Below are 57206 nucleotides of genomic sequence, written 5' to 3'. Positions count from 1 at the left end.
AACCGCAATCCCCAAAGGAACCGCGTTCAGCGGGGCCCAAGCGAGCTCCCCCAAGGGATAACGCTCGCAACACGAACAGCTCAGCCGAGCAGCGCGCTACTCCTCCCAGTAAGCATCTGCAAGCAGCTTAAAGCAAATCTTCTTGACCGGCTGCGCGCCATCGCCCGGGAACTCGAGCGTGGGCATGTGAGGCTCGCCGGCAACAAACAGCGCAAACTTGTCGTCAGCAAGATCGCCGGCGATCGAGGCGTCGGAATCGACCAGATCGTAGTCGTCCTTCTCGTCGAACTCCTGGACCAGCGTCAGGCTGCCCGTGGCAACCTTAAAGGCCTCGCGACCCTCGACGTCGATCTGCAGGTCGTGATAGCGCTGATGCGTCTCATAGTGAGCCTCGGCTTCGGGACGCGTCGTGGGAGCCATGACGTTCGCAAAGACCTTGTCGCCCAGAATCGGATGGCTGCCGACCTCGAGCTTCGCCGGATCGTTCTCCTCGAGCCAATCGATCAGCACGTCGAGGCCCTTGAGCATTCCACGGTACTCCTCGATATCGCCCAATGCACCGTAAATCATCTAAATCCCCTCTCGGATCGTTTCTTTGGCGGCTACTCGGCAAACGCATTACCGACGCTGTTGCCACCCACATGCGTCTCGACCAGGGTAAGGTCGGGATTGAACACGACAGTGTCGGCGTCGCGCCCCGGCATAATGCTACTGCACTTGTCGTCGGCTCCAACCACAAGCAAACAACCGATGCCGAGGCCGCTGCACAAGCTCCTACAGCTCGGTCACGACAACGCCGTTGTAAACCTCGTCCCAACGATCCATAACCAAGTGGCCAGTCATGGGATCCATGGCATTGAGCTTGCCGCAGGTGTTGGCGGTACGCAGGACCGTCTCGTCATCCGCGCCAGCAGCGATCGCATGTGCGAAGCCGGCAATGGTCGAATCGCCAGAGCCCGTGGCGTTAACGGCAGGGATATCGGGCGTCTTCGCGCGGAACGCACGGCCATTGTGGAAGCCCACGGAGCCGGCAGCGCCCATGGACACGACGACCCAGGGGATATCGGAGAAGCGGGCGTCAGAAGCGAGCGCGGCGCGGAGCTCGTCCACATCGTCGGTGGTAAAGCTCGTGCCCAGAAGGCCGTTGATCTCGGTCAGGTTAGGCTTGACCAGCTCGGGCTTAATTTCGGACTTAAGGGCGGCCTCGAGCGAAGCACCCGAGGTATCGAGCAGCACCTTGGCGCCGGCGTTCTCGGCAATGCCCGTGATCTTGGCGTAGTAGTCCGCCTCGACGCCGCGGGGCAGCGAACCCGAGATGGTAACGACATCGGCCTTACCCGCAAGCTCGGTAAACTTGGCGGTAAAGGCATCGAGCTCCTCGGGGGCAATCGTCGGGCCGCTCTCGAGCAGCTCGGTCTGGTTGCCAGCATGAAGGATGTTGAGGCAGATGCGGGTCTCGCCCTTGATGGGCACAAAATCATTCTTAATGCCATTGGCATCCATGAGCTCGGCCATATAGGCGCCCATATGACCACCAAGCAAGCCGGTTGCCACGACATCGTCGCCCAGCTGGCCCAGGACGCGGGCCACGTTGAGGCCCTTACCGCCGGCGGTCTTTTCGGGCGTCACGCGGTTGACGTCGTCGATCATGAGCTCATCGAGCTGATAGCGCGTATCGACAGACGGGTTCATCGTAACGGTGAGGATCATTTCTAGCTCCTTATCTCGCAGGCTCCTTATGCCTTGCAAAACGAATTGGCTACATGCGACTACAGAATCTCAATCGTGAACGAGCGAACGACGGTCTCCTTGGGCTTGGCGACAAGGCAGCCGCGCTTATGCTCAAGCACGTCGTCCTCATCGGAGCAGGTCGAAAGGCCGCCCCAGGGCTCAACCGCCACAAAATCGCCCTCGGGCTTGCTCCACACAATGAGATATGGGAAACCCTCAAAGCTTAGGCGAACGCCCTTGTCCTCACCCTTCTTGGAAAGCGTGACCTGACGACTCTCGAGCACGTCAAAGATGGTCTCCGCAAAATCGAAGAGCTCATGCGACAGAGGCAGCGTCTTTCCCACCATGGGGTTCTTGGAGCGGTTGGTCACGTCAATCAAGCCAGTCGAAGGGACGGCAGTGCAAAGCTCAGCAGCTTCGTCCTTCTCAAAGCGCAACTCGTAGTCCGTATAGGCCTCGCCCTCATCGAGCGGACACCTAAAGCCGGGATGACCGCCGATAAAGAACGGCATGTCCTCGGTTCCCTCGTTGGTGACCTCGTAGGAAACGCGCACGGCAGCGTCCTCGAGCGTATAGCGGGCGACAAGCTTAAACGGGTACGGATAATCGCTCAGCAGCGCGGCGTTATCCTCGGATGCCAGGCACATAGCCAGCTCGTTTGCGCTTTGGCTCAACAGCTTCCACTCCTGCTTGCGCGCAAAGCCGTGGCGAGCGAGCTTTACATGATGCCCGGCAAACGTCATGGCGTTGTTATCGCGCAAGCCTCCGCAAATCGGGAAGCAAATCGGTGCCTGGCCGGACCACACGGCGGGATCGCCCTGCCACAGATACTCGCGACCTCCGGCCTCGATCGAGGTAAACGAACCACCGGCCGTGGACACCTTAATAGAAATCGAATCGTTGGAGAGAGCGTATTCCATTGCCCATCCTTTCGAACAACTGCTTTTTGCTCGCAAGTACCCGTCTCGGCCCTAACCAAAGGACAAACCCGCACGTTCATCGATGCGTTCGGTATCCCAGCCATGTAACGGGGTACCATACAGACATTGATGCAATTACAGCTGAAAGGCCTTCTTATGCGAACTATCATCCTCTATGCCTCGCGCCATCACGGCAATACGAAAAAGCTCGTGGACGCCATCGTCGAGGCACACCCCGAGATCGATACCCTCGACGTCAAGGCGCTCGGTAAAAACGAGTACCCCGACCTGCACGAATATCATCTGATCGGTGTCGCCACGGGCATCTATTACTCCGAGATCGACAAGGACATGGCACGCGTGCTCACGAACGTGCTGCAGCCGCAGGACAAGGTGTTTGGCCTTATGACCTACGGTGGCAAAAACAAGTGGTACGGCAAGGATATCGATGGCATCTGCCGCATGAGGCAGGCCATCTTTATGGGTGTCTACGGCTGCCCCGGCTTTGATACGTGGGGGCCGTTCAAACTCGCCGGCGGTGTCCAAAAGGGACACCCGACCGCTGAGGAAATTAAGGGCGCCGTCGACTTTTTCGACAAGATCGAAGACGAATATGGCGATATCATCGTCGAAGAGTACGCCAAGCGCGAGAAGCGTCTAGCATACGAGAAGGAGCATCCTGCAGGAGGCCTGGTGGCCGGCGTCAAGCGCACGGCAAAGAAGATCGCTAACAAGCTGTAACTGTGAAGGTGCTTTTGAGCGTTTAACCCATACGGCGGGTCCGAGCAGATTCGGGCCCGCCGTCTTTTTCTATCGTTACTCGGTAAAGGCGTTGCCGACGCTCTGGCCGCCAACATACGTCTCGACGAGGGTAAGCTCATGGTCGAACACGACAAAGTCGGCGTCGCGACCCGGCATGATGCTGCCGCACTTATCCTCGATGTGCGCGGAGCGTGCCGGCACCTCGGTTGCCATGCGAATGGCGATATCGGCGCTGGCGATGCCCCAGTCAACGATGTTCTTGACGCCCTGGGCAAGCGTGAGCACCGAGCCGGCAATGCTCTTGCCGTCGGCGAGCCAGCACAGGTTGTCCTTCATGATGACGTCCATGCCACCACTGGTGTAGCTGCCCTCGGGCATGCCGCCGCAACCCAGGCAGTCAGTGATGAGCACCGTGTGTTGCCAGCCCTTTGCCTGCAGCAGCGCCTTGATGGCGGCAGGGTTAACGTGCTTGCCGTCACAGATGATCTCGGCGTAGGTCTCGGGCGTGGACATGGCAGCGCCCACGACACCGGGCTCACGGTGATGCAGCCCGCGCTGACCGTTATAGGTATGCGTAAAGCAGCTGGCACCGGCGTTGATGGCGGCGATGCACTCATCGTAGGTGGCGTCGGAGTGACCGATGCTGGTCACCACACCCTTGGCATTCAGAGCAGCCGCATAAGCAGCGGCACCGTCGCGCTCGGCCGCCATGGCGCTCTTAACGATGCGACCACCCGCAGCCTCCTGCCACTGATCGAAGACCTCCTCGGAGGGATCGATCAGGTAAGCGGGGTTCTGCGCACCCACGTGCTTCATGGTAAAGAAGGGGCCTTCCAGGTAGATACCCTGAATGCGAGCACCGCAGAAGTCGGGGCCGCGACGCTCGTCCGCCTGAGCGATGGCGGCGCAGGCGTCCTTGATCTGCTCGACGCCATCGGTGAACGTCGTGGGCAGCCAGCTGGTGGTGCCGCGACGGGCGAGCTCGGTCGAGCTGATATCGATGCCCTCGGGATCGTTATCGGTAGTTGAGTGGTTGTAGAAGCCATGGATGTGAGTATCGACCATACCCGGTGCGATCCACGATCCCGTGTAGTCCATAATCTCGCAAGAGGGCTCGTCGGCCTGCCAGGCGCCAAAGACGCCATCCTCGACCATAAGATAGCCGCCCAGTTGCGGGCCTGCTGGCAAGAAGAACTTGTCAGCCTTAATTGCGTACGTGCTCATATGCACTCCTTGCTTCTAAAGCAGTTGACTGTAGTGATGCTTATACCCAGCTCACGTAAAACAAAAAGCGCCCGCCCGCCGTTATGAGCGGACGGGCGCCCTTACAGGGGGACGCGATTAAGCGGTGAAGGGGTGAATCGTCACGCCCTTAACCACGCGGTTGACCGTGCCGGTGGGGCTCGGCGTATCGGGCGTGTTGCCCACGCGCACGGAGTTGAGCAGGCTGATAGCCTGGGCAAACATCACGAACGGCAGCGCAAGGTAGCCCTCGGGAAGCGCCTCGTAGCCCTTAAAGGTGAAGGACTCACCCTCATAGACGGTGGCACCTTCCTGCTGAACGGCGATGGTGTGCTGAGCGATATCGTCGCCACCGATCTCATTGAGGATGTCGATGTCGTACTGACGGGTGTAGGCGTCGTTGTTGACGAACACGAAGACGAGCGTCTTATCGTCGACGAAGGACTTAGGTCCGTGACGATAGCCCATGGAGGTGTCGTAAGAAGTAGCGACCAGACCGTGAGCAAGCTCGAGGATCTTGAGCTGGCTCTCCTGGGCAAGGCCACCGAAGGAGCCAGAACCCAAGTAGGTCACGCGGTTGAAGTCGCCAGCGAGGTAATCGGCGACCTCGGACTCGCGAGCGATAACCTCCTCGCCCATCTTGGCGATGGTCTCGACCCACTCGGCCTTCTGCTCGTCGGAGGCAGTGTCGAAAATTAGGGTGGAGAGCAGGGTCATGCAGGAATAAGAGCCGGTCATGGCGAAGCCCTTGTCGTTGGCGCGCGGAATGAGCAGCGTCAGCGCGTTAGGATCATCGGCAGACTCGACGGCGAGCTTGCCCTCGGGAGCGCAGGTGATGTTGAGGAACTTGACGTTGTGGACGAGCTCCTTGGCAACGGCAACGGCGGCAAGGCTCTCGGGGCTGTTGCCAGAGCGGGCAAAGGAAACCACGAGCGTGGGATCCTCGGCGCGCAGGAAGTCGCGCGGGGCGCTCACGATATCGGTCGTGGCGATGGGCTTAAAGTCGTAGAGATCAGTGTTGCCAGCGTGACGCAGGTACGGGGCGCAGGTATCGCCAACGTAGTCGGACGTACCGGCACCGGTGAAGACAACGGACAGACGGCCCTCGCCCATAGCGCGAGCCTCGGCCAGAAAGGCCTCGATGGCCTCCTTGTTCTCGCGATAGATGTTGAGCGTATCACGCCAAAGCTCGGGCTGCTGAGCAATCTCGGCCGTGGTGATCTGGGCGCCGAGCTCGGTGAGCTCCTCGACACTCTTCTCGAACATTTCTAATACCTCTCTCTAGAAGTAAACCTCTGACGTGCAATTATACACTTCGGTTGGTTATCTGGTAGTAACCAGTTAAATGCAAAGAATCATCATATGGAAACAATGCGAACACTAGTCGCTACGCTGGTGGTAAACCTTGTATTTAAACTGATCGGCACGAGCAACCGAGAGTGTATACTCCACAACCTCGTTTGACTCGTTATATGTAGTCCTGACCAAATCGAGCACAGGCGAGCCCTCGACAATTCCCAAAAGGTGGGCATCGGTGGGACGGGCTATGCTCGCATAGAACTCCTCTTCGGCCACGCGAATCTTTTGCTGAAAGTCCTGCTCAATCACATCGTAAAGCGGCTTACGCTCCAACAGCGGTCGCTTTAGGGACAGAAATTGACGAACCGGTAGATAGCTGCGTTCGACCATCATGGGCATATTGTCGGCAGAACGAAGGCGCTTGAGCTTAAAAATGCGATCACCGATGCGCAATCCCATATGCTCGGCCAGATTCTTATCGGCCTCCATCTCGCAAAACTCGAGAATCGTGGTCTCGGGTTCTCGACCCATCGCGCGCATCTGCTCGGTAAAGCTGTAGGACTGCATAAGATTGGTTGCTTTTGCCGAACGGTCGGTCACAAAGGTACCGCGACCGTGCTGCCGAACCACCAGTCCTAAACGCTCCAGTTCCTGCAGAGCCAGGCGTACCGTAGTGCGCGAGAGACCATAGCGCTCCGAAAGTTCGCGCTCGGAAGGAATCATGTCACCGGCGCGATATTCATGGTCAATCTTTTCGGTCAGAATATCGACCAGCTGATCGTACAGCGGTTGCTTACGCGCTCCGATCGCCATCCTATCCTCCCATTTTCTCAAACTCGGCTACCACCTTGGGTGTTTAGCATTATCTGTCTGCCACACCCGAATCAACAAGAAAACAAAAGCCGCGCGCTCTTTCGAGCACGCGGCTTTTAACATACACATGGCTTAAGGGGTCGGGGTGTGAGCCGCGTAGGGACACACCCCTCAAGCTAGAGCCTTACCAGATGCTCGGCCAGAGACCAAGCGGGCCAGCGCCCAGGATGCCAAGGACGAAGAGCAGGAGAATGCCCTTGGTCGGGGTCCAGCTGTGCTTAGCGAACATGTAGTAAAGCAGCAGCGTAAGCATAAGCGGGACGAGCTTCGGGACGATGGTGTTGAGGGTGTCGGCAACAGAGAAGTTGACCGGATCCTCGGTGACGGTGCCGTAGGTAACGGACTCCATGCCGTTGCCCAGATCGGTGACGCCGCACTCGACAGCGTTGCCGTCGGCATCGGAAGCGGTGAGGGCGTTGCCGTCCTCATCGGTCATGGCGATGGTACCGGCCTCAGCGGTCTCGGTATCAATACCCTCCATACCGGTGAAGTTCTCGGCCTCCTTCTCGGAGACGATCACGGTAGTAGCGGAGAGGCCACGGGTGGTGCCGTTGGGGATCTGGAGGTTGATCTGGGTGCCACCCATGGTGACGACCAGGCAACCGACGACGAAGACGCCCATGATGGAAGCGGCACGCGTGAAGGCCTGCATGTTGGCGGTCAGAGCGTCAATAGCGCTGGTGCCAAGCTTGTAGGACCAGTTCATGAGCCAGAAGCGCAGAGCGAACTGGACGACGTTGAAGATCACCAGGAAGATGATCGGTGCAGCGGCGTTGCCGTTGATGGCCATGTTGGAGGTGATGCCGGCCGTGATAGGCACAAGCGTCAGCCAGAACAGGGCGTCACCGATACCACCGAGCGGGCCCATTGCGGCGACGCGGACGGCGCGGATCGTGGGGATGTCAACCTTGTTCTGCTCGAGCGAAAGCACGATGCCCATAACAAAGGTGACAAGGAACGGGTGGGTGTTGAAGAACTCCAGGTTGTGGCTCATGGAAGCCGCGAGGTCGTTCTTGTTGGTGTGGATCTTCTCCAGACCGGGGATGATGGAGTAGAGCCAGCCAGCGGCCTGCATGCGCTCGTAGTTGAACGATGCCTGCAGGAAGCAGGAGCGCCAAGCCATCTTGTTGAGGGTCTTCTGGTCGAGCTGCGGAGCAGGAGTGAGATCCTCGTAGTGCTCCGGGATCACATACTCATTAGATGCCATCTTCGAAGTCACCTCCGTCAGAAACAGCTGCACCCTTCAGCTCGGTCTGCTGCTGGAAGTCCCAGAAAGCGATGCCGAAGCCGATGAGAGCGAGGATGAGCAGAGCAGGGGTTGCCAGCGAATCGTTGGCAACGGTGATGAGCGCGAGGCCAAAGCCCATGAGGAAGAAGCCCCACATATCGCGGTTCATCATAACCTTGAGCAGGACGGCGAAGCCGACGAAGCGCATCATGCCGCCTGCAGCGGACAGACCGGTCTGCAGCCAAGTCGGGATGGCGGAAGCGATGGTCTGACCAATGGTAGCGCCAGCGATGAAGAACAGGGTGACGACGACAGCGAAGATCAGGCCGAGCAGAGCCATGGCGAAGTAGTTCAGGCGCTCGATGCCCTTGGTGTCCGCGTTGTGAGCCATGTTATCGGCCGTGGACATAAGCGGGGACATAAGCGTGAAGACCAGGGTAACGCCAAGCTGGCCAAGCAGAGCGAACGGAATGGCGAGACCGACTGCCGCGTTGGGCTCGAGGCCCGTGGCGATAGCGAGAATGGCTGCCATGATGCCGCCGATGACGGCGTTAGGCGGCTGAGCGCCTCCGATCGGCATGTTGCCGATCGTCATGAGCTGATAGGTACCACCCACGAGAAGACCGGTGTTGAGGTCGCCAAGGATAAGACCGATGACGGCGCCGGTGACGATGGGCTGATAGAGAGACTCGAGGAAGTCAAACTGGTCGATTGCCGCGATGAACGTGACGACGAAGACCAGAGCGATCTGGATGATCGAGTATTCCATCTTGCTCCTCCTTTCAAAATGTATGTACGCACTTTGGATTTCACGTACAGAACGTCAGGGTTTCACTCCTGACAACGTGGATCACGAGGATTACGAGAAGAGCTTGCTCGTGTCCTCAACAGGCGTGCTCGGAACGCGCCTGATCTCCAACTCCACCCCCAATTCCTGCAGCTCTTTAAACGCAGCGACATCCTCGTCGTTAACTGCGACGGAGGTGGCGACTTGGCGCTTTCCTTCCGACATGTGCATGTTGCCGATGTTTACCTTCTTTATAGGCACACCGCCCTTGACGAGCGTAAGCACGTCTTCCGGTGTTTCGGCCACGATGAAGATCTTCTGGCGCGGGCTCGCCTTGCCAATGACGTCGATGGTCTTCTGCAGAGAGAAGAAACGCGTAGCGACGCCGGCGGGAGCGGCCATCTTCATGAGGTTCTGGCGCATGGTGTTGGACGCCACGTCGTCGTTGGCGACGAGGATGAGGTTGGAGCCCAGGGTGGAGTTCCACTGGGTGGCAACCTGACCATGAACCAGTCGGTTATCGATGCGGGTAAGAAGAATGTTGGGTTCTGCCATGTTGATCAGCTTCCTTTCGTTATTTGCTGACGACAGTTACTTGATCTCCTGAATCGCGTAACGCGAAACATCTACGACGGCTCCGGATCGGACTTTGATCTGGACCTTCTCGCCTTCGATGCCTTTGACGGTTCCGTAGATACCGCCGGCGAAAAGAACCTCTTGACCCGGCTTGAGCTCGGTGTGCAGCTCCTTGAAGTACTTCTGCTTCTTCTTCATGTTGATTTGCGACCAGATGGTGTAAATCAAGCCCATGATGACAAGCAGGCCTAAAAGGGCGACCGAGGAGCTCAGGACGTTGGCTCCGAAATCGGCCATTAGATGCCGTCCTCGTCGCCGAAGATATCCTCTTCGTCGGAGCCGGCAACGGATGCGACCGTCTGGGCGGTGATGCCCGTCTGGCCAACGGTCACGGCCTGCTCGCCAAGCTCGGCGAGCGTGGCGTTGCCGCGGAGGAACAGAAGCTCAATAACCATGGGAAGGTTGGTGCCGGTCAGAACCTCGACGTTGTCGACATCCTGGGCAATCATCATCGCCTGGTTGAACGGGGTGCCACCAAGCAGGTCGGTAAAGACGAGCACGCCATCGCACTCCTCGCGCATGGCGGTAATAGCGGCGCGGAGATCCTCACCGTAGGAAGCAGCCTGGTCGCCCTCAAAAGGAACGACGGTAAAAGCGGGCTGGTCGCCAGCAACCATAGCGATAGCGCTTGCGAGGCCGGGTGCGAACTGTCCATGACCGGTAAGAATAAAGCCAACCATTCAAATTTCCCTTCCGAAGGTGTGTACGATCTGAGTCCGATGATTTTCGGAAGCCAGCGGGCGCTCGCCCTTAAAGCTTCTTAGAAAGCGTACTTTGAAGACCAGTGGTTTCTAAACTGGTAGTAACCACGTGACGTGTTGTTGTCACTATATCACCCCAGAAGAGGTCGCTTTCGTTGATTCATACGGTAAAACGTTTTTGCACCGCTCACGGTGATAAATCGACCGTTTACCGGTCGTTAACACTTCTACCTGCGGTTTTGAAACCGTTCCGAAATGCTTTGGCAAAAGATCGGATCTTTTCCTGTGTCTAAACAACGCAGGGCGGCTAAAAATAGCGTGTAGAAAAATTGCAGGTCATTGTGAAGATATGTGAATTGGTCTTTTTGACTTAATACCAGTTAGAACCAGTTTTGAGATTATCGGTGAACGGTAGTTTTCGACCGTTCACCGGTTACTTGCAATCGTTTGCAGTCGTTTTCCCAGATGAATTAGGGAAACACAATGGAGCGCTTGCGCGATCAAGGGAAGTTTTGACATTTGTCCTCATCCCCCGCGCGCCAAACTCCGACACCCAAAATGAGCCATAGCTCTCGCTATTCGTCTCACAAACATTACTTACTCTAATCTGTAATTGTTTATCGTTTATCATTAAATATGATATAAGATACAAGTATCATCCAAGACATTGGTTGGAGGAGCTATGATCCGCTGGAACGTATCCAAATCGAATGAAGCCATCGACCGTGAACAGGCAATAGCCGATCTGAGGAAGCTCACTCGCATCTGCAAATGGGCCACAATCTGCACCACCGTGGCGCTCGCTCTGGGACTTCTCGCAGTCATTGCGATTGACCTTCTACTCGTATTGCCTAGCCTCTCCCAAGGGTCGTGTCTCCAATCCGTAGAACTTCAAGGCGGCGAAGGGCCGTGCCTGGCTATCGTCGGTACCGATGCGCAGACCCCACTTATGCTCGTCGCACACGATGGTCACACTGCCATAGGGAGCCTCTTGATGACATGCCTCGCGCTTACCATCGCGCTAAGCGTGCGCAGGCTTTTCTTAAACATTGAAAAGGAAGGCAGGCCCTTTGACCTTGAATGTAACCAGACACTTCGTCGAGTAGGACATTTATTCCTTATCGGCGGCGTTGCCGTGAGGCTTCTTGGTGCCGTAATCACGGGAATGATACTCTCAGGATTTGGCGGCAGCTTTACGGATGCGTTCGCCGGCCAGTTATTCGAGCCCTCCATGCTCTTTGCGGGCCTGATTATTTGCCTGATTGCCAGCATCTTCCGCTACGGGTATATCCTGCAAAAACAAGATGACGAGTTGCTCTAGGGGGAATCCATGATTATTCTGCGGCTTGACCGCATGCTCGCCGAACGCAAGATCTCATCCAAAGAGCTTGCGGGACGCGTGGGCATCTCCCAGGTCAATATGTCACGCATTAAGACGGGCAAGGTTTCTGCCATACGTTTTTCAACTCTTGACGCGATATGCCGGGCACTCGACTGCCAACCGGGCGATGTACTGGAATATATGCCTGACGATGAAGCCGATAACCTTTTTGGACTTAAAGATTGATAGGCATAATTTAGCCACCAGCGCCTAAACGCAAATAGCCCGCTAGAACGTTGTCCGTTCTAGCGGGCTTAATCAGGTGATCGGTCAACGCGCAGTAGTGCAGGCAAACCTTACGCAAACAGGCCGTAGATGCTGATGTTGGCCTTGGCGTAGAGGCCGTTAGCATACTCGGTCCACTTGGAGCTGGCGCTCGAAGCCTGCGAAGAGTACTGCTGGTAGGCGGTGTAATAGGCGGTCATGGCCTGCTTGTAGGTAGCGCTATCAGCCGTAAAGGCATCGTCAGCGAAGGCCTTAGCGTAGGTGCTATCGGCGTCCTTCCAGGTGCCCTTTTCGCTATCCCACTCGTCGCCGGCAAGTTTGATGATGTAATCGGCGTAGTCCTTGCTCGCGGTCTCCTCGTTGCCGTCAGCAGGCTCGGTCGGGGCGGTCGGCATGCTTGCGGAGCTGTCGCCGACCTTCTTCTTGTAGAGCTTCTGCAGCGTCGCGGACTGACGGACGATCTGCTTGGCCTGGTCCTTGGACACGCCATACTGCTTGGCCATGGTCTTGTAGTCCGAAGTGCCGATGGAATCCTCGGCGTACTTCTTCATCTCCTTAGAAGAGACGGTGATGCCCTCGTCCCCGGCAGCGTCGAGCAGGATCTTGTTGCGCACGTAGGACAGGATGACGTCGGCAGAGGGAGCGGTGTAGTTGCCATCGCCATCCTTGACGGTGTCGAGGCTGTACTGGCTCTCAATGGCCTCGCGCGCGGTGATGTCGCTCTTCTTGCCGTTGTAGCTGTAGCTTGCCACGGTCGAATCGAGCTGGTCCTCGGTGAGGGTCGCCGAGCCGACGCCCTTGCCGCCAAAACCACCGTTGCCGATAAAGAAGCCGACCACAGCAGCGATCACGACTGCAACCACGAAGGCGGCAATCATCGTCTTCTTGTGCTTGGATGCGCGGTCGTCTTCGTCGGAACCCAGGATATCGTCGTCCTCGTCCTGCTCCTCGGGCATGAGGTTCTCGTCGGCGGCGTCCGCGGCGATCTTTGCCTCCAGGCGAGCGTCCTCCTCCTCGGCCGTCGTACCGGCGGCAATATGTTCGGCAGACGTACCGGCGACCAGATCGATCTTCTCCTCCTCATCACCATCGGGGCCTTCGCCGCGCTCGATGATCTGGATGCCGTCGATCTCGTCCTTCTCGTCCTTCTTTTGAATCAGACCCATATCAGTTACTCCTTGTTAGGAAACATAGTCCGCAATAGAATACGCCCGACAAAGCGCCGGGCGTATTGATTCTTAGGTTATACGCAAACACTTAAGTACTATTTAGGCGTTTGCAGCGTGCATACCTTAGGCCAGGTGCGCGATAACGGCATCGGCAAAGGCCTGCGTACCCACGGCCCCCTCGACGGAGCCGGTCTGGGCACGACGCACGTCACCGGTAACCTGCTCACCCTCGTCGAGCGTGGTAGATACGGCGGCGCGAATGCGATTGGCAGCGTCGTTCTCGCCCAGGTGATCGAGCATCATCGCAGCAGAGAGGATCTCGGCTGTGGGGTTGGCGATATCCTGGCCAGCGATATCGGGTGCGGAGCCGTGCGTAGCCTCGAAGATGGCGCAGTCGGCACCGATGTTGGAGCCGGGGGCCATGCCTAAGCCGCCCACCAGGCCGGCGCACAGGTCGCTCACGATGTCGCCGTACAGGTTGGGCAGTACAAGGACATCGAAGTCGTTGGGGTTCTGGACCAGGCCCATGCAGGTGGCGTCGACGATCTTGTCGTTGAACTCGATATCGGGATACTTGGCGGCCACCTCGCGCGCCACGCGCAGGAACAGGCCGTCGGTCGCCTTCATGATGTTGGCCTTGTGCACGGCCGTCACCTTTTTGCGGCCGCAGCGGCGGGCATACTCAAAGGCATACTCCACAATGCGGCGGCTCTTGGCGATAGAGATCGGCTTGATCGAGATCGCGGAATCGGCGGCGAAGGTCTTTTGGCCCGAACGCTCGACAAGCTGCGAGAGCTCCTCGACCTCGGCAGTGCCCTCATCGAACTCGATGCCGGCGTAGAGGTCCTCGGTGTTCTCGCGCACGATGACTAGGTCGACGTCGCGGAAGCGCGAGCCGTCACCCGGCTGCGACAGGCAGGGTCGCACGCAGGCGTACAGGTCGAAATGCTTGCGCAGGGCCACGTTGACGCTGCGGAAACCCGTGCCGACCGGCGTGGTGATGGGGCCCTTGATGGCAACCTTGGTCTCGGCGACCGCATCGAGCACGTGCTGGGGCAGCGGCGTGCCAAACTCGTCCATGACGCCGGCGCCGGCCTCCTGGACGTTCCAGTTGATCTGGACACCGGTGGCCTCGACCACGCGGCGCATGGCCTGCGTAATCTCGGGACCGATACCGTCACCGGGAATCAGGACTACATCGTGCGCCATAATCTGTTACTCCTCGTCTTCGGCGTCGTCAGATTTTTTAACGCTAGCACGCTTCTTCTTTTTGGAGAGATCCAGGCCAAAACGTTTAACAAGCATTTCGCAAATCTCGCTCGAACGGGCCTTGAGATAGCTGCCCTTACCGTTCTCGGCATCGAACTTAAGGCGCAGCGCAAGCTTCTCGGCAACCTCGGCGTCGATCTCGCCCTGGCAAAACTCGTACAGGCAACCGAGCATGTCGCGATACTCAAGGTCGCCATGGTAGCACTGGATGGCCTCGTCCAGGATGGGCCAAGCCTCGCGCGAACGCTCGACGCTCGTGGCGCCCCACACGCACAGCAGGCGGAAGGCGGCATAGCGCAGCGTGGAGGAGATCTCGTCGAACAGCGCGGTCTCGGCGCCCTCAAAGGCATCGCCCAGCTGCTCGGGGCAGGTGGTGGCGAGCGCCGTCAGGGCATCGAGGGCCTCCCAGCGGGTCTGAGCCTCGGGGCGGTCGAGCGCCTCGATCAGCGCGGGCACGCAGGGCACGACGCGCTGCGGATCGCGCTCGGCAAGCAGGTGCAGCACGCGGGCGGCAAACTGGCGGATGCGGCGCGTGGGGCAGCCGAGTTCCTTGACCAGACGGTCGACGGCGTTCTCGTTCTCCTCTGCCAGCTGAAGCTGTGCCAGCTCCTCGTCGGTGAGCTGTTCGTCTTTGTTTTCTGCCATAGTTACCTCTTCTTACTATTTCTTAGCGTGCTTGCCAGCACCCTTGCTGTCATCGGTGACCGAGATGAGCTGTCGGTCGGCCGCGCCATTGCGACGCGCACGGCGGCGCTCCTCGGCGTCGCCCGCGTCGGCGGCGGCGCGATGGGCCTTGTTGACGTTAAAGACCTCGTCGTGCTTGCGCCACGGACCGACGGACTCGCCAAAGCTCATCTTAAGGCCGGCGATAAAGCCGCCGAGCCAGCCGATCGGCGCAAACTGCACCAGCGGGAACAGCGAGAACACCCAGGTCAGCAGGACGACTGCCGCCGCACCCGCAAAGTTGGCAATCCAGTAGTCGCGCTTGGTGATCACGCGCTTTTCGCACGCCCACTGGCCGCACAAAAAACCGATGTAGATCGCAAAGAGAAAGAGCGCCAGCGCAAGCACCACGAACGTCCAGCTCATGGGCGTTACTCCTCGTGATGGTGGCCGCAGCAGCACTCGTGGCCGTCGTCATGGCCGTGGCCGCCGCAGCACTCGTGGCCCTCGTCGTGGTGGTGGCCACAACCGCACTCGTGATCGTCGCCATGCTCGCCGCACCCGCAGCCTTCCTCGTGAGCACCATGCTCCTCGGGACGATACTGCGACCAGTCCAGACCGGCGGCGATGGCGTCGGCCTCCTCCTTATAGAGGACCGTGACGGCCTGGGTACCCAGCTTGGCACCACCGATGGCGTCGAGCATGTCGTAGAGCGTAAAGGCCACGTCGGCACCGGGCAGCGCAAGCTCGCGGTCGTCGGCATAGGCGAGCGCCAAGCGCAGGTCCTTGATGAAGTGCTCGACCATAAAGCCGGGCTTGTAATCGCCGTCGAGCGCCTTGGGCGCCAGGCTCTCCATAGCGCCGGACTTGCCGGTGCCACCCAGGATCATCTGACGGGTCTTCTCAAGATCAAGGCCGCTCAGCTCGGCAAAGGCCAGCGCATCGGCCATACCAACCATGCAGGCGCCCAGCGACACCTGGTTGGCAAGCTTGGCAGCCTGACCCTTGCCGGCGCCATCGAAGCAGCAGATGGTTGCCGCAAAGGTGGAAAGGATGTCGCGGACCGGCGCGATGTCGTTCTCGGTGGCGCCCACGATAGCCGTGAGCGTGCCGGCGATAGCTCCCGACTCGCCGCCGGTGACGGGGCAGTCAAACGCCATGCGGCCGGAGACCTGGGCGGCCTCGGCAATGTCGCGCGCCAGCTCGGGCGAGCTCGTGGTGAGGTCGATCAGGACCGCGCCGGGCTTAGTGCACGCGAGCAGGCCGTCGCCCGCCAGGTAGAGCTCCTCGACCTCGGAGGGATAGCCCACCATGGTAAAGACAACGTCGGCGTTCGCCGCGGCATCTGCCGGCGTATCAGCCCAGACGGCGCCGCGCTCAACGAGCGCTGCAGCCTTGGACTTGGTGCGGTTGTTGACCGTGACGGGATAGCCGGCATCCAGGATGTGACCGGCGATGGGGGCACCCATGATTCCGGTGCCGATAAATGCGACGGAGAGCTTGTTTGCCATGAAACCTTTCCTTTTGGGTTGGGTGTTGTTACCAGGTTGAATACTCAGTGCCAGCGTTTGGGCCGTGGCTTGAGGGCGCTTGCAACCGCAGCGCCCGCCTACTCGCCGCGCACGCGACGCGCGATGCGGTCGGAAAGCGAGGCTTTCTCGGCGCGATTCTTGCCCCAAAACGCGCAGGCCACCATGCCGGGGCCCACGTGCGAGCCAATGGTGGGACCCACGGAGCCGCGAATGATCGTGACGTCGGCGCAGCCTTCCTCCTTGCGGATGGCGGCTTCGAGCCAGTCGCCGTCCTTTTCGGCATCGGCCGTCATGATGGCGATGGGCATGGTGCGGTCGGGCACGTAGTTCTCGCGGAACGACTTGAGGATGGACTTGAGCGCCTTCTTGCGGCCGCGGTTGACGCCAATCAGCGACAGCGAGCCGGCAAGGTCGTAGGAGAGCTCGGGCTTGACATCGAGCTTTGCCGTGAGCTGCGCCGCCGCGGGCGGAATGCGGCCGCCGGCAGCCAGCGCGTCGAAGCTCTCGAGCGTAAAGTAGCCGTGGACGTAGGTCTTTGCCTCGTTTGCCCAGTCGACCAGCTGCTTGGCGGTGAGTCCCGCCGAGCGCTGGCGCACGGCCTCGAGCGCCAGGAGCGCGCCGGTCGCGCAGGGCAGAGCGTTGTCGACCACGTAGAGCTCAAAGTTGGGATACTCGGCGCGCACGGCATCTGCCGCCTGGCACGCGGAGTTGTAGCTCGACGACAGCGCCGAGGTAAAGCACAGGTAGACCGTGGGCGTACCCTCTTTGGCGCACTCGGTAAAAAACTCGATATAGCGACCGAGCGACACGGCGGAGGTAGACACGCGAGCGCCGGCGCGCATGCGGTCGTAGAACTCCTTGGGTGTGATGCTCGACCAGATGTCATCCGTGCGCTCCTCGCCATCGATAATGAAGGGGAAACCCAGGATATCGACATCGAGGTTCGCGGCGACCTCGGGGCTAAAGTCGCAGCAAGTATCGACGACGATGCGGCAACGGTCCGAATGACCGGCGGATGCGGCCTTGTCCATCAAAGCGACTCCTTACGTAAAAAGGCGGCCACCCGCATGGGATGGCCGCCAACCGTTAACTCATGCAAGTTAACGTATTTTACTCGTCAAGTGTTTCGATGCGGGGCTTGATGATGCCATATCCACCATTCTTACGGTGATACACCACATTGATGAGGCCAGTCGTCGCGTTCTCGAACACGTAGAAGTCGTGGCCGAGCAGATCGGTCTGCACCAGCGCCTGCTCCTCAGTCATCGGGGTGACATCAATGACCTTCTCACGGACGAGCAGGTCGTCCTCCTCCTCGGGCAGCAGCAGGTCGGCCAGATCCTCGACGCGCTCGACCGGTGCGACATCCGCTGCGCTGGCACCGCCCTGGCGGTTGTCCACGACCTTGGTCTTGAACTTGCGCAGCTGGCGGGTGACCTTATCGGCGGAGAGGTCGATGGCGGCGTACATATCTGCACCGTGCTCGGCAACGCGAATCACCGAACCGCGAGCGCGAACCGTAACCTCGACGATTGCCGGGTTGGGGTTCGAGGGGTTCTTCTCATAGCGAAGTACAACGTCGACCGTCATGGGCTCGATATCGAAAACCTTGAGCGCCTCGCCGATCTTCTCATCCACATGCGCACGCAGAGCATCGGTTACCGTCGTCTTGCGTCCAGAAACCTTGATATCCATACGTGGCTCCAATCTGCCTCGGGGACTTACTGTACTGGCTATGTACCCATTGCCGTGCATTTAATCACGCGGATTCCCAAAGACCCGAATAACGATTGCTTGATACCGCATACCGAAGTCTCGCACTTTTCTGTGGCAAAGTGCGCTATAGGAGGGAGCTGGCGGCTTTATATTTGGTCCCAAAAATTGGCTTTGACCTGCTGGTTTTATAGGGATGAAAAAGCCGGGCTCTCCTATTGGGGAAGTCCGGCAGTGCGTGTTGAAACCGTGAAGAGGTGTCCTTTCCAACGTATAGGAGACACCACCCCTAGCAATAACTAGCTATTGAGTTTGTTAATGTCGTCGTCGGTGATGGTGGCTTCCTGGCTGGACGATTTGTCCTCGGAGGATGCGGTCTCATTGTTGGAATCGGAGGACTCGCTGCCGGAGGACGTGGTCTCACTGGACTCAGAGTCGCCCGGCTGCACGTTAGCGCCCGAAACCGTCTTAGTGGTGAGGTCGTAGGGCATCGTGCCATACCAGACGCAGTGGACTGCCTCGAGCGTACCGTCGACCGTGATGCCGTCGAGGGCATCGCTCACGGCACGGCACAGTTTGTCATTGGACGAGAGGCCCGCAACACCAAGCGTCGAGGGCGCCTCGAGCGCACCGACATAGGAGATCTCGCTCATCAGGCGTGCAAGGTAGCCGCCGGCCGTGGAGTCGCAGATCACATAGTCGACCTCGCCGGACTCGAGCGCCTCAAAGCACTCGTTGATGTTGGAGTAGGTCTTTTGGTTGGCGGTAATGCTCTGCTTGGCAAGCGCCTCCTGCGAGGCCGAGGACATCTGGACACCCAGGGTAGACGTGTTAAGGGTATCGGTGGAAACGCTTAGCGACCCACCATCGCTAGTTTTACCGAACACGGAAGTGGCATCGTACAGGCAGGTGCCGAGCGAGCTAATGTCCCCGTCCGTGGAGTTAATCTCGCCGATAAAGATATCGGCCTTTTTGTCGCCGAGCGCGGAACCTGCCGAGGACGCGTCGACGAAGGCGACCTTAAGGCCCATGCGGCTTGCGAGGGCGCGGGCGGCGTCAACCGCATACCCCGTGAGCTCGCCGTCGGCGCCCTGCATGGCCTGCGGCGCATCGGAAGTATCGAGGGCGACCGTCAGGGTCCCGGGAGTGACCAGGGCATCGTCCGACACCGCCGGCGTGACGGTCTCGTACTCGATCTGGTCGATCGTGGGAGTCGTGAACGTAGACAGCGGGTTGAACGCGCATCCGCTCAGGCCCAAAACGGCAATGACCGCTGCGGTCCCAGCACCTAACCGAGCCGCGTGCATCAAGCTGCCCCTCACCATGTCCACTACCCTGCCTTCTGTGTCGTATACAATCCGTGCGTTGCGCGGAATATCAGGTTGTTCCCACCAGCTGACCTGGTATTTGACCCCACACTTGCGCACCGGGGTGTTTGCTCGGGAGGCCGCAGCCACCTTCACGACTGACCCGCTCGCCCGCGAGGCGGTATTGCCCCAAAGAAAGTAGAACGGACGGTGCGGCTTACATCTAGGACGCGCCATGATCGCGCCGCGCGCACGCGGTCGCTTACGTGGATCCCTTTGACCGCGTCTGTCTTGGACTAGGACGGGCATTTCGTCCGTCCGCAACCACAGCCTGGTAGGAACGAAGCGCATTATAGCTAAGTTCAAGCTAAAGTTTAAGGTTAGGGGCGTCATTCGCATCGCGAGTACAGATTTCGCAGGTCGGAGCGGGCTATTCGTGCCCCCATGAAGCCCGGAGCTCCCCCACGGGGAGCTCCGGGGCACCCGTCTCAGGGCGCCCTGTGCAAAAAACGGCAAATATGAGTACTGTCACCAATTTAGTAGCAGCGTATTACCGCCTCACGAGCCCTTTTTGAGTTCCGCACAGCCTGCTTGGCGCCAAGATATTCCACATTCGTTTACTATCTCTTCGCTGAATCCAGATTTTCGGCCCAAGTTTCTTTGTTTTTGCTGTCACTAATCTAGTAACAGTACTCATATTTGCCGTTTTTTGCACAGAGCATATAAACAGACCCCCTATAAAGCCATAGTTTTACGCTGGCTTGAGCCCAAAGCACGCTCGGAGCGTATTCAGCAGAGCATCTTGCCTCTTTCGACGAGCCTCTACGCGATTCTGATATCGCTTACCCATACGCTGGTGGATGCGCCATGCGAGCGCTTCCATCGCTTCCATGTCGCGGAGCATTTCGTTGTTGACCGTCGCGACCTCGATTCCCATAGTAATCAAGCCCGTGTTGCGTTTTTCATCATGGATACGTCCCCTCCGGGAGGAATGGCCCAGCTCACCGTTGTATTCCAGGTCAAACCGGGCTGCTTCCTGATACGCATCGCAAACTGCATGCGGCATCCCCGAGATTGCCTGCGCGCGGTCATCGAACTCAATCTTGTAGTCGGTCTTAAAGGGACCACAGGCAAATCCGCCATAGGAAAACGGAAGCGAAAACAGGGCGAGCATGATGCACTCCATGGGTGAGCGCAGGTTTTCCGAAAGATAGGGACACAGACGCTGCAGCTGTTTGGCCGCGTTCCCCTTGCATACCGCGAGGTAATCTGCCAGACGATCGGGCGTCAGCACCGGCTCAACCTCAAAGTAGCCCACGTCTGCTGGCTGGTCCTTGTCCTTTGCAAGTTTATTCGTAACGGGCGAGGTGTAGGGAGGCAGATACTTCCCGCGATCACTCAGCGAAATCTTAGAGCACAGCTCCTGGGCCAGGGCAAATGCCTGGATACAGCCGACCTCGCGGGCGACGACAACACAAAGGGCCTCGGGAGATAGACTGTACACCCCCGGTTCCACCTCTAGAATCGAGCCGGCGGGCAACCCGGAGCATACGGACCAGCCCACGCCAGGCATGCGGCGGCGCTGCGCCGCAGATCCCACCAGCAAGCAAAGATCTTCTTGCACCTCGCCGCTTGCGGCCCCAATCCGCACCAAGTCGGGAAGATAGATGTCCTCGGTCGAGGGCGACGACGTGCGCAGCACACGGCGCTCTTCATCGGGATCGAGGTCCTTCCAGCTTATGTAGCCCATCTGCCGGCGTTCGGCGCGCATCATGCGTAGCGCCGAGGCGCCCGTTAGGATTACGGAAGCCGCTAGCTGTTCGTCTGTCGGCTCGTTGCGCCGCTCAATCTTCACTGCCACAAAACCACCCCTACCAAACGCGTGCGATAGCGAGGCCATCGACCGCTACGGCGCCGGCGCGCTTGAGTTCCGCCGAAGCCGCTGCCATCGTCGCGCCCGTGGTGATAACGTCATCGATAAGCAGCAAGCGGCGGCCGTGCACGTCCTCAACCGTCTCGTACATGCCTTGGGCACGCTCGCGGCGCTCCTCACGACCGAGTTCGCGCTGGTCGCCATGCCCGTACTTGACGAGAGCATCGAGCAGGGGAACACCCGACAGCTCGCAAAATGGGCGCGCAATAGCCTCCATATGATCAAAACCACGCCGCCGAAACGCTGCCGCCGTCGCAGGCACAAACACCACCGCATCCGCACCGGACAGCACACCTCCATAGCGATCGGGCGCTACGACCTGGGCATGCAGGGCGGTGTCGTAGAGCAGCTCCGCCAGATACGGAGCCAGACGTCGCTCGCCCGCATCCTTGTACGCTTTAATGATGCGCGGCAGCGGATGCGCATAGACGGCGCACGCCAGGCAGCGGTCGAGCGCCTCCGCCATTGCCGAGGACGTGCCCTCGACCGAACACTCAGTGCACAGCAAATCCCCAAACGGGGCGCCGCATCGGGTACAGCTATGACGTGGGTCGATGAGCGTGAGCGCGGCCAGGCAGTCTTGGCAAATAAGCGCACCGGCGCGCTCGCAGCCGGCACATCGTGTTGGCGACAATGCCTCAAGCGCCTCGCGTGCCGCCCACTCGGCAAACGGTAGCAATTCGTCCGCAAACGGTAGGGCACCGGCACCCTGCAGACGGCTCAATATGTTCAGATGGCTCTTCAAGACACAACCCTCCCTACGTTCGGTCGCAGGGAGGGTTGTTGATTCGGCGCTATGATACCCCGATGCGCTCGGGGCAAGGCGGGCTAAATCCGCTCGCGGGCGTTATTCGCCGGCGGGCGGTTGTGGTGCGGACGAAGACGGGGTCGAACCCTCGCCACCATCCTGGCGCGGCTTGCGGGAACGGCGACGGCGACGGCGCTTTTGGCCCTGGTCGGCCGAGCCCTCGCCACCGCGATCCTCGCGCGGCTCGCGCTCATCGCGAGCGGCGCCACGCGAAGCCTTGGCAGCCGCTCCCCCGCCATCTCCGGGACGACGGCGCGTGACCTTGACCTCGCCCTCCGAGACCTGATCGGCCACGGAGGGCACCGAGGGCTTCTGCTGCGCGCCCGAGGAATGGCGACGGCGCGGACGCGGCGCGCGCTCGTCATCGTTGCGTTGCTTGCCACCCTTGTCGGCAGGCGTATCGGAACCCGAACCACCCTTGGAAGCGGCACCAGCCTCGCGAGCAGCTGCGGCGCGGAAGGCGTCCTCGCGCTCCTCGCTCGACAGATGACGGCGGCGGCGACGTGTGGGGTTCATGCCACCGCCGCGGTTCTGCTGCTGGGGCTGCTGGACCTCGCGCTCGCGAGAGGCGTTCTTGCCCGCGGCTGCAGCCTCGGTAGCATCGCCCGAGCCCGCGCGCTTGCGGCGACGACGGGCACCGGCGGCCTCCTCGGACTCGGGTGCCTCGGCCTTGCCGCGGCCCTTTCCGCGGCCACGGCCCTCGCCCTGACCCTGACCGGCGCGAGCATCGGATTCGGCATCGCGACGACGGCGCTTGGGCATCGACGTGCCGGCCAGACGGTCGGCACTCGACAGGCCATCGCCCACGTCGACGCCGTTCTCGCGATCGAGCTCCATGAGCGCCAGGCGCATCTCGGGCGACTCGATGCGCTCGAGCACGTCGCGCGTCACGCAGTCGGGGCGGCAGTTGCAGCCCTGCTCGGCAGCCTTCTTTTTGCAGCCCTCCGAGCACGTCATATCGGCTAGGTTGACCTTAAAGACTTTGCCGTTCTCCAGGCGCAGCACCAGCTGCTCACGCGGCGTGTCATACTCCTGGATACGCGCCTTGCCAAGCGGCGTATCGATGAGCGTCTTCTTTTTGGGCGCACGGCTCTTAAAGTCCTTGTACGCCTCGAACTCGTAGCGCAGGCAGCACATCAGGCGGCCGCACACGCCGCTGATCTTGGACGAGTTGAGCGGCAGGTCCTGCTCTTTTGCCATGCGGATCGAGACGGGCTCAAACTGTCCGCCAAAGCGCGTGCAGCAGAGCTCCTGTCCGCACTGGGCATAGCCGCCCACCAGGCGGGTCTCGTCACGCACGCCGATCTGGCGCATATCAACGCGAATGTGCAGCGTCGAGGACAGGTCCTTGACGAGCTGGCGAAAATCGACGCGCTCATCGGCCGCAAAGTAGAACACGGCCTTCTCGCCGCCAAACAGGTACTCGACGCCCACCGGCTTCATCTCGAGGTCGAGCTCCTTGACCAGGCGGCGGAAGTCGACCATGGCCTCGTCGCCCTGGATGGCCAGGTCGTCAGCAAGCTGCAGGTCGATGTCGCTCGCCACGCGCAGCACGGGCTTGAGCGGCTGACCGATCTCGTCTTGCGGCACCTCAAAGGGATCGGCCGTGACCAGGCCGATCTCGGTTCCGCGCTCGGTGGAGCAAATGGCATAATCGGCCTCGAGGATATCCAGATCCTGCGGATCGAACCACAGGTCGCGCGAGGCGTAGGTAAACTTAACGGGTACGACTAACGGCATTTCAGTGCCTTCCTGATATCGAACAGCATGACCTCGATGGCCAGCTGGGGAGTAACGTTTCTGGCGATGTTGCGCTCGGCGGTTGCGACCGCCTCGAGCGCCCGCGTGGCACCCGCAACATTCGTCGCGGCGGCAAGCCGCCCGATCGTGTCGCGCACGTCCTCGTTCACAACGTCTGCCGCCTCGTCCCGAAGCGTCAGAAGCACGTCGCGCATGAGCGTCCGCGCGCTCGCCAGCGCTTCCATAATACCCGAACGCTCGCGCGCGTTGAGTTCGCGCTTGTTGCGGTCCTCAAGCTGCTTCAATGCTCCACGCGACAGGTAGTCGGCGTTTTGCTCGAGCACCTTTTCCTGCGTGGACTTGACCTCGGCGAGCGGCGCCTTAACGGCGACGATGAGTGACTTGGCGCGGCTGAGCACGTCGGCCTCGTCGGCGGCGATAAGCGAATCGATGGCGCGAACCATCTGACGGCGGGCGTCCTGGCGCTCGGCGCTCTTGAGGAACTCGATGCCACGCGTGGGGCTTCCCGCCACGGCGACGGCCATGCGGCAACGCGCAGGGTCCTGACCGGTGGCGCGGCTCACGGCCTGCGCGGCGACGGCGGGCGATACCAGCCGAAACGGCACGCACTGGCAACGACTCACGATAGTGGGCAGCATCACGTCGGCCGAGGTACCCAACAGGATGAACATGACGCCCTCGGGCGGCTCCTCGAGCGTTTTGAGCAGCGCGTTGGCGGTGTTGGCGCGCAGCTGCTCGGCACGGTCGATGATATAAACCTTTGCCTTGGCGCGGATGGGCGCCAGGGGCACGTCGTCGAGCAGCTCGCGGGTCTGCGCGATGAGGTAGCCCGTAGCACTTTCGGGCGTGTAATAGTGCACGTCGGGATGCGTATGGCGGGCGACGCGCACGCAGCTGTCGCACGAGCCACAGCCGTCCCGCTCGCACAGGAATGCCTGGGCAAGCGCCCATGCGGCGTCAAGCTTACCGGCGCCGGGCGCGCCCAAGAACAGGTAGGCGTGCGATGCGCGGCCGCTTGCGATGGCGTTGGTCAAAAAGTCGCGCACGCGCTGTTGGGTGTCGAGCTTGGCCAGCAGACTTGCCTGAGCGGGGGCCATGTTACTCGGCCCCCTTGGCAAGCGCGGCGGTGACGGCGTCCTGGGAAATGTCGAGGCCGTAGACGCGAACCTGCTCAACCGTCTTCTCGAAGACTTCCTCGACGGTCGCAGTGGCGTCGATGAGCTTTACGCGGTTTGGCTCCTCGGCGGCAATTGCGCAAAAACCCTGGTAGACACGCTCTTGGAAGGCCATGCCCTTAGCCTCCATGCGATCTGCCGCGCCACGGGCTGCCATGCGCAGCGCCGCCTGCTCGGGCGTGATGTGGTAGACGAGTGTGAGCGCCGGGTGCGTCCCCGCAACGGCCAGGTTGTTGGCATCGCGCACCATCTGGCGATCGAGGCCGTCGGCAAACGCCTGATAGCAGGTCGTGGAATCGTAGAAGCGGTCGCACAGGACCACCTTACCGACAGCAAGGGCGGGCACGATGACCTCGTGCACCAACTGAGCGCGCGCCGCCTCGTAGAGCAACAACTCGCAGGTGTCGCCCATCGCTGTATTGGCGGGGTCGAGCAGCAGAGCACGGATCTTTTCGCTGATGGCGGTACCGCCCGGCTCGCGCAGGCTCACAACCTGGTAGCCAGCGAGTTCAAGAGCGCGGGCAAGCAGGCGCGCCTGCGTGGACTTGCCGGCGCCATCGACGCCCTCGAGCGTAATGAAGCTATGTTGAGCGGGCTCAAAAGCCATGGGCGCAGCCCCTTCCTACAAGGCGCGTAAATGCAGATATATATCAACCAAGCCATGATACCCCAGTGCTCGGTGCGTCCCCAATGGCTAAAGGTGCCTTTCCAAAGTTGCGGTGAAATAGGGACTGATTGAAGCTCTGAGACCGCCAAACAGTCCCTATTTCACCGCAACTTATGATGGGGAATTTTGGACGCTGGGTATAATCGTCGTATTGCATTGAAATGTGGCGAAAGGAGTGGCAATGTCTCGGTATTGCGCCTCGTGCGGCAAGCTTCTTGCAGATAATGCCAAGTTCTGCACCTCGTGCGGTGCACCCGTTGAGCAAACAACCGCGAGCGATAGCCAGCCCGCTTTTGAGCAGACCGGCTCCCTTGATGCGCCGCAAGCCAAGGCGGACGACCCCCTCGCCTATCGCCCCGACCCCGCCGCAAGCCCCGCGGCCGTCGAGACCACGCAGCGCATACCCATCGCGAGCGGCTCGCCCCAACAGCAGCCGGCTCCCGCATACGCGCCCGCTTCGCCACAGACCCCCGCTCCCAAAAAGAGCGGCGCCGGGCCGCTTATCGCCGTTATCGTTGTGCTGGTGGCGATCATCATCGCCCTGGTCGTTTTCTTTGTGATCAAGCCTTTCGACAGCGCCGCCACGCAGACGACTGCCGAGGTAGCTAAGCTGCACCATGACGTCGACGACGATGACCTAAAGCCTCTCGGCGATCCCAACAGCCTGTACGACGATGATGACGATGACGACGAGGATGGCGGCGAAGCAACGCTCTCCGAGCAGAACCTCTACCGTCGCCTGAGCGAATACTACGACTTGCTCGAAGACCTCGACAACTACGTCCGTGGCTGCGCGCAGAACTTCAACGGCAGCTATCTGGAAGAGGATCGGACCACCCGTCAAAATCTCGCCGACGTCGCCGAGCGCACAGAGGACACCATCGAGCAGTATTACGACATCGTCGAGGACCTAGACGTCCCGACGAGCTCCAAGAACTATAGCTCCTGGAAGGACATCATCGCCCTGTACGACGACCTGGATCACCGCATTGACGCAATCTGTGATGCCTGGGAGATCAGCCTGAAATACGCCAAGCCTGCGGACCACAAGAATGAGATCGTGGCGCCGCTGTCGCGCGACAACGTGGCGGGCACCAATGACAATAAGTATCGCCTAGACTTTGAGGAGCGCTATCCCGGCGCCAAACCCGTCGAAGTGAACTAGCGCTTTGTCGTTCCCGAGCCGGCAGTTAGGGACGTTCCTAAACTGCCGGCAGAAAAGGAACGTCCCTACCTGCCGGTCAAAAAACGAGCGAGGATCGTGGGGTCCTCGCTCGTTTTTTTTGGGCAATGTTTCGACTGCGCCGTTACTTGTCGGCGGCTGCTTTCTTGGTAGTCGACTTCTTCGCGGTCGTCTTCTTGGCGGCAGTTGCTTTCTTGGCCGTCGTCTTCTTGGCCGCCGTCGCCTTCTTGGCCGTGCTCGCCTTGGTCGTAGTCTTGCGGCCGCGGGCCGGCTTCTTCTCCTTGGTCGGACAGTCCATGTTGACGCAGATACGCCACGGGCCGCGCGCCGTGTTGACCACCACGATGGGGGCGCCGCACTCGGGGCAGGTCTCACCCGTCGCCTCGAGCTTACCGCGCGCCGGTAGAGGATAGCTCACGCCGCAGTCATCGTAGTTGGTGCAGCGGATAAAGCGCTTGCCGCTCTTCTCGCTCTTGTGCGCAATCAAGTCACCGTGACGCCCGGCCTCGGCGCACACTTTGCACTCGCCCACCTTAAGGTCAGGCTCGTAGTTGGTGGGGCACGTCGGGTTCACGCAGATCTCGAAAGCCTTCTGGCGGAACGGCTGGCACTTAATGCGCGGCGCGCCACACTCGGGGCACACGGCCGCCTCGCCCTCGAGCGGGCTTACCTTGACGCCGCTCGGCACCGGATAGGTCACGTCGCAGTCGGGCCAGCCCATGCAGCCGATAAAGCTGCCGCGGGTCTTGGCACTCGTCTTCATAACCAGGTCCTTGCCGCACTTGGGGCAAGCGCCCACGCGCGCATCGGCCGTGACGGCGTCGCTGATGGCGTCGCCCAGCTCCTGCGTGTGCTTGAGCAGCTCGTCGAGCACGCCGGCCAGCAGCGCGCGCGAGTGCGTCACGACATGCTCTTCGGTATCCTCGCCGCGCTCCACGCGGGTCATGTCGCCATCGAGCTCGCTGGTCATATCGGGGCTCGTGATGCGCGGGGCAAACTGCGTCAGTGCATCGATGATGGCGATGCCCAGCTGACTCGGCTCCACGGGATCGTTTTTGAGGTAGCGCACGGCGTACAGGCGCTCGATGATGCTCGCGCGCGTGGACTTGGTGCCCAGGCCGCGCTTTTCCATCTCCTGCACGAGCTTGCCCTGGCTGTAGCGCGCGGGCGGCTCGGTCTGCTTGGCCTCGAGCTTAATGTCGAACACGTCGACCGTATCGCCCTGCTCCAGCGGCGGCATCTGCTCATCGCGCTTAAGGCCGTACGGATAGGCCTCGCGGAAGCCAGGGGTCACGAGCACGTCACCCGAGGCCACGAACGGCTCGCCGTTGACGTCGAGCTCGAGCTTGGTGTTCTCAATGGTCGCAGGACCCATAAGCGTCGCCAGGAAGCGACGGGCGATGAGGTCGTAGAGCTTGCGCTGACCGCCGTCGAGCGTGGACGGATCGCCCTCGCCCGTGGGATAGATAGGCGGGTGGTCGGTGGTCTCGACCTTGCCGCGCGTGGGCTTCATGGGGCCGGCGAGGACCTTTTTGCATACGGGCGCCAGCGCCGGGTTGATCTTTGCAAGGTCGCTCACCACGGCGCCCAGATCAAGCGTCGCAGGGTACACGGTATTGTCGACACGCGGGTAGCTGATGAGACCGGCCATGTAGAGGGACTCGGCGATGCGCATGGTACGCGCAGGTGAGATGCCCTCGGCTGCGGCGGCAGCCTGCAGCGAGGTGGTCGCAAACGGCGTGGGCGGCTGCTGCTTGCGCGAACGCTTGGTCACCGCGGCGACGGTTGCCGTCGCAACGCCGTCAACGTGGCCGTACGCTGTCTCGGCAGCATCCTTGTCGGTAAAGCGCGCCGTCTTGTGCGCAATCTTAAAGCGGTCGTCCTCGGCAGCACCCTGTGCGGCGCCCATGCCGCGGATCTGCCAATAGTCCTCGGGCACAAACGCCATGCGCTCGCGCTCGCGCTCGACCACCAGGGCAAGCGTCGGCGTCTGCACACGGCCGGCAGAGCGCACGTTACCAAAGCCGCCAAACTTGGCGAGCGTCAGGTAGCGCGTGAGCACCGCACCCCAAATGAGGTCGATGTGCTGGCGGCTCTCGCCGGCGTCGGCCAGATTCTGGTCGAGCGAGACGAGATTATCGAAGGCCTGCGTGATCTCGGCCTTGGTAAACGAAGAATACTGGGCGCGGGCGACCGGCAGGTCGGGCGCAACCTCGCGCACCTTGTTGAGGGCGTCCGAACCGATCAGCTCGCCCTCGCGATCGAAGTCCGTGGCGATGATGACACTGTCGGACTTCTTGGCGAGGTTCTTGAGCGAACGAATGAGTTCCTTCTCGGCCGGTAGCTTAATGACGGGCGCCCAGGTGAGGTAAGGCAGGCTCTCGAGTTTCCAGCCCTTGATTGAGATGCCATCGGCAAGAAACGGCTTGCGCTTGGTGTCGTAGGGCGGACGCGCCAGGCCATCGGGTATGTCGGCCGGCAGCATCTCGCCGTCCTCGGTGACCGAATACCAGCCCAGCTTTTTATCGAACAGCACGCTGTCGCAAAAATCGGGCGCTAGGATGTGACCGGCAAGGCCGATGGTCACGCACTCCTCGCCCTTCCACTCAAAACGGTAGATGGCGGTGTTGTACACCTTGTCCTTTTTGGGCTTGCCCGTGGACAGACGCTCGGCAATCTGACGCGCGGCGTCGTTTTTCTCGGCGATGATGAGCTTCAAAAGAGGCTCCTATCTCGTATCTCTGCGGCTACGCCCGCCCGTATGGCGGCCGACTTACGCCCTTGCTTGCTCAATCTGCCCGATGAGCCAATCGCACCAGGCATCCATGCCCTCGCCCTTGCGCGCGCTCACGGCAAACCGCGGCGCCTGCGGATTGAGGTCATCGAGTGTCTTAGTATACCTATCCATGTCAAAATCGAAAGCCGGAGCCACGTCGACCTTGTTGAGCAGCTGCGCGCCAGCGTGCTGGAAGATGCCCGGGTACTTGATGGGCTTGTCGTCGCCCTCGGGCACCGAGAGGATCATGATGGACAGGTTCTCACCCAGGTCAAAGTCGACTGGGCAGACCAGGTTACCCACGTTTTCGATAAAGATGACGTCGATGTTTTCCAGACCCACGGCCTGGTCGAACGCGTCAACGGCCTCCATGATCATGTTGCCCTCGAGGTGGCACAGGCCGCCCGTGTTGATCTGGATGGCAGGCATGCCGGCTTCCTTCATGGTGATGGCGTCGACGTCCGAGGCGATGTCGCCCTCGATGACGGCGCAGCGCAAGCCGGCCTTGTCGCGCAGGCGCTCGTTGGTGCCCAGGATCGTAGTGGTCTTGCCCGAACCGGGACTCGACAAGACGTTGATCACATAAGTGTTTGTCTCATTAAATCGTTGACGCAGTTGATCTGCCAGGCGCTCATTGCGCGACAGAATCGGCGACGCGATATCAATCGTTTTCTCGGCCATACTCGGCACTCCTTACTTTGGCCCCTTTATACCCCATCACCAGATGGCTAGCGGGCTAATCGTCGGGGGTTTCGATTTCGATACTCGCGATATCGAGCTCGCGGCCGTGCAGTAGGCGCACGTTGGCGCCGCCACATTGGGGGCAGCGGCAATGGAAACGGTCGTGATCAAAGACCTCGCCGCAGTCCAGGCACTCGCTTTGTGGATGGACTTCCTCCACGGCAAGCTCGCAGCCGCGCGTGAGCGGGTCCTCGTCGCGAAACGTCTCCCAGGCAAAGTCGAGCGCCTCGCGCACGACCTCGGTCATATCCCCGATACGCAGCGTTACCAAAACGGCGCGCGAGGCCCCCGCCCCACGCGCCGCGCGAATCACTGTATCGAGTATGCCGTTGACAATGCCAACCTCGTGCATACCGATTTACTCCTCGTCGTCCTCATCGTCCGAGAACAGGTCCAGACGACTCACAAACAGGCCCTCCTTGCCCTCGCGCGCGGTAATGACCACGCGAGCGATGGCAAGCGAAATCTCGTAGAGCGAGAGCAGAGCGCCATACATGAGGCCCAGCGTAACGGGCGAGCCGTCGGGCGTGATCACAGCAGAACCCACGAGCAGGCCCACGTACACGTAGCGCCAGGCGCTGCGGAAGGCCGCGTAGGACACGATGTGGAAAACAGACAGGTAGAAGATGATGAGCGGCAACTCAAACGCCACACCAAAGCCGATCATAAAGAGCAGCTCCATGTTGACGTAGTTCTCCAGGTCGGGCAGCGCCGTAGCGACGGCCGAGGTCTCGCCGATGAGCCACTCAAAGCCTGCAGGGATGATGATGAAGTAGCAAAAGATAGCGCCCAGGAAGAACAACACCGTCGAGGCGAGCACCGTGGGCACGACCCACTTGCGCTCGTTGGGGCGAAGCGCCGGCAAGAAAAACGCCAAGATCTGCCAGATGATCATGGGCGTGCACATGACAACGGCCATCTTGATGGCCAGCGAGAAGCGCAAGCCAAAGCCGCCGAGCGTGGTAGTGATGTAGAACTTACCGTCCGGCACAAAGGAGCGGATGGGATCTTCCAGGATGTCGAGCACAACAGGCGTGGCGAAATACAGCACGATAGCGGCGGCAAACACCGACACGACCACGATGGTCAGGCGGCGACGGAGCTCTCCCAGGTGATCGAAGAGCGGCATACGCGCAGGTCCGATAGGCATTACTCATCGCCTCCCTTCGGTGCATCGGCGGCAGCGGCGTCGTCCTCGGCCTCGAGCTCGCGGGCAAGTTGGTCGACGACGGCCTTGCGCTTGCGGGGACGACGGGCGTAGAGGTCGGCCGTCGTGGGCTCTGCCGGCTCGGGCTCGGGCTCCGGTTCTGCAGCAGGCTCAGGCTCGACGACAGGCTCAGCGGCAGCGGCAGGCTCGGCACCCTCGGCCTCGGACTCCTCAGCAGCACCCTCGCCCTCGGCGGCAGCCTCGCTCGCAGCCTTCTCGGCAGCAAGACGGGCGCGACGCTCGGCAAAGGTCTCCTTCTTGGCGGGCGCTGCCGTCTCGGCGGCATCCTTGTCCGCATCGGAATCGTCATCGACGGCAGCCTTCTTGGGCTTGACCGGGGCCGACGCGGCCTCGCTCACCGGATCGATTATCTCGGACTGAACAACGGCCGTCATCTTCTCCTGCGTCTCGCGGAACTGACGGATGGCACGGCCGATCGTGCGGCCCATCTGTGGGAGCTTATCCGGGCCAAACAGCAAAAAGCCGAAGACCACGATGATCGCGAGCTCACCCTCTCCAATACCAAACACACATACCTCCAAGGCTCGATGTGAGTCGAGCCCGCACCGCGCCATTCGGCCGGAACTCGTCTATTCATTCGGTCAAGTATAGCGCCCGGACGCCAAAACGTCCGAGCGCATCACAAACATATGCCAAACGGCACGCCCTTTTGGGGGCAAAGATTATGCAGCGGTGATCGAAATCTCCTGGTCGACACCCAACAGCTGAACCACGCGCATTACCGGGGGCTGCACATTGGTGCAGCCAAAACGCTTGCCGTGGTCGACCGCGTGGTGCGCGGCGCCCACGAGCACGCCAATGCCCGTTGAATCGATGTAGCTCACCTGGGCAAAATCGAGCTCAACGGCCTCAGTGGGCTGCTCGAGCGCCAGGTCGATGGCATTGCGCAGGCTATCGGCGTTAGAGATATCGATCTCGCCGGTTACCTTAATGGTGTAGAGCTCTGGCGTGGGGTTGGTGGAAATACCCAAATCCATGTATATGCTCCTTTACGTATCGAAGGTGCGGATAGTACGGGAAGCCGCGCGTTAGGCGCGCTCGGCACGCGCGAGCTCGGCAGCGACAAGCTTAACGGCCAGCACCAGCACATCGAGCGCGGCCTCCAGGTCCTCGACCGTGGGATAGCTCGGCGCGATGCGGATGTTGGTATCGCGCGGATCCTTGCCATAGGGCCAGGTAGCACCGGCCGGCGTGAGCTTAACGCCCAGGTCGGCGCACAGCGCGGCGACCTTTTGGGCCGAGCCCTCGGGACCATCGAAGCTTACAAAGTAGCCGCCGCGGGGATGCGTCCAGGTGGCGCAGCCCGTGCCGCCCAGGCCCTCGGTGAGCTTGCGCTCAACGGCCTCAAAGCGCGGACGCAAAAACTCGGCATGCTTTTTCATGTGCTCCTTGACCGCCTCGATGGTGGGAAGGAAGCGCACGTGACGCAGCTGGTTGAGCTTGTCGGCGCTGATGAGGCCGGCCTTCAGGCGCTTGGAGAACTCGGCGATGACCGCGGGGCTCGCACCGATAAAGCCGATACCGGCGCCCGGGAAGGTGATCTTGGACGTCGAGGCAAATGCCACCACGCGGTCCTCGGTGCCCGCCGCGCGAGCGAGGTCAAAGATGTTTGCGAGCTCGTCGGTCTCGTCGTACAGGTCGTGCACGCAGTAGGCGTTGTCCCAGAAGATGCGGAAATCGGGTGCGGCCGTGGGCATCTCAATCAGGCGGCGCACAGTGTCCTCGCTAAAGGTGATGCCCGTGGGGTTGGAATACTTGGGCACGCACCAGATGCCCTTGATGGAATCGTCGGCGGCGACGAGGCGCTCGACCTCGTCCATGTCGGGGCCGTTGTCGGTCATCGCGACGGGGACGTTCTCGATACCCAGATCGGCGGTGATGCCAAAGTGGCGGTCGTAGCCGGGAACAGGGCACAGAAACTTGACCTTCTTGCCGTCGTGCGCTGCCTCGTAAGCCTCCCAGGGCTCGTTGCCGCACGAGCCGCAACGCCAGAACATACCGGCGATATCGTGCTCGATCAGCAGGCTCGACGAACCCAGCACGAGCGTCTGCTCGGCGGGGCAACCCAGGAACTCCCCCGCTAGCTTGCGTGCCGAGGGAATGCCCTCAAAGCAGCCGTAGTTGGAACAGTCGACGTTGCCGTCGTGCAGATCGGCATCGGCATTGAGGATATCGAGCATGGGTCGAGAGATGTCCACCTGGGAGGGCGACGGCTTGCCGCGGGCCATGTCGAGCGCCAGGCCCTTGGCCTTGACCTCGGCGACCTCGGCCTTGAGCGCCTCGATGGCGGCATCGAGTTCGGTGGTTTCCATCTTCTGGTAGATCGTCTGCATGGGTGCGACCTTTCACGAAGCGGTACGTTGCAATTCTTCTAAGTATAGACCGCTACCGTCGCAACGTTATGAAGCCGTGATAGATTAAGTCCATCGCAATGAATTACGAATCGCCGCGCATGCCGGCATGAAGCGCCCAAGGAGGCACTATGGAGTACGGATCGTTCCAGGCCGAGGAATTCGGCGACCTTCAGCGCCTGGTCGACGGACTGTTTTACGACCGCCACGCCATCGACCGCCTGGATCTGATCGTACAGGCCGAAATCTTGGACCTGGCACCCGATCTCATGGAAATCGTGAACCTTTTGCCGCCCGGCTATTACGACCGCCAGTCACTTTGCGACCAGCTCAACTCCGCCTTGGCCGCCCACGGCTGGGGCGCCGTCTACGGCACCGTGGAATAAACCTAGTCATTTAAGAACGTCCCCAATGACTAAAACGCCGCTTGTGATGGTGTTCACAGGCGGCGTTTTCAAACTTGTATGTGCTTTTACTTGTCCTTGGGCGCGGGGTGCTTGCAGATCACACTCATGTAGATCATGCCAAGTACGGCCGCGGTGACAGAGCCGGCGAGAATAGCGGCCTTGGCAGCCAGAACCTCAAACTGGGCCGTCGGGAAGGCGAGGCCGCTGATGAGAATCGACATGGTAAAGCCGATACCGCCCAGAATGCCCACGCCGGCAATCATATGCCAGTTGACATTGTGCGGCAGCTCGCAGGCCTTGAGCTTGACCAAGGCGAACGTCATGCCAAAGATGCCGATCGGCTTGCCCAGCAGCATGCCAAAGTACACGCCAAGCGTCACCGGATCGGTGAGCAGCGTGCTCATGTCAACGCCCACTAGGCGAACCTGCGCGTTCACGAACGCAAAGATCGGCAGGATCACAAAGTTGACCGGCGTGGAGATCAGACGCTCCATGCGGATAAGCGGCGGAGTCACGCGGTGCATGACGCGCTCGACCTTGGTGGTCGAGACGGTAAAGTCATGCTGGCCCAGGATGTGCGCCTCGTCGTCGTAGCGGTCATCGAGCAGCGGCAGGCACTCGCCCAACCAATCGGTGAGGCTATCGAGCTTGACGCCGCACTTGGCCGGGATGGTGAAGGCCAGGATGACGCCGGCAAGCGTAGCGTGTACGCCGCTCTTGAACATGCAGAACCACAACAGCAGGCCCAGTACCGAATACGGGGCAAGGCGATAATGCTGCGTCTTGTTGAGCCACACGAGCGCACAGGTCACAAGCGCGGCGGCGCCCAACCAAAACGGATTGGGGCTCTGACCGTAGAAGATGGCGATGGCGGCGATGGAGATGAGGTCGTCGGCGATGGCGAGCGTCGAGAAGAACACGCGCACGCCGTTGGGCACGCGATTGCCCAAAAGCGACAGCACGCCCAGCGCAAAGGCAATATCGGTTGCCATGGGGATGGCCCAACCGTTGCGGGCGCCGGCATGGTTAAAGATCAGGTAGATGCAGGCGGGAACGACGACGCCGCCCACGGCCGCCAGCATGGGAAGCATGGCCTGACGCGGATTCTTGAGCTCACCGACCGTCATCTCGTACTTAAGCTCGATGCCCACCAGCAAAAAGAAGATCGCCATAAGGAAGTCGTTGACGAAAAGCTCAACGGTGAGACCGGCCGTAAGGTTGCCCAGACCCACATACAACGGGGTCTCCAAAAAGTGATGGATGGCCTCGTAGGCATCGGTGTTGGCGCAAATGACGGCGGCGATGGCGGCGAAGACCATGACGGCGGCGGAAATCGTGCCGTTCTCGGCGATGCGCTCCCAAATGTCATGGCGCTCAAAACGCTTGCGCTCACGGACGTTAAACAGCTGCTCGGGTGCTGCCATGGGCGGCTCCTTTCACGGGAAGACTCCCGTCTTAAAAAAGCACGGCCCGCCCAGATGGCGGCGCCGCGCTCCAACGAATTACGCTTGCATCTAGCCTACCCTGCACGACAAGCACGCAGACGTGGCCGAAAAGCGGAACCACAGGTTGAACATTATTTGCTCAACGGCACGGGCGCCCCTGTCCAATAGACAACGCGGTGCCGTGCACAAAAAACGACCGGAGCGCGGGGCGTCCGCGGTCCGGTCGTCGGTGTTAGGCCAAAAGAACCTAGCAGGCGGCCATGATGGGGGCAGCAACCTGCTTCTTACGGGAGAGAACGCCCGGCATCCAGACGCCGTCGTGCTCGTCGGCGATGCCCAGGCCCTTCTGAGCGGCCTCGGTCTCACCCTCGAGCAGGACCTGCGAGCCCTCCTCCATGATGTCGGTGATGCACAGGACAATGCCGTCAGCGCCCTTCTCGGCGGCGTAGGCGCGCATGGCCTCGCGGACCTCGTCGATCATGCCGAGCGCGCGGCTCTTGTCGACGGTCTCGTACTGGCCGATGAGCAGCTTCTTGCCGGCGGGCTCGAACATCTTGATGTCGTTGCCGACCATCTCGGCAGCGGTGAAGGAGCCGGACGGACGGGTGAGGAAGACCTCCATGCCAAACTTGACCGGGTCGACGCCCACCTGCTCGCCGAGCTTGGCGGCGACGGCGCGGTCGACATCGGTGGTGGTGGGGCTCTTGAGCATGAGCGTGTCGGTCATCATGGCCGAGAGCAGCAGCTTGGCCTGAACGTCGGAAAGCTCAACGCCGAGCACGCCGGCGAGCTTGGTGACGATGGTGCAGCTGGAACCCCAGGGCAGGCAGATGTAGTGCAGCGGGCCGGCGGTCTCGAAGTCGCCGATGCGGTGATGGTCGACGACACCAAAGACTGTGGCGTCCTTAAGACCGGCAACGGACTGGGCGGACTCGTTGTGGTCAGTGAGGACGACGAGCTGACCGGCCTCGACGGACTCGATCACGCGGGGCTCGGCGATGCCGGCGTCGGCGAGCAGCTTGGCGGACTCGGCCGGAAGCTGGCCCAGGGCGCAGGCCTCATAGGTGTTGCCGGCATACTCAACCTGGTTGAGCAGCTGGGACAGAACGACGGCGCTCATGATGGCGTCGTTATCGGGGTTCTGGTGACCAAAGACAAGAACGTTTGCCATGGATATCCTCCACTTGATATGTGTACTTAGACGTAGCTATGGTAGCACGCCGATGCCGAGCCTTCGCAGACGGAAGAGCCACGGCATATTTTGGGGCAGGTATGGGGGCCAAGGCTGTCCCTTTTGCACCATGTTGGTGCAAAGTAACCCGCCCCCCTGCACCAGCTATTTGCCAGCGGCGCGCAGAGCTACGTAGGCGGCGCCGATGATGCCGGCGTCGTTGCCGAGCGAAGCGACCTTAATGGGCGTCTCGCGCGAGGCGGAAAGCGCGTAGCGCTGGAAGTACTCGCGAGCCTTGTCGAGGTAGACATCGGCCGAGGCGGAGGCGCCGCCGCCGATCAGGAACATCTCGGGGTCGACCACGTTGGCGATAAGCGCCAGGGCGCGACCGAGATAGTCGGCCATGGTATCGGCCGCGGCCAGCGCAAGCTTGTCGCCCTCGCGGCAGGCCTGGAACACGTCCTTGGAATCTGAGGGGCCGGTGAGCTCGATGGGCTCGACGCCCGCCTTCTTGCACTCGGCAAGGTAGTTGCTCACCACACCGGTGGCGCTGGAATACTGCTCCAGGTGGCCATGGCCGCCGCAGCCGCAGGTGCGCTCCTCAGCCGGATTCAGGCACATGTGGCCGATCTCGCCGCCGGCACCCACAACGCCCGACACCACGTCGCCGTTGACGATAACGCCGCCGCCCACGCCGGTACCGATGGTGACCATCACCACGTTCTGTACACCCTTGGCAGAGCCGAGCCAGGCCTCGCCCATGGCGGCGGCGTTGGCATCGTTCTCGTACTTAACGACCGCGTCGGGGCAGTGCTCCTGAATGGCGACCCTCAGCTCGGGCAGGTTAATGGCAATGTTGGCCTTGACCTTGGCATCGCCCGACGCCGGGATGGGACACGGAACGGCCAGGCCAATGCCCGCCACAAAGGCACGCGGAATCTGTGCCTTGGCGACCACCTGGTCGATAGCCTCGGTCACCGCGGCAAAGCCCGCAGCGTCAACGATAGGAGGCGTGGGCACGCTGGCCTTGGCAAGCAGGTTGCCGTCCTCGTCGAACAGGCCCTCCTTAACCGAAGTGCCGCCGACGTCGATGCCGATGTAGTACTGCTTAGGTTCCATGGGAGCCCGCCTTTCTCGTTTAAACATTGCCTGTATGGTACCGCTCCCAAGGCAAAAACCTACCAAAAAGGGACAGGTTTGTTTTGGCAGGTTTTATCTGGGGTAACGCAATTGGCTGCCCAACAGGCCGCGCAAGACCATCCCCAAAAATAAAGGCGCCGGGAGGCGGAGGCTCCCGGCGCCCGTCAAAGGGACTATGTTGTCTGTTGGACCGCACGGTCCGTCGCGGCGATAACGCCGACTAGGCCTGAAGTGCCTGCAGCTGCTTGTGAACCTCGATGAGCTCCGTCGCCATGACGCGCATGGTCTCGGTGCCGGCCATCTGGTCCTCGGCATGCAGCAAAATCAACGGGGCCTCGCCGTTACGTTCGCCGTTGGCCTCCTTCTTCAGAAGCCCCATGTGAACATCGTGGCCACCGTTATAGGCCTCGTCGCCCTGCTTGATAAGCTCCTCGGCGGCGTCAAAATCGCCCTCCTTGGCCTTTTGCACGGCATTGATGTACATGCTCTTGGCGGTACCGACGTAGCTGATGATCTCAAAGCAGGTCATCTGCAGTTCGTTCATATCCTCCATGCAGAGCACCTAGCCCATCACGCTGACGCAGTGGTCGATGATGCCGGCAGCGTTCATGCGGCCGTAGTCGACCATGTTGATGACCTCGACCGGAAAACGACCGGCGGCCTCCTTCTCAAAATCGCCCTTGGTGTAGCCGATCTGCGGACCAAGCAGCAACATGTCGCACTCGTCCAGGTGATCGTGGGCCTCGTTCATGGGACGAGCCTCGACCTCAATATCCAGACCACGGTTTGCAACCTCGGCCTGCATCTTCTGGACCAGCAGGCTCGTGGACATACCGGCATTGCAGCAGAGCATGATCTTCTTCATGGTTTCCTCCTTATAACTGCGCGGCGCGCAGACGACAACTGGTTTTATTCCTTGCGGCTATTGTGCCCACCCCCCCCGCATCTTTACACAAGGGAGAGAGCTGCGGGCACCGGCGCCGCGTACCGGCGCCCGCAAAGGTGAAAGGGACGAACGTTAGGCGTTCTACTCGGCGAGAGCCTCCTGCTTGGCGATTGCCTTCTCGGAAATCTTCATAAAGGGCAGGTAGACGGCCATGCCAATGACAATCTCGATAGCCTGCCACACGCCAGCGCGCCAGTCAAAGCCCGTAGCGAGCAGGGCATTGATGACGGGAGGCATGGTCCAGGGCACCTGGGCGATGCAGGGGCTGATGATGCCTGCGCAGGTAAGGCCATAGGTGATGCCGATGAACAGGTCGGGAAGGAGGACAAACGGGATCATGAGCGGCAGGTTGTACACGATGGGGTAACCGTAGATAACCGGCTCGTTGATGTTGAACAGACCAGGCAGGATAGCCATCTTGGAAACGGTCTCGGAAGCCTTGTTTTTGGAGAACAGGAGCGTGTCGAGCAGGAGCATGAGGGTGCAGCCCGAGCCGCCGATGAGGGCGAAGCTGTTAACGATCTGCATGTTCATGTAGTGATCGGGCTGGATGGTGCCACCGGCGGCAAAGGTAGCCATGTTGTCGACGATGAGCATGGTCAGGATCGGCTCGACGGTAGCGCCAGAGATGGTGGACTGGTGAATACCGACGCAGAACAGCAGGTTAGCAAGGGTGTAGATGAGGATAACAGCCCACGGACCAGCGTTCATGATGCTCTTGAGCGGGTTGGAGATGCACGTGGAGATGATGGTGCACAGATCGGTGCCGGCGCCCACGGCGAGCAGGGCTGCGGCAAGAGCGAAGACCGCGAGGTTAAGCAGCATCGGAATCATGACGTTGAAGGAGTTGGAGACCGCGGGAGGCACGCCCTCGCCCAGCTTAACCTTGAGCTTCTCGACGCCAGAAATCTTGATGAAGAGCGAGACGGAAAGCAGGGCGATGATAATAGCCGAGAACAGACCGTTGGTGCCGGTGTTGGCAGTCGAAAGGGCGCCCGTGACCTCGGCGGAGGTGATCTTGTCGGTGAGCAGTGGGCTCGTGGCGGCAAGCGTGGCGGTGATCTGCTGCGGCATCATGATGACGAAGGCAGAGATAGCGACGACCATGCAAGCAAGCGGATTATCGAAGCGCTTGTTCTTAGCGAGGCTGTAGCCAATCAATCCGGCCAAGATAATAGCAGAGACGTTGAGGGTGCCCAGCGTAATCGCCGAACCCCACGTCTGAAGGTTGGCAAGGCCCGCCGCATCGAGCGGGAACAGAGGGAACACGACGTTGTTAATAAGAACCGCGATACCCGCAAGGATATAGAGCGGCGTGATGGTCGCGAAGGCGTCACGCAGGGAACGCAGGTGAACCTGGTTTCCCACCTTCGCAGAGACCTCGGCAAACTTGTCGAGGAAGCTCTTTCCGTTGTCACTGGCCATGATTGCTCCTAACTTTCAAATCCGGCCTTTTCCTATGCGCACGGTGGTCTGTCGCCCTCTGCCACCAGATGTGCCATGTGTTGCGCGCGGCGGCGCGCGGTCTGGACGTTCGTCCGGTCGCTAAACAACCACGTGGGTCGTGGCGACCTGTTTGAGCCAGGCCGCCGACTTCTTAAGACGGCGCTTATAGCCATCCATCAGATCGACCTCGACAAAGCCATAGCGATTCTTAAAGGCATTGGCCCAAGACCAGTTATCGATGACGGCCCAATAATGGTATCCGCGGCACTTGGCGCCCTCGTCGATGGCCTTGGCCACCCACTCCAGGTGCTGACGTACAAAGTCGACGCGGTAGTCATCCTGGATGGTTCCTTCGGCGTCACGGTTCTTGTATTCGTCCATGATGCCGATGCCGTTCTCGGAAACGAACCACTCAAGATCGGGATAGTTCTTGGCGCAGTCCATGCCAAAGTCGTAGAGGCCCTGCGGGTAGATCTCCCAGCCGCGGCTCTCGTTCATAACGGCGTCGGGCCATACGTACTCGTCGGCAAAGTGCGGCAGGCCGTACTGGTCAATCTTGCTCGCCGGCGCCTGAACGCGCGTGGGGTGGTAGTAGTTGCAGCCAAGCCAGTCGACAACACCCTGCTTGAGAATCTCTTGGTCGCCGGCACGGAACGGGAGCTTAACGCCGCCCTCGGCTAGGCTGTCGAGCACGTCGGCAGGAAGCTCGCCCTTGGTAATGAGGTCGAGCCACCAGCGGTTGTTGATGCCGCTGGTCATACGCACGGCCTCGAGGTCTGCCTCGCTGGGGTTCTCCTTGGTGTAGACCGGGGTAAAGCAGTTGATCATGCCGATCTTGGCATCGGCGCGAATAGCGCCCTCGTCATAGGCGCGACGATAGTTGGCCACGGCCAGCGCATGCGCCAGCGAGATGTGATACTGCACGGTGCGGGCGCGGGTGAAGTCGTGGAGCTGCGGGAACCACACGCCCTCCTGATAGCGCTGCTCGGGCTCGACGATAGGCTCGTTAAAGGTGAACCAGTACTTGATCTCCTGGCCAAACTCGTGGAAGGCGACGTCGGCGTAATGCGCGTAAGCCTCGACGACCTCACGGCTCTCCCAGCCGCCACGGTTAAAGAGGTAGGTGGGCATGTCAAAGTGGTACAAGTTGACAAACGGCTCCAGGCCGGCCTCGCGAGAAGCGCGGAACAACTCGTGATACCACGCAGCGCCCTCCTCATTAAGGTTGCCGTCGGCATCGAGCAGACGGCTCCACTGGATGGAAGTGCGATAGGTATCCAGGCCCAAGTCCCTCAAAATGCGAAAGTCTTCCTGGTACTTGGCCATAAAGTCATTGCCGGCATAAGAGCCAACGCAGTTGTAAAACGAACCCAGATCCTGGATGGACCAGGTGTCCCACAGGTTCTCGAGCTTGCCGCCCTGGTTCCACTGACCCTCAGTCTGCGGGCCGGACATAGCAGCGCCAAAGAAGAAGTCGTTGGGCAGCTGATACTGTGCCATCAAAGTCCTCGCTTTCGTGTTCTAGAGCTTCCGGTTGGAGACGGGTTTGCTTTGGCAGGTTATCCGGCGCGGGCGCGCACCGGTTATACCGATATCCAACCCACCAAAACAAAACCGGCCCCAAACAGTCAATCCTGTTCTGCGGTAGGATTCCGTTTGTTGCTTAAACTATAGCGCTCTAATTTTAAAAGTAAAGCGTCTTTTTCTTTTTTCTTTCTCGAACTTCTTAGATAAAAGTAATATGGGTGCCCTGTTGAGGGTTATACTTACTTTTGTATTCAAATATGTCGGAAAGGAGGTTCCATGATTCCCAAATACGAGGCGATAGCTGCAGATATTCGTCGGAGTATTGAGGATGGCGCTCTTAAACCGGGCGATAAGCTTCCCACCGTCGTTGAGTTCTGCGAGCTCTATAGCGTTTCCAAAATCACCGTCAAACGAGCTATCGAGCAAATCACCGAGGAAGGTCTTATTACCAGCCGTCGTGGATCGGGTACCTACGTTAAGGACACGGCGGGACTTCCCGGCCAGGCGTTTTTCCAGGGAAAAAACGACCGTGCCCAGGGTTTTTCGTATGAGCACCGCGGGGAGAAGGTGACCTCGGTGGTCTACGATTTCTCGATTGTTAATCCACCAGCGGACATCGCAGCCCAGCTGGGAATTGCCGAGGATGACTTTGCCTATCACGTCGTGCGCGTGCGTCAGGCCGATGAGAAGCCCATCGTTATCGAGTACACCTACATGCCCCTCGAGCTGATTCCAGGGCTGAAAAAGAAGGATCTGTACGGATCGGTCTACCGCTTCATCCGCGAGCAATGTGGGCTGAAGATTTCGAGCTTCCACCGTACCATTCGCGCCGTGGCAGCAACCGAGGAAGAAGCCGAGCGTCTGGACACCAAACTTGGCTCTCCCCTGCTCGAGCTCACCCAAATTGGCTTTTTGGACAGCGGCGCCGCCTTTGAGTATTCGATCTCGCGCAACGTTGGCGACCGCTTTGAGTTGCACAACGTAACGTTGGCATAGGTTTTTGTAGTCACGCGGGCGCTCGTTTTGAGCAGTTTTACGCGGCGCCCCGCGCAACACAATGGGGGTATGAATATGTCCGATTTGATTAAACTGACGCCGATCTTCCACGAGAAGATCTGGGGCGGCCGCCAGCTCGAAACCGTATTTGGTTACGACATTCCCGAGGGGCCCATCGGTGAGTGCTGGGCCATCTCGGCCCATCCCAACGGCGACTGCCAGATCGCTGAGGGCCCGTACGCCGGTCACACGCTGTCATGGCTGTGGGCCGAGCACCGCGAGTTCTTTGGCAATTGCGAAGGCAGGGAGTTCCCGCTGCTCATTAAGATTCTGGACGCCAAGGACGACCTTTCAATCCAGATTCATCCCAACGACGAGTACGCCGCCAAGCACGAGAACGGCAGCCTGGGAAAAACCGAGTGCTGGTATGTGCTGGACTGCAAGCCCGGTGCCACGATCATCGTCGGCCAGCGCGCACATGACCGCGCCGAGGCCGCGCAGATGATCGAGGACGGCCGCTGGGACGACATGCTCAACGTACTGCCGATCCACAAGGGCGACTTTTTCCAGATTGATTCCGGTACCGTTCACGCCATCAAGGCCGGCACGCTCATTTTGGAAACGCAGCAGTCGTGCGACGTGACGTATCGCCTGTATGATTACGACCGCCCCGGCACCGACGGCAAACTGCGTCCCCTGCACATTGAGCAGAGCCTCGACTGCATAAACTTTGATGCTCAGGCTCCGACCGACGGCACGGTGACCGCACCCGAGGTGGACGGCGTGACCGAGCTCGAATCTTGCCCCTGCTACACCGTCGATCGCGTGCGCGTTAACGGCAGCAAGACCCTCGACCAGCGCTGGCCCTTCATGTGTCTGTCGGTCATCGACGGCGAAGGCACCATCTGCGGCGACCCCGTCCACAAGGGAAGCCACCTGCTGGCTCCGAGCACCGTCGGCTCCATCGACCTCGAAGGCAAGATGGAACTGATCGTCTCGCACCTGTAAGCTACCGGTCCCCGAGCGCTCGCCGGGACGGGGCGCGGGGTTTGGTCGCCTGCTCGGACAGTCCTGCTCGCACGGAGAGCACATTAAGTGCTCTCCGGCTCGTGCGGAACTCGCGATCGACCAAACCCCGCGCCCCGTCCCGGCGAGCCTTTGGCTAGTAACGACAATCAAAACGCAACAAGGGGCTCTTCCGTTCATCAACGGAAGAGCCCCTTGTTGTATCTATCCATCAGCCCACCCGGCTTTCCAGATCAAAAAGCGAACGAGCAGAGCAGCGATCGTCCAGCAACGTTACCCAAGGACCTAGGCGGGCGTATGGGACAACATCGATCGCGAGTTCCGCACGCAAAGGAGAGCACTTAATGTGCTCTCCGTCTTGCGCAGGACTGCCCGAGCAGGCGATGTTGCCCCATACGCCCGCCCAGGTCCGCCGGGATCACGACAGTTTGACGATCGGTGCAAAACCTTTCATTAGCTTTTTGGTCTGGCCGGTCTTTTCGAATTGAACCTCGATCATGTCTCCGACGACCGAGATCACGGTACCCGTGCCAAAGGTCTTGTGGCTCACGGTATCGCCTGCGGCAAAGTCCTGCGACGCGCTAGCGCGATCGACCTTGCGCTCCACTGTCGGCGACACCTTAGATGACGGCTTTTTGGCTCGCGGCGCACCCGAACCAAAGGTCGAGGCAACACGGCCGGCGTCGGGCGAGACCCCACGATGGCGCTCGGTCCCGTAGCTGCTGCCGCCAAAGAAATCGTCAAAACTCGATCCACCGCGCGAACCGGAACCGCCGGTCGAGCGCGTATGCGAACCAAACACCTTGCCGCCGTACATATCCGAGCCCATGCCCGAGCCAAAGGTGCCGTGACGGTCGCCGCGTTTCTCCCAGCCCGTGCCCTCAAAACCGGCAGAACCGATGCCGCTAAACTCGATATCCTCAAACGGAATCTCGTTGAGGAAGCGCGAGCGCGGGTTGGCAGAGGTCGAGCCGTAGGTGCGACGCGTGGCCGCATAGGTCAAGAACAGGCGCTTACGGGCGCGCGTGATGGCGACGTAGGCCAGGCGACGCTCCTCCTCGAGCTTGCCCGGGTCATCGCCGCCGCCAAAGTCGTGCACGTGCGGGAAGATACCCTCCTCCATGCCGGCCACGAACACCGCCGGGAACTCCAGGCCCTTGGCGGAGTGGATGGTCATCATGGTGATGGCATGCGTCTCGCCGGCCAGGGAATCCAAGTCGGAGCGCAAGGCCAGCCACTCCATGAGCGCCGGCAGCGCCTTACAGGTGAGCGGACCGTAGGTGCGCTCGATCTCGTCGGCATGCACGGCACCCGCCGGCAACTCTGTTGGCACGGCATACGCGTTGCCCGCGATGGCGGCGGCCAGGGCATCCTGCGGAGACAGCGCCGGAGCGGCCAAGCTATCGAGCGGATTGGAGCCCGCGGCGTCACGCGCACCAACGAGCGCCTCAAACGAGGATACCGGGGCAGACGGCCCCGGTTCGGGCGCAGGCGCGCTCACCACGACGGGCTCGGGCTCGGCGCTGACAGGCACATCGGCAACACCGGCAGCGCGCAGCTCTTCCAAGCTCTCGAGCGTACCTTCGATATCCTCATGCGTCTCCTCAAATTCGGCAGCGACACCCAGGAATTCCTGGATGTTCTCGGCGCGGCTCTCGGACTCCATGGTGCCCTCGGCGCGGAAAGCCTGCAGCAGGCCCGTCTTATCGACGATCATCTCGACAACGTCCTTGAGCTCGCCGTCCATGCGGCGACCCTCGCGCACCAGCGCCACAAAGCTCGACAGGCCGTTGCGCACCTTGGCGCTAAACATGCCCGTCTCGGCTGTTGCGATCTCGCAGGCTTGGAAGAACGAGCAGCGGTTGTCGCGTGCCAGCTGCTCAATCTTTTGAATCGAGGTGGAGCCGATGCCGCGGCGCGGCGTGTTGATGACGCGCTTGACGCTCATCTCGTCGGCCGGGTTCACAATCATCTTAAGATAGGCCATGACGTCGCGGATCTCGGCACGGTCGAAGAATCGCGTGCCACCCACGATCTTGTAGGGCACGCCTGCGCGCAGGAACATATCTTCGAGAATACGCGACTGAGCGTTGGTGCGGTAGAACACGGCGATGTCGTCGTAACTCGTGCCCTTGGAGTGCAGCTTCTCGATCTCGCCGGCAATCCAGCGGCCCTCGTCGCGCTCATCGCTTGCCTGGAAGGCCTGGATCTTCTCGCCATCGCCCTCGGCCGTAAACAGGCGCTTGTCCTTGCGCTGCGAGTTGTGGCGCACCACGGCGTTGGCGGCGCTCAGGATATGGCCCGTGGAGCGGTAGTTCTGCTCCAGCTTAACGGTCTTGCAGTTTTTAAAGTCCTGCTCAAAGTCCAGGATGTTGGTGATGTCGGCGCCACGCCAGCTATAAATGGACTGGTCATCGTCGCCCACGACCATGAGGTTTTGGTACTTGGCGGCCAGCAGGTTAGCGATCTCGTACTGGACGTGGTTGGTGTCCTGATACTCGTCGACGCTAATGTAGCGGAAGCGCTCCTGGTACTTGTCGAGCACCTCGGGGCGGGTGCGCAGCAGCTCGAGCGTGCGCACGAGCAGGTCGTCGAAGTCCATCGCGTTGGCGGCGCGCAGGCGGCGTTCCAGCTCCAGGTAGACCTGCGCGGCCTTTTTGTCGTTGGGGCTGTCGGCGGATTTGAGCATGTCCTCGGGGCCGATCATGGCGTTTTTGGCCGAACTGATCTTGCTGCGGATCATATTGATGGGGAATTGCTTTTGCTCGATACCGAGCGCCTGCATAATATCGCGCACCATGCGCTTGGAATCGTCGTCATCGTAGATGGTGAACTGACCGGTGTAGCCCAGCAGGTCGGCGTCCTCGCGCAGCATACGCACGCACATGGCATGGAAGGTGCACACCCACATGCCACGGGTGCCGCTGGGAATGAGTGCCGCCAGACGCTCACGCATCTCGGCCGCGGCCTTGTTGGTAAACGTGATGGCAAGGATCTGCCAGGGCTTAACGCCCAGGTCGCCGAGCATATGCGCGATGCGGAAGGTCAGGACGCGGGTCTTGCCCGAGCCGGCGCCGGCAAGGACCAGCAGCGGGCCCTCGGTGGTCAGGACCGCCTCGCGCTGGGCGGGATTAAGGCTGTCGATGTCGACGAGCGGCTTGGCGGGCTTGGGCGCCGGCGCGGGAGCGTCGTAGATGTCGAGCGGAACGAGCTCGGGCTCCGGCGCAGCAGGGGTGGTGTATGCATCGAGCGGCACGGGTTCCGGCGCGGGCGGCACAGGTACCGCGACATTCTTTTCCCAGGGCAAGGGCTGGGTCATGGGCGACTCCTCATCTGACGGACGGCGCGCCTGCGGGCAGCGCCATAGTTTGAGCCGTACCAGTATACCGAGCCGCGCGGACACCGACGCAAATCACACCACGACTCCGTGCGTCACCGTCAGGCTCGCCCCAGCGGATTTGGTGCAATGGGGTCAGGTTAGTCTGCACCAATCTATTGACAATCACGAAACCGCCGATGTCATGGCAGCAGCAGCGAGCGACGGTCAGGGCGAACAAATTGGCATGAAAAGGGGGCGGCATAGACCTTTTGGTCATGCCACCCCCTTTGAATGACAAGTTGTCGCCCTGGCCGCCGCGCAGCGTCGACTAAGTTAGAGGCCGAGCATCGGCTCCAGAACGAAGAAGTATGCGAGCACTACGATGCCCAGGATGATGCGGTAGGCACCGAAGCACTTGAAGTCGTGACGGCGGACGAAGCCCATGAGCCACTTGATGGCGATGAGCGAAACCACAAAGGCCACAACGCAGCCCACGCCCAGGATAGCGACCTCGTTGGCACCGAACGTGCCGCCCTTGATGAAGTACTTGACCAGCTTGAGCGCACTCGCGCCAAACATGACCGGGATGGCCAGGAAGAACGTAAACTTGGACGCCACCGAACGCGTGCAGCCCAAAAGCAGGCCGCCGATGATGGTAGAACCGGAGCGAGACGTACCAGGCACCAGCGAAAGCACCTGGAAGCAGCCGATACCCAGCGCAGTCTTCCAGCTCAGGTCCTCGAGCGTGGCGATGGAGCCAAAGTCCAGATTCTCGTCATCGTCCTCATCCTCAGCGGTAGCCGCGGCGGGCGCCGCAAAGTGCGCACCAGCGGGACGTCCACCCGACACCACAGCACGCGAACCAAACGAACCGGCAACGGCCATTTCCTCGCGCTTGCTCGCGCGCCAGTTCTCGATCACGATAAACAGCACGCCGTACACAATGAGCGCCAGCGCCACGACGGGAGCATTGTAGAAATGCTCCTCCATCCAGTCGTTAAGCGGCAGACCGATCGCCGCGGCGGGAATACAGCCGAGAACGATCTTGCCCCACAGCACCCAGGTGTCGCGACGGCCCTCCTTGCCCTTGCTGGGCGAGAACGGATTGAGCTCATGGAAGAACAGCACACAGACGGCCAGAATGGCGCCGAGCTGAATCACGACCAGGAACATATTCCAGAACGTCTCGCTCACGTTCATCTTGACGAACTCGTCCACCAAGATCATGTGACCGGTCGACGAAACAGGCAGCCATTCGGTGATGCCCTCGACCAGGCCCATGAAGGCAGATTTTAGAAGCTCGATAATATCCAAAGGGACCCCCTCGTTAGACACCCGCCGATATTGTTCTGCGGACGGTGCGGGCGATGTCCCATTATCAACCGTTCGGGCGCGTCTACGCCTACCCTTACCAAAAAACTCGCCCGTTCACAGAATTGCGAGCGGTCAAACCCAAATCCTTGGGTATAACTGCAACAAGATAAAGTGTCCGGCGGCCAACGCGCCCGCGCCCGCCCGATGCACGAGCCCCGCGCCCGTGCGATAGACCAAGGAGGAAACCATGAACGAGGGCTACACCAAGGTATTTGTTTCACTCGACGGTACTGAGCAGCAGGATTTTGTGCTCGCACGCGCCATCAAGGTCGCCGCGAACAACGGCGCCAAGCTAATCATCGGCCACGTTATCGATTCCACGGCGCTCGAGAGCGCCGGTTCCTATCCGGTCGATCTGGTCAACGGCCTAGAGGAGGCATTTAAGAACTCCATCGCCAAGCAGCTCGAAGAGGCCAAGGCCAATCCCGATATTCCCGAGGTCGAGGTCATGATTCGCGCCGGCCGTATTCGCGAGACGCTCAAGGACGAGATGCTCGACGTGGTTAAGCCCGACCTGGTGCTCTGCGGCGCCCGCGGCCTGTCCTCGATCAAGTATGCGCTGCTGGGTTCGATTTCGACGTTCCTGCTGCGCAACACGGACTGCGACATCTTGGTCGTGAAGTAGGTTCCTTCCCGCCGGCGCAAGGCCTGCGGGGTTATCACGCCGACGTCCTCGCCGCTTCGCGGCTGCGGGATGTCGGCTTTGATAACCCCTCCCGGCCTTGCGCCTTCGTCACCATACTTCAACGAGTTGGCTGATAAAAAATGGCGTGCCGCCCCGTTTGGGGCGGCACGTTTTGTTTGGACGGGCGTTTGCCGTGTGCGTTACTCGAAGTATTGGAACTTGTTGGTTGAGAAGGCAAACGTGACGACAAAGCCTTCGCCGGGCTCGGATGCTGCGGTGACGTCGATGCCCATCTTGGAGCACAGGCGCGCCACCAGGTAGAGGCCAATACCCGTTGCACGCTTGGTGGTGCGGCCGTTGTCGCCGGTAAAGCCCTTCTCGAACACGCGCGGCAGGTCTGCCGCACACACGCCGCAGCCGTTGTCCGCGACGGTAAGCTCGATGCGCTCGCTTGCCAGACCCTCGTCCAGCAACGCACCCGAAAACACAATCTTTGCGCCGTCCTCACGCGCATATTTAATGCTGTTCTGAATGAGCTGGCCCAGAATAAACTCGAGCCACTTCTCGTCGGTAAAGACCTCGAAGTCGAGGTTCTCGCACACCGGGGCCACATGCGCCGCAATGAGCTCGCGCGCGTTGGCTTTAATCGCGCCCGTCACCAAGGTCTTAAGGTCCCAGCGGCGAATCAGGTAGTCGCGTTCCACGACTTCCGAGCGCGCGTAGTACAGCGCTTGATCGATATAGCGCTCCACGCGGGCAAGCTCGCGACCGAGGTCATCTACGCGCGACAGATCATCTTCGCTGCCGTCCAGGTTTTCCAAAATCAGATGGGCTGCCGCCAGAGGCAGCTTGGCCTCGTGGACCCAGCTCTCGATATAGTCGCGATAGTCATCGGTCTGACGCCGGCCTTCGGCAACCTCGTCGCATGCCGCCTTGCCCACCCGGCGCAAGACCTCGTACTCGAGCTCGCCCTCGGCATAGGTCGGGCATTGCACCATCTCCTGCACCCATGCGGGACTCTCGAGCTCCTCTGCCGCGCGCTCCAGCTGGCGCAGAAAACGACGACGGCGCGCGTACTCGATCACGATGCCGAGCATACCAAAGATAAAGGACACGCCGACCGCCACGACCACGATAGAAACGGGTGCGCCGGCGACCGTCAGCACAAAGCAGCTCAGCAGCACACCGCACGTCCACACGGTGACGGGAAGCAGCGCATCTTTAAAGAATTTGCCAAACGACATAGCCGGCCCCTAGACCGAATAGCCCTGGCCGCGATGCGTAGTCAAATACCCCTTGATGCCGATTTTTTCAAGCGTGGTGCGCAGGCGGTTGATGTTGACGGTGAGCGTATTGTCGTCCACAAAGGCGTCGGAGTCCCACAGGTCCTGCATGATGGCCGAGCGCGAAACAATCTTGCCCGCGCGGCTCAGAAGCAGCGAGAGAATACGCAGTTCGTTTTTTGTGAGCTCGGTGCTGGTGCCCGTTTGCGTGTTGGTGACCATGGAGCGTGCGAGGTCGAGCTCCAGTCCCTTGTGGACGAGCGTGCTGCGCTCGCCCGCCGCCGCGGTGCGACGCAGCAAGGCATTGATGCGCGCCACGAGCACACGGGCGCTGTAGGGCTTGGGAACAAAGTCGTCCGCGCCGAGCGTCATGGCCATGACCTCGTCGATCTCGGTCGTGCGCGACGTGAGGACGATGATGGGAACCTCGGATTCGCGGCGAACCTCGTGGCAGATATGCTGGCCGTCCTTGACGGGAAGCGTGAGGTCGAGCAGCACCAGGTCGGGCACGGCGGCGAGAATATCGCGCGAGACATGCTCAAACGATTCGCATGCCTCAACCTCAAAACCGGCGCGGGCAAGGATGTCGATAAGCTCACGACGAATGGGCTCGTCGTCCTCAACGATATAGATTAGCGCCATGGATTCCGCCCCCCTCTTGGTTGTCTTGCCCCATTATGACCGCGGATCCGCAGATACGCGCCTCACGCGGCACCAAAGTGACAGAACTGTTCGCGAGTGGCAGAGGCTTGCCTCTCGCTCGCGACGAGCACGGGAATTAAATGAGTTTTTAATCCCCGTCCCAGAAACATCATTTAGCGGCGGGCACGGAGCTTTTCGTAGCCTTCGGCGAAGAAGGCGACCGTGGCGGCGTCGGAGTCGGCGGCGTCGGAGTCGGCGGCGGCAACCACACCGTGCTCGTCGCTCACCAGAAACAGCGCACCCTTGAGCTGCGCGGGAATGTCTACGCGCGTGACCGGGATGCCCTTGGTCTGGGCCAGCTGCTCGATGATCGTCGCCGTGCCGCACAGGCACTCGTCCGCCGGCGCCACAAAGGCCAGCTCGCCGTTATCGACGGCGGCGAGCAGCTCGGGCGCCACGCCGGTTTCGTCGGCCTCGGAGCGGGCCTCGGCGGAGCGGGCACGTAGCGCCTTAGCCGACGTATCGGCCAGCGGCTCGTACTCGCCCACCGTCATGGCGGCGTTGCCATTGACGTCGATCACCAGCATGAGTACGCCGTCGTGCGCAGTGTAATCGCCCTCGGCAAGCGACCACTCAACGTGCTGTTTAGCCCAGCTGAGCATGTTATGGGTAAGCGGCTCGCCCTGCACCAGGCGCTCGGACAGTGCGCGAATGTGGCGGTTGAGCATGGGCACCTTTTTGTTGGACATGCGCCAACGGCAGACAAGCGCGGGCTTGTCGAGCGTGAACTTCTCGACCGCCTCCTGATTGGCGCAAAAGTCCTCGTACGCACGCTGATCCTCGGCATTGCCAAACAGCTCGGCATCATCAATCTGGGGCATGGTTGTACCTTTCGTGTTAGTCATTCCGTCCTCTTATACCAAAAAGACGGCCCTCCAAACGGAGCAGCCGTCTTTTGCAGAGATTATTTTGTCCCAGGGCGGAACTTAGTGACGGAAATGTCTGGCGCCCGTGAAGACCATCGCAATACCATGCTCATTGCAGGCCTGGATGCTCTCGTCGTCGCGCTTGGAGCCGCCGGGCTGGATGATGCAGGTCACGCCGTGCGCAGCAAGCACGTCGACATTGTCGCGGAACGGGAAGAACGCGTCGCTTGCACAGGCAAAGCCGCCCTTCTCCACGCCCTCGCGCTCGCAGAAGTCCTCGGCACGCTCGCAGGCCAGCAGCGCAGAATCCACGCGGTTGGGCTGACCCGGGCCCATGCCAATGCCGGCCTTGCCCTTGGAAACCAGGATGGCGTTGGACTTAACGCCCTTGCAGACCTTCCAGGCAAACTCAAGCTCGGCCATCTCGGCGTCGGTGGGCTTGCGGTCGGTGGGGAACGTAAAGGTCGCGGGATCCTCGGTCACGTGGTCGACCTCCTGCACCAGCATGCCGCCGTCGACGGAGCGCAGCTCCACCTGGGCGCCGTGGTCCACGCCGCCGGTCGCCAGCACGCGCAGGTTGGGGCGCTTGGCCATGCGCTCGAGCGCCTCGGCGGTGTAGCTCGGAGCGATGATGACCTCGACGAACTGTTTGTTCTCGTCGGCAAAATGCTCAACGAGCTCGTAAGGGACCTCGCGGTTGCAGGCGATGATGCCGCCAAAGGCGCTCTTGGGATCGCAGGCGAAGGCGCGGTCGTAGGCTGCCGTGATGTCCTCGGCAACGGCGGAACCGCAGGGGTTCTGATGCTTGAGAATCACGCAGGCCGGCTCATCGAACTCGCGGACCAGGTTCCAGGCGGCATCGGCATCCAGATAGTTGTTGTAGCTGAGCGGCTTGCCCTGGATCTGCTCGGAGCCCACGAGCGGGAACTGCGAGCTCGCGGTGTTCTCGCAGCCCTCGGCAAAGCGATAGACCGTAGCCTTCTGCTGCGGGTTCTCGCCATAGCGCAGGTCGTCGACCTTCTCCAGCGAGATCTCGAGCTTGGCAGAGGTGTCCGCCACGTCGCTTGCCTGGGCGGCAAGCCAACGGGAGATGGCCGTGTCGTAGGCGGCGGTGGTCTGGTAGACCTTCACCTGCAGACGACGACGGGTGGAAAGCGTGGTGCAGCCACCGGTCTCGCGCATCTCGGCCAGGACGGCATTATAGTCGGCCGGGTCGGAGATGACGGTAACGCTCGCGGCGTTCTTGGCGGCAGACCGCAGCATGGAGGGGCCACCGATATCGATGTGCTCGATGGCATCCGCAAAGGTGACCTCGGGGTTGGCGACGGTCTTCTCGAACTCGTACAGGTTGACGACGACCAGGTCGATCAGCTTAATGCCGTGCTGAGCGGCCTCCTGCATGTGCTGCTCGGAATCGCGACGGGCCAGCAGCGCACCGTGAACCTTGGGGTGCAGCGTCTTGACGCGGCCGTCCATCATCTCGGGATAGCCCGTGAACTCCTCGATGGGAGTTACGGGAACGCCCGCGTCCTCGATGGCACGAGCCGTGCCGCCCGTAGAGATGATCTCGACGCCAAAGTCGTCAACCAGCGTCCGTGCGAAATCGACGACGCCCGTCTTATCGGTAACCGAGATCAACGCGCGTGCGATCTTCACATCAGATCCCATGCAGTCCTCCTGTCTGGTACGCCGCCGTGCTCTGTGAGTCGGTGATACGTCGATCTGCAGCGCTCGCGCAGCGGCATTGAAAATACTGATTCAATGTAGCGCATCGAGCGCGACGTTGCACCCCGCAACGTACGGCTGTGCAGAAAAAGTTTGCGAGCGGGGGTTGCAGGAGCGCCACTGGGCACGGTGAGTTGATGGAACACAGGGGCACCATAATTAGATGCCAATGGCGTGGTAGAACTGTGCTCGATATGCATCCGCAATAGAAAGAGGCACCATGGTCTCGCGGGTTCTCTACCGACCGTTTGATACCGAAGATTTCGACGCCATCGCGCTGATCATGCAGCAGCTTTGGCACAACAACTCGGATAACGATGAGTACAACCGCCTCGAAGCCGCGTGCGACCTTGCCTACTGCCTTTCTTCCTCGACGTTTTCGCAGGTTGCAGTTATAGATGGCGAGGCACGCGGCATTTCGCTTGCGCGTGCGGGACAGAGCTCCGGCGCCGCCGTCAGGGAACATTGGATGGATACTGAGCGTGCACTGCTGTCGCAGATGCGTGAGCTAGAACCCGAGTCGTGCGCCGAGTATCTCTCATTTGTGCGCGCCACCATTCGAACCAACAACCGCCTGCTCGAGAAAAGCCCGTTGCCGCACGACAACGAGGTCACGCTGCTTGCCGTGGATCGCGATGTCCATGGCCTGGGCGTTGGCACGGTTCTGCTCGATGCCGCGGTCTCGCACCTGTCCTCGCTTGGAGCGACGAGGGCGCACCTGTACACCGACTCCAACTGCTCGTGGAAGTTCTACGAGCTGCACGGCTTTAAGCGCACGGCCACGCACCGCGCCAACCGCGAAGAGCGCCGTCACGACATGCCGCGCGAAAGCTTCCTCTACGAACTCGACCTAACAGCCTAAACCCGGCAGCCATACCTAGTCATTTAGGAACGTCCCCAGTGACTAGTCGTTGGGGACAGTCTTCGTAGATAGCGCATAAAAATGGGATGGATCCGTCGGCAGTCGCCGGAGAAGATCCATCCCAAAAATCAGAACTCGCTAGAACGTTCCGCCGCCGCCTCCGCCGACGCCGCCGCCTCCGCCGCCCGAAAAGCCGCCGCCACCGCCGCCGCTCGAGCTATCGGAACTCGAAGCCAGCTCACGGATGCTCTCGTGATACACGTCATCGAATGAATCGAGCGGCGACTCGGTACCGTAATGATGGTAGTACCACCAGTAGCAGGGATAATTGTCATAGAAGCCGTCGGCCTCACGCACCTCGGGCGGCACGGCCTCGGCAAGCTGACGCAGCACTTCCTTGGAAACACCCAGCGCCACGCCCATCACCAGCAGCTTGTTCCACAGCACCAGATCGCCCGGGACGGCTTCCTTTAGGCGTGTGAAATCCTCGAGCCAATGCTTGAGCGCCTTGCAGCGAGCCGCCACCTCGGCGCCCTCCGGCGTAAAGCGGCGGAACGTAAGGCCCACGCCGATACCCACCAGCACAATCGGCACCGAGATAACCGCGGCGGTAATGTTCGCCTGTGCGCCATCGGTAAAGAAGATGGATCCCACGGGAACAAAGGCGATCAGAATACCAAGAACCAGGCAAAACACCATTGCAACAATGCCGTCCGAGGCAACGTACTCGCTATCGGCCAACTTGCCCTTAACGGTGTTCTGATAGTCCTCGAGCTTGTCGCCCACGGGTGTAGCGTGCTGCTTGACGTAGTGCTGCAGCTCGTCGAACGTGCGCGAGCGATCGCCGTTCTCGTCAGGCTTAGCACCGGCAAAGAAGACCTTGAGCACCATGTGGTCAATGCCCTTGGCCGACTTCCAGCCCGCATCACTCACCGTCACGCGATACGTCTGCTCTTCTTTTTCACGCCCCAACAGACCCTTCTTGGCCTTGGTCACGGTCGCCTGCTCCAGCTTAATCACACGGTCGTCAGTGAGCTTCATGAGCGTGGCGATATATGCCTGATCGGGCACCTCGTTCCAGCTCATGAGGGCCGAAAGCACGGCGGGATGGTCGGCCGAAGGCACATCGCGGAAATATTCGTCCTGGAAAAGCGGCTTGGGCTTGCGCTTGCGCAGCTTGAGCATAACGATTGTGCCGGTAAAGACCACCGCCGCAACAACACTTAGCACGGCAAGTGCATTAGCAATCATGCGAGCGTGAGCGCGGCGGGCGTTAGCTTCGTCGGCCCATTCCTTCTCTTCGCTCAGGATCGTTGACATGCGCTCTTCGCCCGAAGCGGCAAGCTGCGGCACCCAGTCGCTAGGGAAGGCGATGCGTGCCTCGGCGAATTCGCCCTGGTGCACGCAGGGAATGGTATAGGTGACCATGGGCTCGTCCTCATCGAGCGACACGTCGCCCGTCAGCGGACCATGGCCCCATGCGCGGAAGTTATCGCCCTTGACGGCCGCCGTCCCGGCAGCGGCATTCGCGAAGCACACTTCCATCTCGACGTCATCGGAATCCGCAGACCAGCCGTCACCTACGAACTTCCAGTAGAGCTCGGCGGTATCGGCCCAGTTCATAACCGCACCGGTCATGGTGTAGCTCACGTAGTAGATTGCGCTGTCGCCGCTCTCGTGAGGGCTGAACACCTTAATCCTTACGCCGTCACCGGTCTGCTCGACCGTGTAGACGCCAGAGTCGCCCTTGTTCGCGCTATCGACTTTGTTAAACGCGGTGTCCTCTTCCTCGACACTCAGCACGTCGACGCCCGCCGTGCCGCCCTGCTGGTTGGAGCCCGTATTGATCTCCCAAAACACGCCGTTGATGTCGTCGTCGAAATCAAACTGGCGTCCCTCGACAACGGTCAGCGATCCATCGGCCTCGACCGTGGCACTGATATAGGTCTGGGTCATGGAGTAGCCGTCGGCGTGCGCGGCGACAGGCAGCAGCAACAACGCAAGCGCGACGAGCACGCAGACGGAAGCGAATCGCGCAAACAGGTGGCGCTGCCGGCTGACTTTGGCGGCGAGGGTGTTCATAGGCACATCCTTTGTCTGTAAAACCAACAGCGCCATTGTCCCACGTTTGCGGGTACGCATGACGAACATCTAGGCGACCGGAGCGCCAAACGGGATGAAAGTCACACCCGCACCCCAACAGCCAGTCATTGGGTGTTCCTATAGTTTTGTCAACCGTCGGGGCTACTCCCGGTAGGGCACCCGGTCGCGCATCACGGCGTATA

Annotated in this window: 54 protein-coding genes; 9 read left to right on the top strand and 45 right to left on the bottom strand. The window is 60.7% G+C overall.

Going from position 1 to position 57206, the window contains the following annotated elements:
* Nucleotides 1–96: 96 nt before the first annotated feature.
* The 3 genes from GPK39_RS08320 to GPK39_RS08310 all read right to left on the bottom strand — a co-directional run bounded on the left by GPK39_RS08320 (nt 97) and on the right by GPK39_RS08310 (nt 2651).
* Complete coding sequence (locus tag GPK39_RS08320; RefSeq protein WP_117629886.1) at nt 97–570, bottom strand: NanQ anomerase/TabA/YiaL family protein; 474 nt, start codon at nt 568–570, stop codon at nt 97–99.
* 204 nt (nt 571–774) lie between these two features.
* Nucleotides 775–1710, bottom strand: a complete 936-nt coding sequence (locus GPK39_RS08315) for a hexose kinase (RefSeq protein WP_215674981.1) — start codon at nt 1708–1710, stop codon at nt 775–777.
* Nucleotides 1711–1769: 59 nt separating this feature from the next.
* Complete coding sequence (locus GPK39_RS08310; RefSeq protein ID WP_215674979.1) at nt 1770–2651, bottom strand: aldose 1-epimerase family protein; 882 nt, start codon at nt 2649–2651, stop codon at nt 1770–1772.
* A 156-nt stretch (nt 2652–2807) separates the two neighbouring features.
* On the opposite strand from GPK39_RS08310, the gene GPK39_RS08305 reads away from it, so the two are divergent.
* Nucleotides 2808–3392: a flavodoxin domain-containing protein gene (locus GPK39_RS08305; RefSeq protein ID WP_055310431.1), complete on the top strand. Its 585-nt coding sequence runs from the start codon at nt 2808–2810 to the stop codon at nt 3390–3392.
* Nucleotides 3393–3467: 75 nt separating this feature from the next.
* On the opposite strand, the gene nagA is transcribed toward GPK39_RS08305, so the two are convergent.
* From nagA to GPK39_RS08265, 8 genes are all read right to left on the bottom strand, one after another.
* Entirely contained in the window at nt 3468–4637 is a 1170-nt protein-coding gene (nagA, locus tag GPK39_RS08300) for an N-acetylglucosamine-6-phosphate deacetylase (protein ID WP_215674977.1), read from the bottom strand.
* Between the two features lie 117 nt (nt 4638–4754).
* The gene (locus GPK39_RS08295) at nt 4755–5921 is read right to left on the bottom strand and encodes an AgaS family sugar isomerase (protein ID WP_215674975.1); all 1167 of its coding nucleotides are present in this window, start codon (nt 5919–5921) and stop codon (nt 4755–4757) included.
* 114 nt (nt 5922–6035) lie between these two features.
* Nucleotides 6036–6767 (bottom strand): GntR family transcriptional regulator, encoded by a 732-nt coding sequence (locus tag GPK39_RS08290; protein ID WP_215674973.1) that lies wholly within the window; start codon nt 6765–6767, stop codon nt 6036–6038.
* Nucleotides 6768–6951: 184 nt separating this feature from the next.
* Nucleotides 6952–8034, bottom strand: coding sequence for a PTS system mannose/fructose/sorbose family transporter subunit IID (locus GPK39_RS08285; RefSeq protein ID WP_022094609.1), 1083 nt, complete (start codon nt 8032–8034; stop codon nt 6952–6954).
* Nucleotides 8024–8824, bottom strand: a complete 801-nt coding sequence (locus tag GPK39_RS08280; protein WP_022094610.1) for a PTS mannose/fructose/sorbose/N-acetylgalactosamine transporter subunit IIC — start codon at nt 8822–8824, stop codon at nt 8024–8026. Before GPK39_RS08280 ends, GPK39_RS08285 begins: the two co-directional genes overlap by 11 nt.
* Nucleotides 8825–8914: 90 nt before the next feature.
* On the bottom strand, nt 8915–9397 hold the full coding sequence (gene agaV, locus GPK39_RS08275) for a PTS N-acetylgalactosamine transporter subunit IIB (RefSeq protein ID WP_022094611.1): 483 nt from the start codon (nt 9395–9397) through the stop codon (nt 8915–8917).
* A gap of 36 nt (nt 9398–9433) precedes the next feature.
* On the bottom strand, nt 9434–9715 hold the full coding sequence (gene yajC / locus GPK39_RS08270; protein ID WP_022094612.1) for a preprotein translocase subunit YajC: 282 nt from the start codon (nt 9713–9715) through the stop codon (nt 9434–9436).
* Nucleotides 9715–10158, bottom strand: a complete 444-nt coding sequence (locus tag GPK39_RS08265) for a PTS sugar transporter subunit IIA (protein ID WP_022094613.1) — start codon at nt 10156–10158, stop codon at nt 9715–9717. Before GPK39_RS08265 ends, yajC begins: the two co-directional genes overlap by 1 nt.
* A 703-nt stretch (nt 10159–10861) precedes the next feature.
* Here GPK39_RS08265 and GPK39_RS08260 point away from each other — a divergent pair.
* Entirely contained in the window at nt 10862–11500 is a 639-nt protein-coding gene (locus tag GPK39_RS08260) for a DUF2975 domain-containing protein (protein ID WP_215674971.1), read from the top strand.
* Nucleotides 11501–11509: 9 nt separating this feature from the next.
* A complete protein-coding gene (locus GPK39_RS08255) occupies nt 11510–11746 on the top strand; it encodes a helix-turn-helix domain-containing protein (RefSeq protein WP_215674969.1) in 237 nt (78 codons plus the stop codon).
* A 110-nt stretch (nt 11747–11856) separates the two neighbouring features.
* Here GPK39_RS08255 and GPK39_RS08250 read toward each other — a convergent pair whose 3' ends face one another.
* The 13 genes from GPK39_RS08250 to tmk all read right to left on the bottom strand — a co-directional run bounded on the left by GPK39_RS08250 (nt 11857) and on the right by tmk (nt 25722).
* Nucleotides 11857–12951: a hypothetical protein gene (locus tag GPK39_RS08250; protein ID WP_215674967.1), complete on the bottom strand. Its 1095-nt coding sequence runs from the start codon at nt 12949–12951 to the stop codon at nt 11857–11859.
* A gap of 126 nt (nt 12952–13077) precedes the next feature.
* A complete protein-coding gene (locus GPK39_RS08245) occupies nt 13078–14163 on the bottom strand; it encodes an isocitrate/isopropylmalate dehydrogenase family protein (RefSeq protein WP_215674965.1) in 1086 nt (361 codons plus the stop codon).
* Between the two features lie 6 nt (nt 14164–14169).
* Nucleotides 14170–14868, bottom strand: a complete 699-nt coding sequence (locus GPK39_RS08240; protein WP_117820896.1) for a HEAT repeat domain-containing protein — start codon at nt 14866–14868, stop codon at nt 14170–14172.
* A 15-nt stretch (nt 14869–14883) separates the two neighbouring features.
* Nucleotides 14884–15312: a hypothetical protein gene (locus tag GPK39_RS08235; protein WP_117716283.1), complete on the bottom strand. Its 429-nt coding sequence runs from the start codon at nt 15310–15312 to the stop codon at nt 14884–14886.
* 5 nt (nt 15313–15317) lie between these two features.
* Nucleotides 15318–16397 carry an NAD(P)-dependent oxidoreductase gene (locus GPK39_RS08230; protein WP_215674963.1) on the bottom strand — a complete coding sequence of 360 codons (1080 nt, stop codon included), beginning with the start codon at nt 16395–16397 and terminating at the stop codon, nt 15318–15320.
* Nucleotides 16398–16495: 98 nt separating this feature from the next.
* Nucleotides 16496–17449: a DegV family protein gene (locus GPK39_RS08225; protein ID WP_215674961.1), complete on the bottom strand. Its 954-nt coding sequence runs from the start codon at nt 17447–17449 to the stop codon at nt 16496–16498.
* A gap of 79 nt (nt 17450–17528) precedes the next feature.
* Nucleotides 17529–18113 (bottom strand): ribosome hibernation-promoting factor, HPF/YfiA family, encoded by a 585-nt coding sequence (gene hpf, locus GPK39_RS08220; protein ID WP_035137685.1) that lies wholly within the window; start codon nt 18111–18113, stop codon nt 17529–17531.
* A 317-nt stretch (nt 18114–18430) separates the two neighbouring features.
* Nucleotides 18431–19456 (bottom strand): substrate-binding periplasmic protein, encoded by a 1026-nt coding sequence (locus GPK39_RS08215; RefSeq protein ID WP_252204827.1) that lies wholly within the window; start codon nt 19454–19456, stop codon nt 18431–18433.
* A 733-nt stretch (nt 19457–20189) separates the two neighbouring features.
* On the bottom strand, nt 20190–21299 hold the full coding sequence (locus GPK39_RS08210; RefSeq protein WP_215674957.1) for a hypothetical protein: 1110 nt from the start codon (nt 21297–21299) through the stop codon (nt 20190–20192).
* A 10-nt stretch (nt 21300–21309) separates the two neighbouring features.
* Nucleotides 21310–22116 carry a ComF family protein gene (locus GPK39_RS08205; RefSeq protein WP_229026465.1) on the bottom strand — a complete coding sequence of 269 codons (807 nt, stop codon included), beginning with the start codon at nt 22114–22116 and terminating at the stop codon, nt 21310–21312.
* 102 nt (nt 22117–22218) lie between these two features.
* A complete protein-coding gene (locus tag GPK39_RS08200) occupies nt 22219–23919 on the bottom strand; it encodes a PSP1 domain-containing protein (protein ID WP_215674955.1) in 1701 nt (566 codons plus the stop codon).
* Nucleotides 23910–25037: a DNA polymerase III subunit gene (locus tag GPK39_RS08195; RefSeq protein ID WP_215674953.1), complete on the bottom strand. Its 1128-nt coding sequence runs from the start codon at nt 25035–25037 to the stop codon at nt 23910–23912. The genes GPK39_RS08200 and GPK39_RS08195 overlap by 10 nt, the downstream gene beginning before the upstream one ends.
* A 1-nt stretch (nt 25038) precedes the next feature.
* The gene (gene tmk / locus GPK39_RS08190; protein ID WP_215674951.1) at nt 25039–25722 is read right to left on the bottom strand and encodes a dTMP kinase; all 684 of its coding nucleotides are present in this window, start codon (nt 25720–25722) and stop codon (nt 25039–25041) included.
* Nucleotides 25723–25963: 241 nt separating this feature from the next.
* On the opposite strand from tmk, the gene GPK39_RS08185 reads away from it, so the two are divergent.
* On the top strand, nt 25964–26947 hold the full coding sequence (locus GPK39_RS08185; protein ID WP_195543918.1) for a zinc-ribbon domain-containing protein: 984 nt from the start codon (nt 25964–25966) through the stop codon (nt 26945–26947).
* Nucleotides 26948–27089: 142 nt separating this feature from the next.
* Here the strand turns inward: GPK39_RS08185 and GPK39_RS08180 are convergent, their stop codons facing one another.
* The 7 genes from GPK39_RS08180 to GPK39_RS08150 all read right to left on the bottom strand — a co-directional run bounded on the left by GPK39_RS08180 (nt 27090) and on the right by GPK39_RS08150 (nt 34043).
* Nucleotides 27090–29684, bottom strand: coding sequence for a DNA topoisomerase I (locus GPK39_RS08180; protein ID WP_215674949.1), 2595 nt, complete (start codon nt 29682–29684; stop codon nt 27090–27092).
* Nucleotides 29685–29738: 54 nt separating this feature from the next.
* A complete protein-coding gene (gene hypB / locus GPK39_RS08175; RefSeq protein WP_006235936.1) occupies nt 29739–30422 on the bottom strand; it encodes a hydrogenase nickel incorporation protein HypB in 684 nt (227 codons plus the stop codon).
* Nucleotides 30423–30477: 55 nt separating this feature from the next.
* Entirely contained in the window at nt 30478–30834 is a 357-nt protein-coding gene (gene hypA / locus GPK39_RS08170) for a hydrogenase maturation nickel metallochaperone HypA (protein WP_022093859.1), read from the bottom strand.
* 6 nt (nt 30835–30840) lie between these two features.
* A complete protein-coding gene (gene tatC / locus GPK39_RS08165; protein WP_055285525.1) occupies nt 30841–31632 on the bottom strand; it encodes a twin-arginine translocase subunit TatC in 792 nt (263 codons plus the stop codon).
* A complete protein-coding gene (locus GPK39_RS08160) occupies nt 31632–32219 on the bottom strand; it encodes a twin-arginine translocase TatA/TatE family subunit (RefSeq protein ID WP_215674947.1) in 588 nt (195 codons plus the stop codon). The genes tatC and GPK39_RS08160 overlap by 1 nt, the downstream gene beginning before the upstream one ends.
* A 153-nt stretch (nt 32220–32372) precedes the next feature.
* A complete protein-coding gene (locus tag GPK39_RS08155; RefSeq protein WP_117790559.1) occupies nt 32373–32687 on the bottom strand; it encodes an STAS domain-containing protein in 315 nt (104 codons plus the stop codon).
* 51 nt (nt 32688–32738) lie between these two features.
* The gene (locus GPK39_RS08150) at nt 32739–34043 is read right to left on the bottom strand and encodes an aspartate aminotransferase type Ic (protein ID WP_215674945.1); all 1305 of its coding nucleotides are present in this window, start codon (nt 34041–34043) and stop codon (nt 32739–32741) included.
* 149 nt (nt 34044–34192) lie between these two features.
* Here GPK39_RS08150 and GPK39_RS08145 point away from each other — a divergent pair, with 149 nt between their 5' ends.
* Nucleotides 34193–34447, top strand: a complete 255-nt coding sequence (locus GPK39_RS08145; RefSeq protein ID WP_022093864.1) for a hypothetical protein — start codon at nt 34193–34195, stop codon at nt 34445–34447.
* A gap of 86 nt (nt 34448–34533) precedes the next feature.
* Here GPK39_RS08145 and nhaA read toward each other — a convergent pair whose 3' ends face one another.
* The 7 genes from nhaA to GPK39_RS08110 all read right to left on the bottom strand — a co-directional run bounded on the left by nhaA (nt 34534) and on the right by GPK39_RS08110 (nt 42116).
* Nucleotides 34534–35892 carry a Na+/H+ antiporter NhaA gene (nhaA, locus tag GPK39_RS08140; RefSeq protein ID WP_215674943.1) on the bottom strand — a complete coding sequence of 453 codons (1359 nt, stop codon included), beginning with the start codon at nt 35890–35892 and terminating at the stop codon, nt 34534–34536.
* 268 nt (nt 35893–36160) lie between these two features.
* On the bottom strand, nt 36161–37084 hold the full coding sequence (locus tag GPK39_RS08135; RefSeq protein WP_195920076.1) for a manganese-dependent inorganic pyrophosphatase: 924 nt from the start codon (nt 37082–37084) through the stop codon (nt 36161–36163).
* Between the two features lie 165 nt (nt 37085–37249).
* Nucleotides 37250–38203 (bottom strand): ROK family protein, encoded by a 954-nt coding sequence (locus GPK39_RS08130; RefSeq protein WP_252200046.1) that lies wholly within the window; start codon nt 38201–38203, stop codon nt 37250–37252.
* Between the two features lie 241 nt (nt 38204–38444).
* Nucleotides 38445–38777 carry a PTS sugar transporter subunit IIA gene (locus tag GPK39_RS08125; protein ID WP_197736861.1) on the bottom strand — a complete coding sequence of 111 codons (333 nt, stop codon included), beginning with the start codon at nt 38775–38777 and terminating at the stop codon, nt 38445–38447.
* Nucleotides 38778–38786: 9 nt separating this feature from the next.
* Entirely contained in the window at nt 38787–39089 is a 303-nt protein-coding gene (locus GPK39_RS08120) for a PTS sugar transporter subunit IIB (protein WP_035137700.1), read from the bottom strand.
* Between the two features lie 162 nt (nt 39090–39251).
* The gene (locus GPK39_RS08115; protein WP_195503572.1) at nt 39252–40595 is read right to left on the bottom strand and encodes a PTS sugar transporter subunit IIC; all 1344 of its coding nucleotides are present in this window, start codon (nt 40593–40595) and stop codon (nt 39252–39254) included.
* A gap of 120 nt (nt 40596–40715) precedes the next feature.
* Nucleotides 40716–42116 (bottom strand): glycoside hydrolase family 1 protein, encoded by a 1401-nt coding sequence (locus GPK39_RS08110; RefSeq protein WP_215674939.1) that lies wholly within the window; start codon nt 42114–42116, stop codon nt 40716–40718.
* 303 nt (nt 42117–42419) lie between these two features.
* On the opposite strand from GPK39_RS08110, the gene GPK39_RS08105 reads away from it, so the two are divergent.
* The gene (locus tag GPK39_RS08105) at nt 42420–43139 is read left to right on the top strand and encodes a GntR family transcriptional regulator (protein ID WP_215674937.1); all 720 of its coding nucleotides are present in this window, start codon (nt 42420–42422) and stop codon (nt 43137–43139) included.
* 69 nt (nt 43140–43208) lie between these two features.
* Nucleotides 43209–44147, top strand: coding sequence for a type I phosphomannose isomerase catalytic subunit (locus tag GPK39_RS08100; RefSeq protein WP_215674935.1), 939 nt, complete (start codon nt 43209–43211; stop codon nt 44145–44147).
* Between the two features lie 436 nt (nt 44148–44583).
* Here the strand turns inward: GPK39_RS08100 and GPK39_RS08095 are convergent, their stop codons facing one another.
* Entirely contained in the window at nt 44584–47484 is a 2901-nt protein-coding gene (locus GPK39_RS08095) for an ATP-dependent helicase (protein ID WP_215674933.1), read from the bottom strand.
* A 333-nt stretch (nt 47485–47817) separates the two neighbouring features.
* Nucleotides 47818–48798 carry an undecaprenyl-diphosphate phosphatase gene (locus GPK39_RS08090; protein ID WP_148332666.1) on the bottom strand — a complete coding sequence of 327 codons (981 nt, stop codon included), beginning with the start codon at nt 48796–48798 and terminating at the stop codon, nt 47818–47820.
* Between the two features lie 247 nt (nt 48799–49045).
* Between GPK39_RS08090 and GPK39_RS08085 the strand changes: the two genes are divergently transcribed.
* Nucleotides 49046–49483, top strand: coding sequence for a universal stress protein (locus tag GPK39_RS08085; RefSeq protein WP_006235921.1), 438 nt, complete (start codon nt 49046–49048; stop codon nt 49481–49483).
* Between the two features lie 200 nt (nt 49484–49683).
* On the opposite strand, the gene GPK39_RS08080 is transcribed toward GPK39_RS08085, so the two are convergent.
* The 4 genes from GPK39_RS08080 to purH all read right to left on the bottom strand — a co-directional run bounded on the left by GPK39_RS08080 (nt 49684) and on the right by purH (nt 54002).
* A complete protein-coding gene (locus GPK39_RS08080; RefSeq protein WP_215674931.1) occupies nt 49684–50727 on the bottom strand; it encodes a sensor histidine kinase in 1044 nt (347 codons plus the stop codon).
* 9 nt (nt 50728–50736) lie between these two features.
* Nucleotides 50737–51408, bottom strand: a complete 672-nt coding sequence (locus GPK39_RS08075) for a response regulator transcription factor (RefSeq protein WP_215674929.1) — start codon at nt 51406–51408, stop codon at nt 50737–50739.
* 173 nt (nt 51409–51581) lie between these two features.
* On the bottom strand, nt 51582–52289 hold the full coding sequence (locus tag GPK39_RS08070) for a hypothetical protein (RefSeq protein WP_252204822.1): 708 nt from the start codon (nt 52287–52289) through the stop codon (nt 51582–51584).
* A gap of 105 nt (nt 52290–52394) precedes the next feature.
* Nucleotides 52395–54002: a bifunctional phosphoribosylaminoimidazolecarboxamide formyltransferase/IMP cyclohydrolase gene (gene purH, locus GPK39_RS08065; RefSeq protein ID WP_215674924.1), complete on the bottom strand. Its 1608-nt coding sequence runs from the start codon at nt 54000–54002 to the stop codon at nt 52395–52397.
* A gap of 277 nt (nt 54003–54279) precedes the next feature.
* Here purH and GPK39_RS08060 point away from each other — a divergent pair, with 277 nt between their 5' ends.
* A complete protein-coding gene (locus GPK39_RS08060) occupies nt 54280–54921 on the top strand; it encodes a GNAT family N-acetyltransferase (RefSeq protein ID WP_215674922.1) in 642 nt (213 codons plus the stop codon).
* A 138-nt stretch (nt 54922–55059) separates the two neighbouring features.
* Here the strand turns inward: GPK39_RS08060 and GPK39_RS08055 are convergent, their stop codons facing one another.
* Nucleotides 55060–57003 (bottom strand): DUF2207 domain-containing protein, encoded by a 1944-nt coding sequence (locus tag GPK39_RS08055; protein WP_215674920.1) that lies wholly within the window; start codon nt 57001–57003, stop codon nt 55060–55062.
* Nucleotides 57004–57206 lie beyond the last annotated feature (203 nt).

Origin of the sequence: Collinsella aerofaciens, assembly GCF_018785245.1 — a bacterium.
In the GTDB taxonomy this organism is placed as follows: domain Bacteria; phylum Actinomycetota; class Coriobacteriia; order Coriobacteriales; family Coriobacteriaceae; genus Collinsella; species Collinsella aerofaciens_AD.
Note: the sequence above shows the minus strand (reverse complement) of the source record. Positions and strands in the feature narration are given on the sequence as shown.

Coding starts and splice junctions, on each gene's coding strand:
- GPK39_RS08185 (WP_195543918.1), top strand. CDS start 25,964: ATGTCTCGGTATTGCGCCTCGTGCGGCAAGCTTCTTGCAGATAATGCC.
- GPK39_RS08265 (WP_022094613.1), bottom strand. CDS start 10,158: ATGGTTGGCTTTATTCTTACCGGTCATGGACAGTTCGCACCCGGCCTC.
- GPK39_RS08310 (WP_215674979.1), bottom strand. CDS start 2,651: ATGGAATACGCTCTCTCCAACGATTCGATTTCTATTAAGGTGTCCACG.
- GPK39_RS08105 (WP_215674937.1), top strand. CDS start 42,420: ATGATTCCCAAATACGAGGCGATAGCTGCAGATATTCGTCGGAGTATT.
- GPK39_RS08095 (WP_215674933.1), bottom strand. CDS start 47,484: ATGACCCAGCCCTTGCCCTGGGAAAAGAATGTCGCGGTACCTGTGCCG.
- tatC (WP_055285525.1), bottom strand. CDS start 31,632: ATGCCTATCGGACCTGCGCGTATGCCGCTCTTCGATCACCTGGGAGAG.
- GPK39_RS08200 (WP_215674955.1), bottom strand. CDS start 23,919: ATGCCGTTAGTCGTACCCGTTAAGTTTACCTACGCCTCGCGCGACCTG.
- GPK39_RS08320 (WP_117629886.1), bottom strand. CDS start 570: ATGATTTACGGTGCATTGGGCGATATCGAGGAGTACCGTGGAATGCTC.
- GPK39_RS08260 (WP_215674971.1), top strand. CDS start 10,862: ATGATCCGCTGGAACGTATCCAAATCGAATGAAGCCATCGACCGTGAA.
- GPK39_RS08195 (WP_215674953.1), bottom strand. CDS start 25,037: ATGGCCCCCGCTCAGGCAAGTCTGCTGGCCAAGCTCGACACCCAACAG.
- GPK39_RS08315 (WP_215674981.1), bottom strand. CDS start 1,710: ATGATCCTCACCGTTACGATGAACCCGTCTGTCGATACGCGCTATCAG.
- hypB (WP_006235936.1), bottom strand. CDS start 30,422: ATGGCCGAGAAAACGATTGATATCGCGTCGCCGATTCTGTCGCGCAAT.
- GPK39_RS08150 (WP_215674945.1), bottom strand. CDS start 34,043: ATGCAGACGATCTACCAGAAGATGGAAACCACCGAACTCGATGCCGCC.
- nagA (WP_215674977.1), bottom strand. CDS start 4,637: ATGAGCACGTACGCAATTAAGGCTGACAAGTTCTTCTTGCCAGCAGGC.
- GPK39_RS08055 (WP_215674920.1), bottom strand. CDS start 57,003: ATGAACACCCTCGCCGCCAAAGTCAGCCGGCAGCGCCACCTGTTTGCG.
- hypA (WP_022093859.1), bottom strand. CDS start 30,834: ATGCACGAGGTTGGCATTGTCAACGGCATACTCGATACAGTGATTCGC.
- GPK39_RS08135 (WP_195920076.1), bottom strand. CDS start 37,084: ATGGCAAACGTTCTTGTCTTTGGTCACCAGAACCCCGATAACGACGCC.
- GPK39_RS08305 (WP_055310431.1), top strand. CDS start 2,808: ATGCGAACTATCATCCTCTATGCCTCGCGCCATCACGGCAATACGAAA.
- GPK39_RS08235 (WP_117716283.1), bottom strand. CDS start 15,312: ATGAGCTGGACGTTCGTGGTGCTTGCGCTGGCGCTCTTTCTCTTTGCG.
- GPK39_RS08280 (WP_022094610.1), bottom strand. CDS start 8,824: ATGGAATACTCGATCATCCAGATCGCTCTGGTCTTCGTCGTCACGTTC.
- GPK39_RS08100 (WP_215674935.1), top strand. CDS start 43,209: ATGAATATGTCCGATTTGATTAAACTGACGCCGATCTTCCACGAGAAG.
- GPK39_RS08250 (WP_215674967.1), bottom strand. CDS start 12,951: ATGGGTCTGATTCAAAAGAAGGACGAGAAGGACGAGATCGACGGCATC.
- hpf (WP_035137685.1), bottom strand. CDS start 18,113: ATGGATATCAAGGTTTCTGGACGCAAGACGACGGTAACCGATGCTCTG.
- GPK39_RS08245 (WP_215674965.1), bottom strand. CDS start 14,163: ATGGCGCACGATGTAGTCCTGATTCCCGGTGACGGTATCGGTCCCGAG.
- GPK39_RS08085 (WP_006235921.1), top strand. CDS start 49,046: ATGAACGAGGGCTACACCAAGGTATTTGTTTCACTCGACGGTACTGAG.
- GPK39_RS08295 (WP_215674975.1), bottom strand. CDS start 5,921: ATGTTCGAGAAGAGTGTCGAGGAGCTCACCGAGCTCGGCGCCCAGATC.
- GPK39_RS08255 (WP_215674969.1), top strand. CDS start 11,510: ATGATTATTCTGCGGCTTGACCGCATGCTCGCCGAACGCAAGATCTCA.
- GPK39_RS08120 (WP_035137700.1), bottom strand. CDS start 39,089: ATGAAGAAGATCATGCTCTGCTGCAATGCCGGTATGTCCACGAGCCTG.
- GPK39_RS08080 (WP_215674931.1), bottom strand. CDS start 50,727: ATGTCGTTTGGCAAATTCTTTAAAGATGCGCTGCTTCCCGTCACCGTG.
- GPK39_RS08285 (WP_022094609.1), bottom strand. CDS start 8,034: ATGGCATCTAATGAGTATGTGATCCCGGAGCACTACGAGGATCTCACT.
- GPK39_RS08215 (WP_252204827.1), bottom strand. CDS start 19,456: ATGGTGAGGGGCAGCTTGATGCACGCGGCTCGGTTAGGTGCTGGGACC.
- GPK39_RS08110 (WP_215674939.1), bottom strand. CDS start 42,116: ATGGCACAGTATCAGCTGCCCAACGACTTCTTCTTTGGCGCTGCTATG.
- yajC (WP_022094612.1), bottom strand. CDS start 9,715: ATGGCCGATTTCGGAGCCAACGTCCTGAGCTCCTCGGTCGCCCTTTTA.
- GPK39_RS08225 (WP_215674961.1), bottom strand. CDS start 17,449: ATGGACAAGGCCGCATCCGCCGGTCATTCGGACCGTTGCCGCATCGTC.
- GPK39_RS08115 (WP_195503572.1), bottom strand. CDS start 40,595: ATGGCCAGTGACAACGGAAAGAGCTTCCTCGACAAGTTTGCCGAGGTC.
- GPK39_RS08230 (WP_215674963.1), bottom strand. CDS start 16,397: ATGGCAAACAAGCTCTCCGTCGCATTTATCGGCACCGGAATCATGGGT.
- GPK39_RS08130 (WP_252200046.1), bottom strand. CDS start 38,203: ATGGAACCTAAGCAGTACTACATCGGCATCGACGTCGGCGGCACTTCG.
- agaV (WP_022094611.1), bottom strand. CDS start 9,397: ATGGCAGAACCCAACATTCTTCTTACCCGCATCGATAACCGACTGGTT.
- nhaA (WP_215674943.1), bottom strand. CDS start 35,892: ATGGCAGCACCCGAGCAGCTGTTTAACGTCCGTGAGCGCAAGCGTTTT.
- GPK39_RS08290 (WP_215674973.1), bottom strand. CDS start 6,767: ATGGCGATCGGAGCGCGTAAGCAACCGCTGTACGATCAGCTGGTCGAT.
- tmk (WP_215674951.1), bottom strand. CDS start 25,722: ATGGCTTTTGAGCCCGCTCAACATAGCTTCATTACGCTCGAGGGCGTC.
- purH (WP_215674924.1), bottom strand. CDS start 54,002: ATGGGATCTGATGTGAAGATCGCACGCGCGTTGATCTCGGTTACCGAT.
- GPK39_RS08125 (WP_197736861.1), bottom strand. CDS start 38,777: ATGGAGGATATGAACGAACTGCAGATGACCTGCTTTGAGATCATCAGC.
- GPK39_RS08155 (WP_117790559.1), bottom strand. CDS start 32,687: ATGGATTTGGGTATTTCCACCAACCCCACGCCAGAGCTCTACACCATT.
- GPK39_RS08060 (WP_215674922.1), top strand. CDS start 54,280: ATGGTCTCGCGGGTTCTCTACCGACCGTTTGATACCGAAGATTTCGAC.
- GPK39_RS08075 (WP_215674929.1), bottom strand. CDS start 51,408: ATGGCGCTAATCTATATCGTTGAGGACGACGAGCCCATTCGTCGTGAG.
- GPK39_RS08145 (WP_022093864.1), top strand. CDS start 34,193: ATGGAGTACGGATCGTTCCAGGCCGAGGAATTCGGCGACCTTCAGCGC.
- GPK39_RS08240 (WP_117820896.1), bottom strand. CDS start 14,868: ATGGCAGAAAACAAAGACGAACAGCTCACCGACGAGGAGCTGGCACAG.
- GPK39_RS08070 (WP_252204822.1), bottom strand. CDS start 52,289: ATGCCCCAGATTGATGATGCCGAGCTGTTTGGCAATGCCGAGGATCAG.